Source organism: Agrococcus pavilionensis RW1, assembly GCF_000400485.1.
Lineage (GTDB): Bacteria > Actinomycetota > Actinomycetes > Actinomycetales > Microbacteriaceae > Agrococcus > Agrococcus pavilionensis.
On record NZ_ASHR01000026.1, the window covers coordinates 54,466 to 109,099 of the forward strand.

45 protein-coding genes, 2 tRNA genes and 1 riboswitch (1 of these 48 cut by a window edge) are annotated in these 54,634 nt (G+C 73.2%); of the genes, 22 read left to right on the forward strand and 25 right to left on the reverse strand.

Annotation, left to right across the window (positions count from 1 at the left end):
- Positions 1–750 carry the 3' portion of an NUDIX hydrolase gene (locus L332_RS23455; RefSeq protein ID WP_021010741.1) on the forward strand. It extends 186 nt beyond the left edge of the window, so only the last 750 of its 936 coding nucleotides appear in the window; the start codon falls outside the window, past its left edge; the stop codon is at positions 748–750.
- A gap of 126 nt (positions 751–876) precedes the next feature.
- The gene (locus L332_RS30100) at positions 877–1,311 is read left to right on the forward strand and encodes a GIY-YIG nuclease family protein (protein WP_021010742.1); all 435 of its coding nucleotides are present in this window, start codon (positions 877–879) and stop codon (positions 1,309–1,311) included.
- 266 nt (positions 1,312–1,577) lie between these two features.
- On the opposite strand, the gene pstB is transcribed toward L332_RS30100, so the two are convergent.
- From pstB to L332_RS23490, 7 genes are all read right to left on the reverse strand, one after another.
- Positions 1,578–2,357, reverse strand: a complete 780-nt coding sequence (gene pstB, locus L332_RS23460; RefSeq protein ID WP_021010743.1) for a phosphate ABC transporter ATP-binding protein PstB — start codon at positions 2,355–2,357, stop codon at positions 1,578–1,580.
- Between the two features lie 7 nt (positions 2,358–2,364).
- Complete coding sequence (gene pstA, locus L332_RS23465; protein WP_021010744.1) at positions 2,365–3,447, reverse strand: phosphate ABC transporter permease PstA; 1,083 nt, start codon at positions 3,445–3,447, stop codon at positions 2,365–2,367.
- A gap of 3 nt (positions 3,448–3,450) precedes the next feature.
- Entirely contained in the window at positions 3,451–4,386 is a 936-nt protein-coding gene (gene pstC / locus L332_RS23470; RefSeq protein WP_021010745.1) for a phosphate ABC transporter permease subunit PstC, read from the reverse strand.
- Between the two features lie 106 nt (positions 4,387–4,492).
- Positions 4,493–5,608 carry a phosphate ABC transporter substrate-binding protein PstS gene (pstS, locus tag L332_RS23475; protein WP_021010746.1) on the reverse strand — a complete coding sequence of 372 codons (1,116 nt, stop codon included), beginning with the start codon at positions 5,606–5,608 and terminating at the stop codon, positions 4,493–4,495.
- 309 nt (positions 5,609–5,917) lie between these two features.
- Positions 5,918–6,463 carry a hypothetical protein gene (locus L332_RS23480; RefSeq protein WP_021010747.1) on the reverse strand — a complete coding sequence of 182 codons (546 nt, stop codon included), beginning with the start codon at positions 6,461–6,463 and terminating at the stop codon, positions 5,918–5,920.
- A gap of 85 nt (positions 6,464–6,548) precedes the next feature.
- The gene (locus L332_RS23485; protein ID WP_021010748.1) at positions 6,549–7,178 is read right to left on the reverse strand and encodes a hypothetical protein; all 630 of its coding nucleotides are present in this window, start codon (positions 7,176–7,178) and stop codon (positions 6,549–6,551) included.
- 44 nt (positions 7,179–7,222) lie between these two features.
- The gene (locus L332_RS23490) at positions 7,223–9,751 is read right to left on the reverse strand and encodes an HAD-IC family P-type ATPase (protein WP_021010749.1); all 2,529 of its coding nucleotides are present in this window, start codon (positions 9,749–9,751) and stop codon (positions 7,223–7,225) included.
- 128 nt (positions 9,752–9,879) lie between these two features.
- Between L332_RS23490 and L332_RS23495 the strand changes: the two genes are divergently transcribed.
- Positions 9,880–9,952 (forward strand) — tRNA-Lys (locus tag L332_RS23495).
- Between the two features lie 21 nt (positions 9,953–9,973).
- On the forward strand, positions 9,974–10,606 hold the full coding sequence (locus L332_RS0115355) for a GyrI-like domain-containing protein (RefSeq protein ID WP_031223803.1): 633 nt from the start codon (positions 9,974–9,976) through the stop codon (positions 10,604–10,606).
- Between the two features lie 3 nt (positions 10,607–10,609).
- On the opposite strand, the gene L332_RS23500 is transcribed toward L332_RS0115355, so the two are convergent.
- The 5 genes from L332_RS23500 to L332_RS23520 form a co-directional block, all read right to left on the reverse strand.
- Positions 10,610–11,461 carry a MetQ/NlpA family ABC transporter substrate-binding protein gene (locus L332_RS23500; protein ID WP_235045083.1) on the reverse strand — a complete coding sequence of 284 codons (852 nt, stop codon included), beginning with the start codon at positions 11,459–11,461 and terminating at the stop codon, positions 10,610–10,612.
- 39 nt (positions 11,462–11,500) lie between these two features.
- The gene (locus L332_RS23505; protein ID WP_021010751.1) at positions 11,501–12,172 is read right to left on the reverse strand and encodes a methionine ABC transporter permease; all 672 of its coding nucleotides are present in this window, start codon (positions 12,170–12,172) and stop codon (positions 11,501–11,503) included.
- A complete protein-coding gene (locus L332_RS23510) occupies positions 12,173–12,943 on the reverse strand; it encodes a methionine ABC transporter ATP-binding protein (protein ID WP_021010752.1) in 771 nt (256 codons plus the stop codon).
- Between the two features lie 122 nt (positions 12,944–13,065).
- Positions 13,066–13,680 carry a PepSY domain-containing protein gene (locus L332_RS30105; protein WP_021010753.1) on the reverse strand — a complete coding sequence of 205 codons (615 nt, stop codon included), beginning with the start codon at positions 13,678–13,680 and terminating at the stop codon, positions 13,066–13,068.
- Between the two features lie 68 nt (positions 13,681–13,748).
- Positions 13,749–14,681 (reverse strand): aldose 1-epimerase family protein, encoded by a 933-nt coding sequence (locus L332_RS23520; protein ID WP_021010754.1) that lies wholly within the window; start codon positions 14,679–14,681, stop codon positions 13,749–13,751.
- A gap of 138 nt (positions 14,682–14,819) precedes the next feature.
- Here L332_RS23520 and L332_RS23525 point away from each other — a divergent pair, with 138 nt between their 5' ends.
- Entirely contained in the window at positions 14,820–16,199 is a 1,380-nt protein-coding gene (locus tag L332_RS23525) for an ABC transporter substrate-binding protein (RefSeq protein ID WP_031223807.1), read from the forward strand.
- A gap of 70 nt (positions 16,200–16,269) precedes the next feature.
- Here L332_RS23525 and L332_RS23530 read toward each other — a convergent pair whose 3' ends face one another.
- Complete coding sequence (locus tag L332_RS23530) at positions 16,270–17,772, reverse strand: APC family permease (RefSeq protein WP_021010756.1); 1,503 nt, start codon at positions 17,770–17,772, stop codon at positions 16,270–16,272.
- Between the two features lie 166 nt (positions 17,773–17,938).
- Between L332_RS23530 and L332_RS23535 the strand changes: the two genes are divergently transcribed.
- Both L332_RS23535 and L332_RS23540 read left to right on the forward strand, forming a co-directional pair.
- Positions 17,939–18,949 carry an AraC-like ligand-binding domain-containing protein gene (locus L332_RS23535; protein WP_021010757.1) on the forward strand — a complete coding sequence of 337 codons (1,011 nt, stop codon included), beginning with the start codon at positions 17,939–17,941 and terminating at the stop codon, positions 18,947–18,949.
- 61 nt (positions 18,950–19,010) lie between these two features.
- Positions 19,011–21,062, forward strand: a complete 2,052-nt coding sequence (locus L332_RS23540; protein WP_021010758.1) for a primary-amine oxidase — start codon at positions 19,011–19,013, stop codon at positions 21,060–21,062.
- Between the two features lie 56 nt (positions 21,063–21,118).
- Here L332_RS23540 and L332_RS23545 read toward each other — a convergent pair whose 3' ends face one another.
- The 3 genes from L332_RS23545 to L332_RS23555 form a co-directional block, all read right to left on the reverse strand.
- Positions 21,119–22,522, reverse strand: a complete 1,404-nt coding sequence (locus tag L332_RS23545; RefSeq protein WP_021010759.1) for an aldehyde dehydrogenase family protein — start codon at positions 22,520–22,522, stop codon at positions 21,119–21,121.
- Between the two features lie 308 nt (positions 22,523–22,830).
- Positions 22,831–23,799, reverse strand: coding sequence for a carbohydrate ABC transporter permease (locus L332_RS23550; protein ID WP_021010760.1), 969 nt, complete (start codon positions 23,797–23,799; stop codon positions 22,831–22,833).
- Position 23,800: 1 nt separating this feature from the next.
- The gene (locus L332_RS23555) at positions 23,801–24,769 is read right to left on the reverse strand and encodes a carbohydrate ABC transporter permease (protein ID WP_021010761.1); all 969 of its coding nucleotides are present in this window, start codon (positions 24,767–24,769) and stop codon (positions 23,801–23,803) included.
- A gap of 218 nt (positions 24,770–24,987) precedes the next feature.
- Between L332_RS23555 and L332_RS30110 the strand changes: the two genes are divergently transcribed.
- The 4 genes from L332_RS30110 to L332_RS23575 are packed head-to-tail and all read left to right on the forward strand — an operon-like array spanning position 24,988 to position 29,025.
- A complete protein-coding gene (locus L332_RS30110) occupies positions 24,988–26,121 on the forward strand; it encodes a glycosyltransferase family protein (protein WP_021010762.1) in 1,134 nt (377 codons plus the stop codon).
- A complete protein-coding gene (locus tag L332_RS30115; protein ID WP_021010763.1) occupies positions 26,118–27,209 on the forward strand; it encodes a glycosyltransferase family 4 protein in 1,092 nt (363 codons plus the stop codon). The genes L332_RS30110 and L332_RS30115 overlap by 4 nt, the downstream gene beginning before the upstream one ends.
- The gene (locus L332_RS23570) at positions 27,206–28,195 is read left to right on the forward strand and encodes a glycosyltransferase (RefSeq protein ID WP_021010764.1); all 990 of its coding nucleotides are present in this window, start codon (positions 27,206–27,208) and stop codon (positions 28,193–28,195) included. The genes L332_RS30115 and L332_RS23570 overlap by 4 nt, the downstream gene beginning before the upstream one ends.
- Positions 28,192–29,025, forward strand: coding sequence for a glycosyltransferase family 2 protein (locus tag L332_RS23575; protein ID WP_021010765.1), 834 nt, complete (start codon positions 28,192–28,194; stop codon positions 29,023–29,025). Before L332_RS23570 ends, L332_RS23575 begins: the two co-directional genes overlap by 4 nt.
- Positions 29,026–29,043: 18 nt before the next feature.
- Here L332_RS23575 and L332_RS23580 read toward each other — a convergent pair.
- Positions 29,044–29,117: transfer RNA gene (locus L332_RS23580), tRNA-Leu, on the reverse strand.
- 26 nt (positions 29,118–29,143) lie between these two features.
- Positions 29,144–29,527, reverse strand: coding sequence for an A1S_2505 family phage non-structural protein (locus L332_RS23585; protein WP_021010766.1), 384 nt, complete (start codon positions 29,525–29,527; stop codon positions 29,144–29,146).
- A gap of 30 nt (positions 29,528–29,557) precedes the next feature.
- Between L332_RS23585 and L332_RS23590 the strand changes: the two genes are divergently transcribed.
- Together L332_RS23590 and L332_RS23595 are read left to right on the forward strand one after the other, a co-directional pair.
- Positions 29,558–30,094, forward strand: a complete 537-nt coding sequence (locus L332_RS23590) for a gamma carbonic anhydrase family protein (RefSeq protein WP_021010767.1) — start codon at positions 29,558–29,560, stop codon at positions 30,092–30,094.
- Between the two features lie 59 nt (positions 30,095–30,153).
- Complete coding sequence (locus L332_RS23595) at positions 30,154–30,648, forward strand: SRPBCC domain-containing protein (RefSeq protein WP_021010768.1); 495 nt, start codon at positions 30,154–30,156, stop codon at positions 30,646–30,648.
- Positions 30,649–30,810: 162 nt separating this feature from the next.
- Here L332_RS23595 and L332_RS23600 read toward each other — a convergent pair whose 3' ends face one another.
- A complete protein-coding gene (locus L332_RS23600; RefSeq protein WP_021010769.1) occupies positions 30,811–31,698 on the reverse strand; it encodes a bifunctional methylenetetrahydrofolate dehydrogenase/methenyltetrahydrofolate cyclohydrolase in 888 nt (295 codons plus the stop codon).
- Positions 31,695–33,026 carry a serine hydroxymethyltransferase gene (gene glyA, locus L332_RS23605; protein ID WP_021010770.1) on the reverse strand — a complete coding sequence of 444 codons (1,332 nt, stop codon included), beginning with the start codon at positions 33,024–33,026 and terminating at the stop codon, positions 31,695–31,697. Before glyA ends, L332_RS23600 begins: the two co-directional genes overlap by 4 nt.
- 39 nt (positions 33,027–33,065) lie before the next feature.
- Positions 33,066–33,144, reverse strand: a riboswitch (ZMP/ZTP riboswitch).
- 120 nt (positions 33,145–33,264) lie between these two features.
- On the opposite strand from glyA, the gene L332_RS23610 reads away from it, so the two are divergent.
- Both L332_RS23610 and L332_RS23615 read left to right on the forward strand, forming a co-directional pair.
- Complete coding sequence (locus L332_RS23610; protein WP_021010771.1) at positions 33,265–34,035, forward strand: SDR family oxidoreductase; 771 nt, start codon at positions 33,265–33,267, stop codon at positions 34,033–34,035.
- Positions 34,036–34,216: 181 nt separating this feature from the next.
- Positions 34,217–34,732: a DinB family protein gene (locus L332_RS23615; protein WP_021010772.1), complete on the forward strand. Its 516-nt coding sequence runs from the start codon at positions 34,217–34,219 to the stop codon at positions 34,730–34,732.
- A 279-nt stretch (positions 34,733–35,011) separates the two neighbouring features.
- Here the strand turns inward: L332_RS23615 and L332_RS23620 are convergent, their stop codons facing one another.
- Positions 35,012–38,572: a bifunctional proline dehydrogenase/L-glutamate gamma-semialdehyde dehydrogenase gene (locus L332_RS23620; protein WP_021010773.1), complete on the reverse strand. Its 3,561-nt coding sequence runs from the start codon at positions 38,570–38,572 to the stop codon at positions 35,012–35,014.
- A gap of 152 nt (positions 38,573–38,724) precedes the next feature.
- Between L332_RS23620 and L332_RS23625 the strand changes: the two genes are divergently transcribed.
- On the forward strand, positions 38,725–39,615 hold the full coding sequence (locus tag L332_RS23625; RefSeq protein ID WP_021010774.1) for a LysR substrate-binding domain-containing protein: 891 nt from the start codon (positions 38,725–38,727) through the stop codon (positions 39,613–39,615).
- Positions 39,616–39,624: 9 nt separating this feature from the next.
- Here L332_RS23625 and L332_RS23630 read toward each other — a convergent pair whose 3' ends face one another.
- Positions 39,625–40,854: an MFS transporter gene (locus L332_RS23630; protein ID WP_021010775.1), complete on the reverse strand. Its 1,230-nt coding sequence runs from the start codon at positions 40,852–40,854 to the stop codon at positions 39,625–39,627.
- Between the two features lie 35 nt (positions 40,855–40,889).
- On the opposite strand from L332_RS23630, the gene L332_RS23635 reads away from it, so the two are divergent.
- The 5 genes from L332_RS23635 (at position 40,890) to L332_RS23655 (ending at position 47,027) form a co-directional block, all read left to right on the forward strand.
- Positions 40,890–41,189: a DivIVA domain-containing protein gene (locus tag L332_RS23635; RefSeq protein WP_021010776.1), complete on the forward strand. Its 300-nt coding sequence runs from the start codon at positions 40,890–40,892 to the stop codon at positions 41,187–41,189.
- A 20-nt stretch (positions 41,190–41,209) separates the two neighbouring features.
- Positions 41,210–41,509 carry a hypothetical protein gene (locus tag L332_RS23640; RefSeq protein WP_021010777.1) on the forward strand — a complete coding sequence of 100 codons (300 nt, stop codon included), beginning with the start codon at positions 41,210–41,212 and terminating at the stop codon, positions 41,507–41,509.
- 27 nt (positions 41,510–41,536) lie between these two features.
- Positions 41,537–42,388, forward strand: a complete 852-nt coding sequence (gene purU, locus L332_RS23645) for a formyltetrahydrofolate deformylase (protein WP_021010778.1) — start codon at positions 41,537–41,539, stop codon at positions 42,386–42,388.
- Between the two features lie 126 nt (positions 42,389–42,514).
- Positions 42,515–45,799: an ExeM/NucH family extracellular endonuclease gene (locus L332_RS29490; protein WP_021010779.1), complete on the forward strand. Its 3,285-nt coding sequence runs from the start codon at positions 42,515–42,517 to the stop codon at positions 45,797–45,799.
- A gap of 94 nt (positions 45,800–45,893) precedes the next feature.
- Positions 45,894–47,027, forward strand: a complete 1,134-nt coding sequence (locus L332_RS23655) for an N-acetylglucosamine-6-phosphate deacetylase (RefSeq protein ID WP_021010780.1) — start codon at positions 45,894–45,896, stop codon at positions 47,025–47,027.
- Between the two features lie 5 nt (positions 47,028–47,032).
- Here L332_RS23655 and L332_RS23660 read toward each other — a convergent pair whose 3' ends face one another.
- Positions 47,033–50,425 (reverse strand): error-prone DNA polymerase, encoded by a 3,393-nt coding sequence (locus L332_RS23660; protein ID WP_021010781.1) that lies wholly within the window; start codon positions 50,423–50,425, stop codon positions 47,033–47,035.
- Positions 50,426–50,566: 141 nt separating this feature from the next.
- Between L332_RS23660 and L332_RS23665 the strand changes: the two genes are divergently transcribed.
- Entirely contained in the window at positions 50,567–51,340 is a 774-nt protein-coding gene (locus L332_RS23665) for a TVP38/TMEM64 family protein (RefSeq protein ID WP_021010782.1), read from the forward strand.
- Between the two features lie 13 nt (positions 51,341–51,353).
- On the opposite strand, the gene L332_RS23670 is transcribed toward L332_RS23665, so the two are convergent.
- A complete protein-coding gene (locus L332_RS23670) occupies positions 51,354–52,901 on the reverse strand; it encodes a DNA polymerase Y family protein (protein WP_021010783.1) in 1,548 nt (515 codons plus the stop codon).
- Positions 52,902–53,022: 121 nt separating this feature from the next.
- The coding region (locus L332_RS30590) for a hypothetical protein (protein ID WP_052588686.1) at positions 53,023–54,634 on the reverse strand (1,612 nt) is incomplete at its 5' end.

Consider the following 54,634-nt stretch of genomic DNA (forward strand, 5'->3'; position numbering starts at 1 on the left):
TGCGCCGTGACGCTCGGGGCGCCGCTCGGCACGAGCGAGTACCGACTGCCCGACGGCCGCGACAAGGTCGTCTACTACTGGCAGGCGCCGCTCGGCGATGCGGGTCCTGGCCCGTTCGAGCCGAACGACGAGATCATGGCGCTGCACTGGCTGCCGCTCGACGAGGCGCGGCGGCGCGTGAGCTACGAGCACGACGCGGCGATCATCGCGCGCTTCGAGGAGCGCCTCGCGCGCGGCCAGGAGCGCACGTTCCCGATCGTCGCGCTGCGGCACGGGAAGGCCGCGGATCCCTACTCGTTCGACGGCGAGGATGCCGCGCGTCCGCTCACGTCGCGCGGCGAGCGCCAGTCGGCGTCGATCGCGCGCGGGATCGCCGCCTTCGGACCGGATCGCATCCTCTCGTCCGACGCGCTCCGGTGCCTGCAGACCGTCGAGCCGCTCGAGGCGCTGCTCGGGGTCGAGGCGAAGGCGCGGCACGAGCTGAGCCAGGAGTGGCCCGTCGGCCAGCGCGAGGAGATCGAGCGACGCATCGCGAAGGCGGTGCGCAAGCGCCGCGGCACCGTGCTCTGCAGCCACGCGCCGGTGATCGGCGACATCGTCTCGGCGGTCGTGCACGTGACGGATGCGGCGGAGACGGAGCGCACGCACCGCGCGTCGATGCTGCACACGGCCGAGTTCACGGTGCTGCACGTGAGCGCCGGCACCGAGCCCTCGCTCGTCGCCCTCGAGACGCACGGCCCGCCAGCGTAGCCCCGCTCGTCTAGCAGGCGCCTCCCCGCTCGTCGAGTAGGCGCCGCAGGCGCCGTATCGAGACGCCTCTCCACAGCGACGCCCGAGCAGCGACTCCAGGCCCGACACCTCGGGCACCATCCCCGCATGCCCTGGGTCTACCTCCTCCGCTGCTCCGACGGTTCTCTCTACGCAGGCAGCACGTGGGACATGGAGCGGCGCCTCGACCAGCACCAACGCGGCGAGGGCGCGCAGTACACAAAGCGGCGCCGTCCCGTCGAGCTGGCCTTCGCGCACTACGACGACTCGATCGCTGCGTGCTTCGCGCTCGAGAAGCAGATCCAGGGCTGGAGCCGGGCGAAGCGCGAGGCGCTCATCCGTGGTGACTTCGACGCGATCTCGGCCGCGGCGAAGAAGCGCGACTGGGCGGGGTACCGGAAGCGTCGAGCTGAGACGGGGAACGACCCGACGGACACGGAGGCACCACCGCTCGTCGAGCACGCGCCGCAACCATCGCTCGTCGAGCAGGCGCCGCAACCACCGGCCGTCGAGCACGCGCCGCAGCCACCGCTCGTCGAGTAGGCGCCGCAGGCGGCGTATCGAGACGCAGCAGGCCGGGTCTCGATACGTCGTCCTGCGGACGACTACTCGACCAACGTGGGGACGGACGACTACTCGACCAACGCGTGGAGCGAGTCCCGCTCGCCGGGTACGCGCCGCAGGCGCCGTGTCCAGACGCAGCAAGCCGGGTCTCGATACGTCGTCCTGCGGACGACTACTCGACCAACGGAGGAACGGACGACTACCGACCAACGGAGGGACAGACGGCGGGGCGGCGCCCGAGTCGATCAGCCGAAGCGGCCCGAGACGTAGTCCTCGGTCGACTGCACCGACGGGTTCGAGAAGATGCGGGTCGTCTCGTCGTACTCGATGAGCTTCCCCGGCTTGCCCGTGCCGGCGATGTTGAAGAACGCCGTCTTGTCGGAGACGCGGCTCGCCTGCTGCATGTTGTGGGTCACGATCACGATCGTGTACTCCTGCTTGAGCTCCTCGATGAGGTCCTCGATCGCGAGCGTCGAGATCGGGTCGAGCGCCGAGCACGGCTCGTCCATCAGCAGCACGTCGGGGCTCACTGCGATCGCGCGAGCGATGCAGAGGCGCTGCTGCTGACCGCCCGAGAGGCCCGAACCCGGGATGCCGAGGCGGTCCTTCACCTCGTTCCAGAGGTTCGCGCCGCGCAGCGAGCGCTCGACGAGGTCGTCCTGGTCGCCCTTGGACATCCGGCGGTTGTTGAGCAGCACGCCGGCGAGCACGTTCTCGCGGATCGTCATCGTCGGGAACGGGTTCGGGCGCTGGAAGACCATCCCGATCTGGCGGCGCACGTTGACCGGGTCGACGCCCGAGCCGTAGAGGTTGGCGCCGTCGAGCAGGATCTCGCCGTCGACGTAGGCGCCGGCGATCACCTCGTGCATGCGGTTGATCGTGCGCAGCACGGTCGACTTGCCGCAGCCCGAGGGGCCGATGAACGCGGTGACCGAGCGGGGCTCGATCTCGAGCGAGACGCCCTCGACGGCCTTGAAGGCGCCGTAGTAGACGTCGAGGTCGTTGATCTCGATGCGCTTGGACATGTGCGGGCTACCTTCCGGCCTTCGGGGCGAAGAAGTGGGCGATGAGTCGCGCCACGATGTTGAGGATCATCACGATGAGGATGAGGATGAGCGCCGCCGCCCACGCGCGGTCGAAGTACGCCTGCTCCTGGACACCCGGACTGACGTACTGGTTGTAGGCGAACACCGGCAGCGTCATCATGCGGCCATCGAACACGTTGTAGTTCATGTTCGTCGTGAAGCCGGCGATGATGAGCAGCGGCGCCGTCTCGCCGATGACGCGGGCGACGGCGAGCGTCACGCCCGTGACGATGCCGGCGAGGGCGGTGGGCAGCACGACCTTCGCAATCGTCAGCCACTTCGGCACGCCGAGGGCGAGGGATGCCTCCCGCAAGTCGTTCGGGACGAGCTTCAGCATCTCCTCGGTCGAGCGCACGACGGTCGGGATCATGAGCAGGCTGAGGGCGACCGCGCCGCCGATGCCCGAGCGCACGCCCTCGCCGAAGAAGAGCGCGAAGAGCGCGTAGGCGAAGAGCCCCGCGACGATCGAGGGGATGCCCGTCATGACGTCGACGAAGAACGTGATCGCCTTCGCGAGCTTGCCCTTGCCGTACTCGACGAGGTAGATCGCGGTGAAGATGCCGACCGGCACCGAGATGATCGCCGCCCACAGCGTCACGAGCAGCGTGCCGACGATCGCGTGCAGCACGCCGCCGCCCTCGCCGACGACGTTGCGCATCGAGTAGGTGAAGAACTCGAGGTCGAAGCGCGCCAGTCCGTTCGCGACGACGGTGACGACGAGTGAGACGAGCGGGATGAGCGCGAGCAGGAAGGCGCCGGTCACGAGCCCGGTGACGAAGCGGTCGGTGGCCTTGCGCCCGCCCTCGATGAGCTGGCTCACGACGGTGATGGCGACGAGGTAGAGCACGAAGCCGATCACGGCGGTCGTGACGATGCTGAACTGGGCGCCCGATGCGCCCGCGATGAGGCCCGCGACGGCGGCGCCGACGAGGAGCGCGGCGAGCAGGGTCGCCCACGGGCTCCATCGCGGCAGCTGGCCGGCGGTGAGCGGGTTCTGCGCCTGGCGCGGCGCGCTGATGGTGGTGGTCATGGTCTAGCGACCTCCGTCGACGGTCGTCTTGGCGATGATCCAGCGCGAGATCGCGTTGACCAGCAGCGTGATCGCGAAGAGCACGAGGCCCGAGCCGATGAGCATGTTGACGGTGATGCCGTGCGCCTCGGGGAAGCGCAGCGCGATGTTCGCCGCGATCGTCGAGGGGTTCTGGGAGCCGACCACGACGAAGGTCACGGCGCCCGCCGAGGCGAGCACCATCGCGACCGCCATCGTCTCGCCGAGCGCACGCCCGAGGCCGAGGATCGAGGAGGCGATGATGCCGGAGCGGCCGTGCGGCAGCACCGCCATGCGGATCATCTCCCAGCGCGTCGCGCCGAGCGCGAGCGACGCCTCCTCGTTCAGGCGCGGCGTCTGGAGGAAGATCTCGCGGCACAGCGCGGTGATGATCGGCAGCACCATGACCGCGAGCACGATCGCCGCGGTGAGGATCGTGCGACCCGTGCCGGAGGCGGGCGGCGAGAACAGCGGGATCCAGCCGAGGTTCTCGGCGAGCCACGCGTAGGCCGGCTGCATGAAGGGCGCGAGCACCGCGATGCCCCACAGCCCGTAGATGACCGAGGGGATGGCGGCGAGCAGGTCGATCGCGTAGCCGAGGATCGAGGCGAGGCGACGGGGCGCGAAGTGGGTGATGAACAGCGCGATCGCGATCGCCATGGGCACGGCCATGACCATCGCGAGGAACGCCGACCACAGGGTGCCGAACGTGAGCGGCCACACCCAGGCCCAGAAGCTGTCGTCATCCGGGAGCGGCCCGATGATCGCGGGCACGGCCTGCGCGACGAGGAAGATCGCGACGCCGGCGAGGGCGATGAGGATGAGCACGCCGGCGGTCGTCGAGACCGCCTTGAAGATGACGTCGGCCGGACGGTTCGGAGCCGAGGCTCTCGTCGTCGCGGCCGGTGCTGCGGTGGTCATGGGGCTCCAGCGAATTCGGGTGGGCCGGTCATGGCGACCGGCCGGGGCGACGAGCGCCCCAGCCGGTCGGTGCGGCGAGGTGCCGCGGGGTCTCAGACCAGTATGACTACTGGATCGAGTCGACGACCGCGAGGATCTCGTCGCGCAGCTCGTCCGAGATGGGCGCGTTGCCGGCGTTCTCCTGGCCGGCGGCCTGGCCCTCCTCCGACGCGACGTAGCTCAGGTAGGCCTTGACGAGCTCGCCCGCCTCGGCGTCCTGGTACTCGCTGCACGCGATCGCGTACGAGATGAGCACGAGCGGGTAGACGCCCGCCTCGGTCGTCGTGCGGTCGAGCTCGACGGCGATGTCGCCCTCGTGGCGGCCCTCGACGCGCGGCGACGCGTCGACCGCCGCGGCGGCGGCGTCGGCCGTGAACGGCACGTACTCCTCGCCGACCTTGAGCGCGACCGTGCCGAGGTCGCCCGCGCGCGAGGCGTCGGCGTAGCCGATCGTGCCGGTGCCGTTCGAGACGGCGTCGACGACGCCCGAGGTGCCCTGGGCGCCCTCGCTCGTGCTGTAGACCGACGACGGCCACGTCTCGAACACGCCCTCGGTCCAGTCGGCGGCTGCGGTCGCGGCGAGGTACTCGGTGAAGTTCTCGGTCGTGCCGGAGTCGTCCGAGCGGTGGACGGGCTGGATCGGGGTCGCGGGCAGCTCGACGCCCTCGTTCTGCTCGGCGATCGCCGGGTCGTCCCAGCTCGTGATCTGGCCCGAGAAGATCTTCGCGATCGTCGAGGCGTCCATGTTGAGCGAGTCGACGCCCTCGACGTTGAAGATGACGGCGATCGGCGAGATGTAGACGGGCAGGTCGACCGGGAGGGTGTCGGGCACGCACGCGCCGAACTCGCCCTCGAGCTCCTCGTCCTTCAGGTAGGCGTCGGAGCCGGCGAACGAGACGCCGCCGGCGATGAACTGCTCGCGGCCCGCGCCGGAGCCGGCCGGGTCGTAGGTGACGTTGACGTCGGGGTTCTCGGTCTGGAAGCCGGCGATCCAGGCCTCCTGGGCCGCACCCATCGACGAAGCGCCGGCGCCCGCGAGGTCGCCGGAGAGCGACGAGCCTGCGGCCTGCGAACCCTCGGGAGCGGCCTCGTCGGCTCCGGACTCGTTGGCGGCGCAGGAGCTGAGCAGGAGCGCGCCTGCTGCGGCGACGACCGCAGCGCGGCCGAGCTTCGTGAACTTCACGGTGTTCCCTTCGGAAGGTCGGTGCAGGGCTGGGGACCCTGGGTCGGCACGCATCCGCGCGCCTCGACCACGGTAGGAAGGCCGGGTGGCGCGAAGCCGCCCTCGAGGTGAACAGCCGGTGAACTCGGCCGCAGCGCGCGAAGGCGCCGGGGAACGATGGAGCCGGGCCGCGAACGCCTCTCGGCGGAAGGCCGCTCGAAGCGGCGAATATTGGAGCCCGGGGTTACGCGGCCCGGCTGTTCCAGGGTAGCGAGCGCGATGCCGACACGCCTGGGCGTGCGCTCAGCGCGAACGCGATGGGCGGATGCGTCAGCGCACGTCGACGACGACGTCGTCGACCGCGGGGTACCCGTAGGCGGAGCGGAGCACCACGAGCTCGGGGTCCACGCCCTCCGGCAGCTGGATGAGCGCCCTCGCGCCGGTGAACGCGTCGTCCATCGCGAAGAAGATGTCGTTCTCGGCGGTCGCGTGCAGCGTATCCTCCCAGGCGTACCGCTCGCCGTCGCTGCCGATCACCGACATCTCGAACAGCGACGAGAAGTCGACGCCTCCCTCGACCCGCTCGCCATCGACGAGGAACGCGATGAAGCGCGTCCCGCTCTCGGGCGAGCCCGCCTCCATGGGCGGGTTCTCCTCGATGCCGGTCACGGCGAACGACCACGTGTCGCCCGCGTTGTCGTCGACCGTCACGGTCTCGCCGAGCGCCGCGTTCGCCTCGCCGGCGGGGGCGCCGGCATCCGGGTCGGCGGGCTGCACGGGCGAGGCCGGGATCGCCGGCGGCTCGGGGATGCACCCGGTGAGCACGAGCGCGCCGGCGGCCAGGACGAGTGCGGCTGCGAGCGGACGGCGTGCCATGGCGATCTCCGATTCCGACCGCGACCCGTGCGCGGACCGCTTCAGCCTACGGCGTCGATCGGATGCGTCGGGCGAGCCGGGCGGGTCAGGCGAGCGAGTCGTCGCGCCACAGGCGCGCGCACACGCGCAGGTCATCGGCGACGTCGGTGAGCGCGGCGGCGAGCCGCGTGCGCTCGCGCGCCCGCTCCGGGTTCGTCGGCTCGTCGACGTGGGCCGACTCGACCGCTCCCGCGGCCGTCACGACCGCGAAGGCCGCCGCGCGGTCGAGGGCGAGCGCGAAGTCGCCGGTGAAGACGCCGCGGAGGATCGTCTCGGAGAGCGAGCGCAGCTCCTCGGGGCTCGCCGGGGCCGGCACGCCCGCGACGACGGGCGCGGCCGTCTGCAGCGCATCCGCCCCCTGCTGGTAGAGCACCGCCGCTTCGGCCGAGCGCTGCGTCACGAGCGCGTGCAGCAGGTTGACGCGCCAGAGCGCGCCGGGCAGCGAGTGCGGTCGCGCGTGCGACCAGAGCTCCGCGACCGTGTCGATGCCGTCCTCGCGCGCGAGCTCGAGGATGCGCTCGACCACCTCGGGGTCGGCGCCGCCGCGCACGCGCGAGAGCAGCGCCTGCGCGGTGTCGGCCGCGAGCTGCAGCCGCAGCACCGGGTCGACGTCGCCCTCGACCCGCTCGAACCAGTCGTTCGAGAAGCGGGTGGGGCGGTGGAAGTCGTCGGCCATCGCCCACCATCATCGCGGATGCCGCCTGTGCGCGGCAGGTCCGCCTAGGTCGAGCGCACGATCGCGGGCGGCAGCTTCGGGGCGAGCCGGTGCCACACCTCGATGAGCGCGCTCGCGGCGAGGCCGATCGCGATCGACCACGCGATGATGGGCGTCGGCGGCAGCTGGAACTCGAAGAAGTCGCGCACGATCGGCACCGTCACGGCCGCGACGAGGCCCGCGATCATGACCGCGACGATGAGTGCGCGCACCGCGGTGAAGGGGCGGCACGCGATGCCGAGCACCCACAGCCCGCCGACCGTGAGCGTGAAGACCGCGGCCGTCTGCACCTGCCGCTCGTCGAGCCCCGCCTCGCGACCGAGCATCGTCGCGGCGACGACCGAGAGCGCGATCGTGATGCCGGAGGGCACCGTGAACCGGAGGCTGCGGAAGAGGAAGCCCGGCACGTAGCGCGTCGCCGCGGGCATGAGGGCGAGGAAGAAGGCGGGGATGCCGATCGTGAGCCCGTCGGTCGCCGAGAGCTGCCGTGGCAGGAACGGGTACTGCATGAGCAGCGCGCCGAACACGAGCGCCATCGTGAACGCGTAGGTCGTCTTCGTGAGGAAGATGCGCGAGACGCGCTCGATGTTCGCGATCACCTGCCGGCCTTCGTCGACGACGCGCGGCAGGTGCGAGAAGCGGCCGTCGAGCAGCACGAGCCGAGCGACGGCCTTCGTCGCCGCGGCGCCCTCCCCCATCGCGATGCCGAGGTCGGCAGTCTTGAGCGCGAGCGCGTCGTTCACGCCATCGCCCGTCATCGCGACCGTGCGGCCCTGCGCCTGCAGCGCCTCGACGATGCCGCGCTTCTGCCCAGGGGTGACGCGGCCGAGCACGTGGTGCTCGGCGAGCACCGCCGCGAGCGCTTCCCCATCGCTGGGCAGCTGCCGCGCGTCGAACGCGTCGCCCTCGAGCGGCACGCCGACCTGGCGCGCGACCGCCCCGACGGTGCGCGGGTGGTCGCCCGAGAGGATGCGCACCTCGACGCCCTGCTCGCGGAAGTAGTCGAGCGTCGCGGGCGCGTCGTCGCGCACGTGCTCGCCGAACGCGAGCACAGCGACCGGCGTCAGCGGCGGCAGCTCGAGCCGCTCGGCCTCGTCGGGGTCGATGGGATGCGCCGCGCGGCCGAGCACGAGGGCGCGGCGACCGAGGGCGGCGATCTCGAGCGCCCGCCGGGCGGCCGGGCTCTCGCCGTCGTCGCCGAGCACCGACTCGGGAGCGCCGAGCACCCACGTGCCGCGCACGGCTCCGCCGTCGAACGCGACGGCGCTCATGCGGCGCGCCGAGGAGAAGCCGATCACGGCGCTCGGTCGCAGCGCCGGGTCGGGCAGCAGCGGCCGGATCGCGGCGGCGGTCGCATTGGCGTTCTCGTCGTGGCCGAACCAGGCGAGCGCGAGCGGCCACGCGCCCGAGGCGCGCTCGAGCGCGGTCGCCGGGACGGCATCCGTCACCGACCCGTCGGCGCCGATCGGCGTCGCCTCGAGCAGCTCGATGTCGCCCTCGGTGAGCGTGCCCGTCTTGTCGAGGCAGATGACGTCGACGCGCGCGAGGCCCTCGACGGCCGCGAGCTCCTGCACGAGCACCTGGCTGCGGGCGAGCTTGACGGCGGCGACGGCGAAGGCGATCGACGTCATGAGGATGAGGCCCTGCGGCACCGAGGCGGAGATCGCCGCGATCGCGAGCACGACCGCGTCCTCCCACTCGCCGCTCGCGATCGCCGCCTCCCAGCCGCCGCGCGCCTGCATCTGGCCGTTGAGCACGATCGCGATGAGCGGCACGAGCGCGATCGAGATCCACTTGACGACCCGGTTGAGGGCGCTGCGCAGCTCGGAGTGCACGAGCGAGAAGCGGCGCGCCTCGGCGGTGAGCTTCGCGGCGAAGGAGTCGCCGCCGACGCTCGTGAGCTGCACCGCGGCCGAGCCGGAGGAGACGGCCGAACCCGAGAGGACGCCGTCGCCGGCGTGCTTGAGCTGCGGCTCCGACTCGCCCGTCAGCAGCGACTCGTCGAGGTCGATGCCTTCGGTCGCGACGATGACGCCGTCGGCGGGCACCTGGTCGCCGCGGCGCAGCAGCAGGATGTCGTCCTGCACGAGCTCCTCCATCGCGACGTCGTGCTCCTCGCCGTCGCGCAGCACGGTGCTGCGGGCGACGTGGAGCAGCGCGAGGTCGTCGAGCTTGCGCTTGGCGCTGTACTCCTGCACGACGCCGATGAGCACGTTCGAGATCGCCGCGAACGAGAAGAGCGCGTCCTGCCAGCGGCCGAGCACGAGCAGCACGGCGGTGCACACCGCGATGACGAGGTTGAAGAGCGTGAAGAGGTTGGCCCGCAGGATCGAGGCGAGCGAGCGGCTCGAGGCGTTCGCGAGCCGGTTGACGCGGCCGTCGGCGACGCGCTCGGCGACATCGGCCGCGGTGAGCCCTCGCGCGGGATCGGTCGTCGAGAGCAGCCGCTGCCGGTCGGGGTCGCCGACGAGCGTGCCGGCGCCCTCGTCGGGCTCGTCGGCGATGCGGGTCGCGGTGCGCGCGGGCGTGTTCACAGGCTGCGGCTTCCATCGGTTGCGGGGACGCGACAAGCCTGACGGATGGTCGGCCCGCTCGACAGGGTGCAGGCCCGAAGATCCGCCTAGCGGTTGACCCTCCCTTCGCGCACCTATCCTGGAGCGACGGGCCTGTAGCTCAGTCGGTAGAGCATCGGACTTTTAATCCGCTGGTCGTGGGTTCGAGCCCCACCGGGCCCACTGCCGATCGCGAGGAGCGCGATGACCGCGAAGATCGACCTCAAGCGGCAGCTGGATGCCTACCGCGCGAAGCAGGGCGAGGTGCGCTTCGTCGACGTGCCGCCGCTGTCGTACCTCGCGATCGACGGGCACGGCGACCCGAACGGCCCCGCTTTCGCCGAGGCGGTCGCGGCGCTCTACCCGCTCGCGTACGCGCTGAAGATGGCGAGCAGGCGCGAGCTCGGCCGCGACTTCACCGTCATGCCGCTCGAGGGGCTCTGGTCTGCCGACGACTGGTCGTCGTTCACGGATGCGCGCGACAAGACCCGGTGGGACTGGATCCTGCTCATCCTGCAGCCCGACTGGATCGACGAGGCGATGCTCGAGGCGGCGCGCGAGCGGGTCGCCGCGAAGGGCGCGCCGGAGGGTTCCTCCGCGGCCCGGCTCGCCGACGTCCGCCTCGAGCGGCTCGAGGAGGGCCGCTGCGTGCAGACGCTCCACGTCGGAGCGTTCGACGACGAGGGTCCGGTGCTCGCACGCATCCACGACGAGATCCTGCCCGCCCACGGCCTCCGCCCCCGCGGGCGCCACCACGAGATCTACCTCAGCGACGCCCGCAGGGTCGAGCCGGCCAGGCGGCGGACCATCCTCCGCCAGCCGGTCGAACCCGCGTGAGGCCTAGAACGCGACCTCGATCGTCTCGTTCGACTCGATCACCTCGCGCACCTCGTCGCTCGTGAAGGCCTCGATGAGCGCGGCGGTCGCCTCGGAGTCGGCGTCCTCCTCGCGCACGACGACGTGCAGGGCGAAGGTGTCGTCGAGCTCGGTGATGAGGCCGTCGTCCTCCGGGTTGAGCCCGAGCGCCGAGATGTGCGAGGGCCACTGGAAGACGAGGTCGGCCTCCTCGTAGGCGGTGTTGAGCGAGCTGATCGGGATCTGCAGGAACTCGAGCTCCTTCGGGTTCGAGGCGATGTCGTCGACCGTCGCCTCGTAGGGGTCGACCGCCGGGTCGAGCTCGATGACGCCCTCGCTCGCGAGCAGCTTGAGCGCGCGGCCGGTGTTGGATGCGTCGTCGGGGATCGCGACCGTGCCGCCCGTCGGGAGGTCGGCGATGTCGTCGAGGGTCTTCGAGTAGAAGGCGATGACGAAGTTGTAGACCGGCTGCACGCCGGTGAGCGTGCCGTCGTTCGCGGCGTTGAAACCCTCCATGTAGGGCACGTGCTGCGAGAAGTTCGCGTCGATCTCGCCGTCGTTGAGCAGCGTGTTCGCGGTGACGTAGTCGGAGACCTCGACGAGCTCGATCTCGAAGCCGTCGCCGATCGCCTCCCCCGCAGCCTCGACGACGTCGGTCATGGGCGACGTGACCGCCGCGACCTGGATGGTCGTCGGCTCGGCGGCCGCGCCGTCGCTGGCGCCGGGGGCGTCCGCCTGCTGGGCGCCGCAGCCGGCGAGGAGGAGGGCGGATGCGGTCGCGGCGGCGAGGAGGGCGGCGGAGCGCTTCGTGGTGGAGGGCACGGTGTTGGAACGCACGGTGATCCTGCTTTCTTCGGTGGTTGGAGGTCGGGCGGCTCAGCGGCGGTCGAGCCGCACGGAGATGCGATGGCCGATGCCCTGCAGCGCGAGCACGCACACGACGATGACGGCGATGGTGATGTACATGAGCGCGTCGTTGTACTCCTGGTAGCCGTAGCGCATCGCGAAGTCGCCGATGCCGCCGCCGCCGACGACGCCGAGCACCGTCGAGTACGAGAGCAGGCTGATCGACGCCGACGTGAGCGCGTAGACGAGCCCGGAGCGCGCCTCGGGCAGCAGCACGCGCAGCACGGCCTGCGGCACGGTCGCGCCCATCGTGCGCGCGACGAGCGAGATGCCCGGCGGGATCTCGCGCAGGATCTGCTCGACGAGCCGCGCGTAGATCGCGACCGCGACGAAGCACAGCGGCAGGGTCGCGGCCTGCGTGCCGAAGCTCGTGCCCATCACGGCTCGCGTGAACGGGATGAGGAAGACGACGAGCAGCAGGAACGGGAAGGAGCGGACGATGTTGATGTACATGTTCGCGACCGACCACACCGGGCGGTGCTCGGCGAGGCCCCCGCGGGCAGTGAGGAAGACGGTCATGCCGAGCGGGAGCCCGACGAGCACGGCGGCGAGGAGCGAGACGACGAGCATGTAGCCGGTCTCGGCGAGCGCCTCGAGCATCGCGTCGCCGTGCTGGGCGAGCAGCTCCGTGATCCACTCCACCTACATCAGCTCCCGGCGGACCTGCTCGCGGTAGCTCGGCATCGACCGGTAGTCGCTGCGGGCCACGGTGAAGAGCTCGCGCACCGCGCCGCGCTCGAGCAGGGCCGCGCGATCGCACAGCGCCTTCACGACGTCGAGGTCGTGGGTGATGACGATGACGGTCGAGCCGAGCTCGTCGCGCGCCCTCGCGAGCACGCGCAGCACGTCGGCGGTCGTGGTGGTGTCGAGCGACGAGGTCGGCTCGTCGCACAGCAGCAGCGCCGGCCGCGCGACGAGCGCTCGCGCGAGGCCGACGCGCTGCCGCTCGCCGCCGCTCAGCTGCGCCGGATAGTGGCCGCCGCGATGGCCGAGGCCCACGAACTCGAGCATCTCGTCGACAGCCGGGGCCTGCGCCGCTCGCGAGGGCCGCTCGCTCCGAGGCGAGAGCTGGAGCGCGAGGCGGACGTTGTCGCGCACCGTGCGGCTGCTGAGCAGGTGGATGCCCTGGAAGACGACGCCGATGTCGCGCCGGAGCTCGCGGAGCCCGCGCCTGCCGAGGGCCCCGACGTCGCGGCCGGCGACGGTGACGCGGCCGGCGTCCGGCACGACGAGCCCGCTGAGCACCTGCAGCAGCGTCGACTTGCCCGCGCCGCTCTCGCCGATGACGCCGAAGATCTCGCCGCGGTGGATCGTCAGGTCGACGTCGTCGAGCGCCGGGCGGGGGTCGTCAGCGCCGCGGTAGCGCTTCGAGACGGCGGCGAGCTCGACGATCGGCGCGCCGCTCGCTTGCATGGTCCGCCTGCTCCCCGTCGCCGGCGGCGCCCGCCGATCGCTATTTCTGTACCGGGATCAACTATAGCGCCGCCGGCATGCGAAGGCCGCCCCGCGCCGTGCGGGGCGGCCTCGCGCGAGCGTCAGATGCCGTCGACGCGGAGGATCGAGCCGTCCGCGATCGAGACGAAGACCTCGCCGCCGTCCTCGAACGAGACCTGCCACGCCTGCGCGTCGCCCTCGTCCTCGAGCGAGGCGTCGTCGAAGGCGCTGCCCTCGCCGATCTCGTCGGCCGCCGCCTCGAGGGCCTCCACGAGGGTGATGCCGGCCGCGTCGAGCGCGGCGCGGTCGTCGGCGTCGACCTCCTCAGCGTCGTCGGAGGTCGAGACGATCGACGAGCCGTCGCCGCTCACGATCACCGTGATCTGGCGCGTGCCGTCAGCGATGTCGATCTCCCAAGCGCGGTCCTGGTCCTCGTTGTCGATCTCGTAGGCGACGCCGCCGGTCTCCTCCTCGGCGCGCTCGATCGCGGCGATCGCCGACTCGATGCCCTCGATCCCGCGACCGGACTCGCTCGGCTCGGCGCTCGAGCCGCTGCCGCTCTCGCTCGCGTCGGGCACGGCGCTCGTCGCGACGGGCTCGGGTGAGCGCTGCGGCTGCTGGTTGCCGGCCTCGCCGCTGCACGATGCGAGGGCGAGCGTGCCGGTCGCTGCGACGGCGATGAGCAGAGGGGCGCGGAGCTTCGTGTCGATGGCCATGCGGTCGACGCTAGCCACGGCGGGTGGGAGGCGAGTGGGAGCCGACTGGGAGCCCGGATGCCGCCGACTCAGATGCCGACCGGCGCGATCCCCCAGCGGCCGCGCCACGACTCCCCCGGCTCGAGCCACACGAGCCCGTGCCCCGAGTTGAGCGCGTTCGCGGGCGCGCTCATCGGTTCGACGGCGACCGCGTGCCGGGGGCCGTCCGGCGCGGGGAACTCGCGCGGCGTGAAGACGACCGTGTACGGGAAGGCGTCGTCCTGCCACAGCTCGACGCCGCGCCCGCGCTCGTCGAGCAGCGTCGAGGTCGCGACGCCGTCGATGAAGTCGAGCCCGCCGTAGTTGTGGTCGATGTCGAGCTCCGACAGCCGGCGGCCTGTCCGCAGGTCGGGCGCCGACGCATCCATCGCGTCGACGAGCGTCTCCTCGGTCGGGATGAGGTCGACGGCGTTGAACACCCGCTCGGCCGGCACGGTGAGGGTCAGCTCGTCGGCCGGCGTGCCGCCGACGGCGAGGAACGGATGCGCGCCGCACGCCCACGGGGCGCGCCCGGCGCCGCCGTTGATCGCCTCATGCGTGACGACGAGCCCGTCGTCGGTGAGCTCGTACGCGACGAAGGTGTCGATGAGGAACGGGAAACCGGCCTGCGGGTAGATCGTCGCCTGCAGCAGCACGCGCGACGCCGACTGCTCGAGCAGCCGGTAGGGCGCGAAGCGCAGCAGCCCGTGGCTCGCGTTGCCCTTGTCGCGCTCGGTGATCGGCAGCCGCTGCACCTCGCCGTGCAGCCGCCAGTCGCCGCCCGCGACGCGCCCGCCCCACGGGGCGAGCACGATGCCCTGCGCCTTCGCGGGCCGGGCGTCCTCCGGGAACGGCTCGACGAGGTCGAGCCCCTCGATCGTGAGCTCGCGCAGACCCGCCGCGACCTCGGTGATGGTCGCGCGCATCCGCTTGCCCTCGACGTCGTGCGCGATCGTGAACTGCTGTCCGGTGGGAGGCCGCATGCCGCGAGCATAGGAGATGCCGCGCACTTCTCGGCTGTCCCCCACTTCTCCCGGGGAGCCGGTGTATGTTCCGTCCAACGAGCGGCCCGGCAAGGGTGCCGGACCGCCCCCTTCGCGGGATCGGTCGAAAGGCATGAGATGACGAGCAGAAGGTTGGGTGCGGGCGCTGCGGCGCTCGCCGCGACACTGGCGCTGACGGCGTGCGGCGGCGGAGGCGGCGACGATGCCGCGGCCGCGGAGTTCTCGACCGAGTACTCCGGCACCGTGAGCGCGTGGGGCTTCGAGAACGCCGACGACGTCGGCCAGTCGCGGCTGGACCACGCCGAGGGGGTGCTCGGCGCCTCCGACACCACGATCGAGATCGACGCGACGGCGTTCGACGCGCAGAAGTTCACCACTCTCGCGGCCTCGGGACAGGTGCCCGACGTCGTGCAGATGGACCGCAACTTCGTCGCGACGTACGCGGCGCAAGGGCTCATCACGCCGCTCGACGCGTGCTTCGAGGTCCACGGCGTCGAGCCCGACGACCGCTGGTACGAGCAGGTCGTCGACGACGTCGAGTGGAACGACCAGGTCTGGGGCGTGCCGCAGTTCTACCAGCCGCCGGCCGTGCTGCTGAACATGCGCGTGCTGAACGACGCGGGCGTCACCGAGGAGGAGATCGACCCGTCGAACCCCGACGCGCTGCTCGCCGCGGCCGAGCGGATGACGGTGCTCGAGGGCACCAACCCCACCCGCATCGGCTTCGACCCGCAGGGCGTCTCGAAGGCCGCGCTCTGGATGATGAGCTTCGGCGGCGGCATCGTCGACGACGAGGGCCGGCCGAGCCTCGACCGCCCGGAGAACGTCGAGGCCGTCGAGTTCCTGCAGGAGCTCTACGACGCGCAGGGCGGCTACGCGAACGTCAAGAGCTTCGTCGACTCCTTCGACGTCTTCGGCGATGGCAACACGTTCGTGAACGACACGGTCGGCGCCGCGATCTGGGACCAGTGGTACCCGAACGTGCTGACCCCGTACGCGGGCGAGATCGAGATCGCCGCCGTGCCGATGATGGCGCAGGACGGCGAGCCGATCACCGCCGCCTCGGGCCAGGCGTTCGTCATCCCGGCGAACGCGCAGAACCCGTCCGCGGGGTGCGCGTGGGCGCTCGAGCTCACCTCTCCCGAAGCCTGGCAGGCGGCGGGCGAGGCGCGCGCCGAGACGACCGCGTCGAACCCGGAGCGCCAGGGCATCAACACCGGCCTGTTCACCGGATCGCCCGACGTCGACCAGGACCTGCGCGAGCAGTTCGCCGACGCGGCCGGCTTCGCCGGCTTCGACGACGTCATCTCGACCTACTACGAGGTGGCCGAGGACGGCGAGTCGTTCGGGGCATCGCCCGCCGGCCAGCAGATCCAGTCGGAGCTGCAGAACGCCGTGACGTCGGCGCTCCTCGGTGAGTCGAGCCCCGAGGAGGCGCTCGGCCAGGCGCAGGAGGCCGCGCTGCGCGCGCACGACCAGGTGGTCGGCGGCCAGTAGGCCGCCCGCACCGCGAGAGGGGCGCTCGACCTGCGGGTCGGGCGCCCCTCTCGCGTGCTGTCCGGGCTGCTCAGTCCTCGGCGCGCAGCGCGGGCATGACGCCCGTGCCGATCGACTCGAACGCGTGCGGTCGGCGGTGGCGCGCGTGGATCGCGATGGCGACGCCGACGACCGCGGCGATCACGAGCAGGCCCGGCAGGACGAACGTGAGCGGCGTCGACTCCTCCTGCCCGAGCAGCAGGTTCCAGTTCATGAGCGTGAGCACCGACACGGTCGCGAAGAACACCGCGGCGATGGCCGGGGCCACGAGCCTCGACCACGTCGTGGTGTCGCGCCGATCGCGGCGGAAGAAGCCGATCACCGCGATCGACACGACCGCCATGAGCGTGATGAGCCCGAGCGCGCCCAGGTTGGTGAGCCAGGTGAAGAGCGTGAGCACCGGGTAGAGCGGACCCAGCTCGCTCCCGGTGCCGGCGATCGCGAACCCGACGACGACGGCCGCGGCGAGCAGCGACTGCCCGATCGAGCCGAGCGCGGGCGCGCCGCGACGGTTCGCGCGACCGAGCGCCCGCGGCAGCATGTGCTCGCGACCGAGGGCGAACGCGTAGCGGGCGACCGCGTGGTGGAACGAGATGAGCGCTGCGAGCAGGCTCGAGATGAACAGCACCTGGCCGATGTCGGCGATGAGCGTCCCCGCGCGCTCGCCGAGCTCGACGAAGATGAGGTCGGGCCCGTTCGCCTGCGCGCTCGCGACGACCTCGCTCGGGCCGCTGCTCATCTGCATCGCCCACGCGCTGAACGCGTAGAAGAGGCCGATGACGATGACGGCGGTGTAGGTCGCGCGGGGCACCGTGCGCGCCGGGTCGCGCGCCTCCTCGGTGTAGATGGCACCCGACTCGAAGCCCATGAAGGCGGCGATGCCCATCACGAGCACGACGCCGATGCCGGTCGCGAAGAGGTCGCCGGGCAGGAAGCCCGCCGCCGAGATGCCCTCGGGCGCGGTGGCGAGCGCGAGCAGGTCGTACACGAGCACGACGAGGAACTCGAGCGCGACGAGCACGCCGACGACCTTCACCGAGAGGTCGACGCGGTTGACGCCGAGCACCGCGATGAGGGCGATCGTGACGAGCACGAAGATCCACCACGGGATCTCGAGGCCCGTCTTCGCGGCCACGAAGCTCGACGTGGCGAAGCCGAGCATGCCGTAGATGCCGATCTGCATCGCGTTGTACGCCACGAGCGCGACCCAGGCGCCGGCCACCCCCGCTTCCGGGCCGAGGCCTCGAGCGATGTAGGCGTAGAACGCGCCGGCGTTGCGGACGTGCCGGCTCATCGCGACGTAGCCGGCGGCGTAGACGAGCAGCCCGCACGCGAGCAGCAGCATGCCGAGCGGCACGCCGGTGATGCCGGAGACCGCGTAGTTCGTCGTCACGCCGCCTGCGACGACCGTGAGCGGCGCCGACGCGGCGATGATCATGAGGACGATCCCCGGCACGCCGAGGCGGGCGACGCCGCCGCCGAGGGCGGTGCCGGACGGCGAGCCGACGCCCGCCTGCTGAGATGCGATGGCCATGGCAGCTCCTTTGCTGTCATCGGAAGGTGGCTCGATCGTCGCTCGGTCGACGTAGTCAACGGGGGCCGCACGCTTGACGTCGCGCGCACGATCCTGCATCCCGGCTGAGCGCTATCCTCTGGGCAGCCGCGCGCTGGAGCGCGGCGCAGGAGGAGCGTTGACCGGCATGTTCGACTTCCCGCCGCTCGAAGGCGCGGCCTTCGGGATCGCGGCGTGGCGGCGCGAGGTCGCGGCGAGCTTCGTGCCGCTCGACGTGCATCCGCTCGGCGACGGCCCGTTCTGGGCCCGCAGCTCGCGCACCGACGTCGGCGAGGTGTCGGTCTTCCGCATCGAGCACAGCGCGAGCATCGTCGCGCGCACCCCGAAGCTCGTGCGGCGGAGCCCGAGCGACCTCATCAAGGTGAGCCTGCAGCTCGAGGGTGAGGAGCTGGTCGAGCAGGACGGCCGGGCCGCGCTGCTGCACCCCGGCGACCTCGCGATCTACGACACCTCGCGCCCCTACTCGCTCCGCTTCGAGGGGAGCACGAGCCTGCTGGTGTTCACCTTCCCGCGCGGCTACCTCGACATCCCGCGCGACGAGCTGGCCGCGGTGACGGCGACGGCGTTCCCACTCGAGTCGCCGCTCGGCCGCGTCGTGAACCCGTTCTTCGTCGGGCTCGCGCACAGCCTCACGGAGCTGCCGGGGGCGAACGGGCAGCGGCTCGCGCGCACGGGACTCGACCTGCTCATGACGCTCCTCTCCACGCAGCTGCAGCAGGGCGTGCCGCGCGATCCGCGCCGGCAGCTGCTGCACGAGATGCTCGACTCCATCGACGGCCGGCTCGAGGATCCGGAGCTCTCCCCCGCGACGATCGCGAGCGCCCACTTCATCTCGACGCGGCACCTGCACGCGGTCTTCGCCGAGCACGGCATCACCGTCGCCGGCTGGATCCGAGAGCGCCGCCTCGAGCACATCCGTCGGGACCTCGCCGACGCCGCGCTCGCCGACGTGCCGATCGCCCGCATCGCCGCGCGCTGGGGCCTCGTGAACCCCGCCCACTTCTCCCGGCTCTTCCGCACGACGTTCGGGCAGAGCCCGAGCGAGTACCGGTCGGCGACGGCGCTCGAGCCGGCGTCGAGCGCCCCACGCCCTCCCGTGCTGGCCGACGAGCGGCGGACGGCAAGCAGCCTGCGCTGACGGGCAAGCCGCCGCGGCCCGCCCGGCCTACCGTGGGCGTGACGCTCGACGAGGAGGTCCCATGCCCGACGCAACCCACACGCACGGCGCGCGCGATTCGCACGTGCTCGAGGCGACGCATCCGCTCGACGGCCTGACGCCATCCGAGATCGACCGCGTGCGCGCCGCGCTCGACGCGGCCGGCGAGCTCGCCCCCGACACGCGGTTCCCGCTGCAGGTGCTGCTCGAGCCGTCGAAGGCGGCGCTCGCGGCCTGGCGGCCGGGCGCGCCGCTCGGGCGGCGGGTGCTCTCGACGCTCCTCGACACCGGCTCCGGCCGGGTGCGCGAAGCGGTCGTCTCGCTCGACGACGACCGGGTCGAGTCGGTCGAGGTGCTCCCCACCGGCGAGCACCCCTACGGCCAGCCGCCCTACCTGTTCGAGGAGTACGAGCTCGTCGACGAGGTCGTGAAGGCGGATGCGGGCTGGCGGCGGGCGATGGAGGCGCGCGGCCTGACCGAGATGGATCGCGCGCTCGTCGTGCCGCTCGCGCCCGGCCAGTTCGGCGAGGTCGACGAGGTCGGCCGGCGCATGATGCGCTCGCTGACCTTCATGCCGCCGGCGGAGGGCGACAACCCCTGGTCGTTCCCCGTGGAGGGCCTCGTGCTCATGGTCGACGTGACGGCGCGGAAGGTCGTCAAGCTCGTCGACGAGCGCCAGGTGCCGCTGCCCCAGCTCGACGCGAACTACGACGACGCGGCGGTCGGCGAGCGGCGCAGCTCGCTCAAGCCGCTCGAGATCACGATGCCGGAGGGTCCGAGCTTCAGCGTCGACGGCGCCGCCGTCACCTGGGAGCAGTGGCGGTTCCGCGTCGGGTTCTCGATGCGCGAGGGCCTCGTGCTGCACGAGCTCGGCTGGCAGGACGGCGACGAGCTGCGCAGCGTGCTGCACCGGGCGAGCGTGCCCGAGATGGTCGTGCCCTACGGCGACACGACCGAGACCCGGCGCTGGATCAGCTACTTCGACGCGGGCGAGTACAACCTCGGCAAGAACGCCAACGCGCTGCAGCTCGGCTGCGACTGCCTCGGCGCCATCCACTACTTCGACGCGCACCTCGCCGCCGACACCGGGGAGTCGATCACGATCCCCCGCGCGGTCTGCATGCACGAGGAGGACTACGGCGTGCTGTGGAAGCATCGCGAGCTCGACGGCGAGACGGTGCACGGGCGCCGCTCGCGGCGGCTCGTAATCTCCTACTTCGCGACGGTCGGCAACTACGACTACGGCTTCTTCTGGTACCTCTACCTCGACGGCTCGATCCAGTTCGAGGCGAAGGCGACCGGCATCGTCTTCTGCGGCGCCGATGCGCCGGGTCTCGACCTGCCGCACGCGACCGAGATCGCGCCCGCCCTCTACGCGCCGATCCACCAGCACATCTTCTGCGCGCGGCTCGACTTCGACGTCGACGGCACCGACAACTACGTCGAGCAGGTCGACCTCGAGCGCATCCCGATGGGCGAGCGGAACCCGTGGGGCAACGCCTTCGGCTACCGCCGCGAGCGGATCGCGGAGCCCGCCGGGCTGGTCGGCGACGGAGCCCTCGGCCGCACGTGGCACATCGGCTCGTCGAGCCGCACGAACGCCGTCGGCCGCCCGACGGAGTACCAGCTCATCCCCGAGGCGCGCGCGACGCTCATGGCCGACCCGGCTTCGACGGTGTGGGGCCGGGCGACGTTCGCGACGCGGCACCTGTGGGTCACGGCGCATCGCGACGACGACCTCTTCCCCGCGGGCCGCTATCCCAACCAGCACGCGGGCGGCGCGGGGCTGCCCGAGGCGATCGAGGCCGGCGGCGCCGTCGACGGCGGCGACCTCGTCGTGTGGCACGCCTTCGGCCTCACCCACATCCCCCGGCCCGAGGACTGGCCCATCATGCCGGTCGACTACTCCGGCTTCTGGCTCAAGCCCTACGGCTTCCTCGACCGCAACCCCGCGCTCGACGTGCCCGACGCGATGCGCGGGTGCGGCTGCGGCGACGCGTGCCAGTGCGGTCATGGGCACGGCGGCGGCGACGATCGCGGCGGCCACGAGGGCCATCACGGCCATGACGGCGAGGACCGCGTCGCGATCCGCTGACCGGCCGACGACGACGGGGGCCCGAGCGCTCGCTCGGGCCCCCGTCGTCGGATCGATCAGCCGTGGATGACCTGCGGCACGCCCATCGCCTTGAGCCCCTCGACACCGAACTCGAGGCCGTAGCCCGAGCCCTTCACCCCGCCGAACGGCGCCATCGGGTGGATCGTGCCGTGCGAGTTGATCCAGACCGAGCCGGCCTGGATGCGCGCGGCCACCTCGCGGGCGCGCTCCGGGTCGGACGACCAGACGCTCGCGCCGAGCCCGGCGTCGCCGCGATTGGCCCGCTCGATCGCCTCCTCCACGTCGGAGTACTTCAGGATCGGCAGCGCCGGCCCGAACTGCTCCTCGCGCACGAGGTCGGCCTCGTCGTCGAGCCCCTCGACGAGCGTCGCGGGGTAGAACCAGCCCGGCGCCGCGCGGTCGGGCTCGCCCCCGACCACGACTCGGCCCCCGCGCGCCTTCGCGTCCTCGACGAGGCGGTCGACCACGCCGAACTGCTGCTCGGTCGTGAGCGGGCCGAGCACGTTCTGCTCGTCGGTGCCGGGGCCCATCGGCATGGCGCTCGCGATCGCCGCGAGCTCGCGGACGACGTCGTCGTGGACGTCCTCGTGCACGTAGAGCCGCTTGAGGGCGGCGCACGTCTGCCCCGTGTTGATGAACGCGCCCCAGAAGAGCCCCTCGGCGATCGCCTTCGGGTCGACGTCCGGCAGCACGATGCCCGGATCGTTGCCGCCGAGCTCGAGCGTGAGCCGGGTGAGGTTGTCGGCCGAGGCCCGCATGATCGCTTGGCCGGTGCGCGCGGAACCGGTGAAGGTGACCTTGCCGAACGCGGGGTGCTTGCCGATCGCCTCGCCGAGCTCGCGGTCGCCCGCGAGCACCGTGAAGAGTCCCTCGGGCAGGTGCCGGTTCACGAGGTGCGCCGTGGCGAGCACGCTCAGCGGCGTGTACTCGCTCGGCTTCATGACGACGGCGTTCCCCATCCGCAGCGCGGGCGCGAACTGCCACGTCGCGATCATCGCGGGCCAGTTCCACGGCCCGATCGCGCCGACGAGGCCGATCGGGCGGTAGTAGACGGTCGCCTTCGCCTGCCCGTCGTCGACGACGACCTCGGGCTCGAGCTCGGTCGCGATCGTCGCGCGCAGCCACGCGACGACGGCGCCTGCCTCGAACCGGGCTCCCGGACCGCTGAGCGGCTTGCCCTGCTCGCGCGCGATGAGCTGAGCGAGCGCCTCGGAGCTCGCCTCGATCTCGTCGGCGGCCGCGGAGAGCGCCGCGCGGCGCTCGTCGTCGCTCAGCGCCGCCCACGCGGGCTGCGCCGCGCGCGCCGCGTCGATCGCGCGGTCGAGGTCGTCGAGCGTCGCGCTCGGGGCGTAGGCGAACGCCTGCCCGGTCGCGGGGTCGATCACCGGCGTCCCGTCCTCGACGGTCACCGCCGCCAGCAGGCTCTCGTAGGTCTCCATCGTTCCTCCTCCGGGCCGCTCCACGTCGAGCGGCTGCGACCATGCTCGCCGATGCGCCTAGCCGGTGGCCGCGACGGGGTTGCCGATCCGCGCACGAGGCGCGCCTCGGCTGTGCGTCACCCCCTCTGCTCAGGCTGGGTGGTACCGATTCGTCGCCCGCGGACCGCGCGAGCGACCAAGCGGTACCACCCCGCGCGCTGGGTGGTACCGAAGTGTCGCCCGCGGACCGCGCGAGCGACCAAGCGGTACCACCCCCGGCGGGCCGCTCGGACCGGCCTCGCGGGAGCCGCGCGCCGGCCCGACTCGGCTCAGCCCTTCCGCCCGGTCGTCGCGATGCCCGTGATGAACGACCGCTGCCCGAAGGCGAAGAGGATGAGCATCGGGATGGTGACGAGCACCGCGGCCACCATCACGTACTGGTAGTCGCCCTGGCCGCCGGCGGTCGGGCTGTACTTCGTCATCGCGCTCGCGATGCCGAGCGGCACGGTGTACCCCTCCTGGGAGCCCGTGTTGAGGTAGATGAGCGCCGCCTGCAGGTTGTTCCAGCTCGCCTGGAACTCGAACAGCAGGATGATGACGAACGACGGCACCGACAGCGGCATCGCGATGCGCCAGAACTGGCCCCACGCGCTCAGGCCGTCGAGCTTCGCCGCCTCGAACAGCTCTCGCGGCAAGCCGAGGAAGAACTGCCGCTGCAGGAAGATGTAGAACGCCGAGCCGAAGAGGTTCGCGCCCCACAGCGGCACGTGCGTGCCGACGAAGCCGAGCTGGTTCCAGATGAGGTACTGCGGCACGAGCGTGACCGCGCCCGGCAGCATCATCGTCGCGAGCACGATGCCGAAGAGCACGCCGCGGCCCGGGAAGCGGTAGTAGGCGAAGCCGAAGGCGACGAGCGAGCTCGAGACGGCCACGAGCGCCGCCGCGAGCACGGCGATGAAGATGCTGTTGCCGATCCAGTTGGCGAGCGGCATCTCGTCGAAGGCGACGAGGTAGTTCTCGGGCACGAACGTGTTGGGGATGAGCCGGTTGTCGAAGACCTCGCCGCGCGGCTTGAGGCTCGCGGCGAGCAGCCACGCGAGCGGGTACATGAACAGCGCCGCGAACAGGAGCAGCAGCACCCAGCGCACGATCTGGCCGACCCAGCCCATGGGCGTGAGCGACTGGCCCCGCGCATCCCCGAACCACTTCCTGCGCCGGCGCACCTGCACGTCCTCGGGCGGCACCTCCGCGACCGCGGCGGCCGCCTGCACCGTCTTGATGGGCGTCTGCGAAGCCATCTCAGCGCTCGCTCTCGTAGTAGACGAACCGGTTGCCGACCCGCACCTGGATGAGCGAGATCGCGACGATGATGACGAAGAGCAGCCACGCCATCGCCGAGGCGAAGCCGAAGTCGAACTGCCGGAACGCCTGCTGGAACAGGTAGATCGCGTAGAAGAGCGACGCATCCGATGCCCCCTGCACCTGATCTCGGTGGAAGAGCAGGAACGCCTGGTCGAACACCTGGAACGCCGCGATCGTCAGCACGAGCACGTTGAAGAACACCGCGCCCGAGATCATCGGCAGCGTGATGTTCCAGAAGCGTCGCAAGGGCCCCGCGCCGTCGACCTCGGCGACCTCGTAGAGCTCGGTCGGCACGTTCTGCAGCGCAGCGAGGAAGATCACCATCGTGCCGGCGACGCCCCACAGCGTCATGAGCACGATCGACGGCTTCACCCAGTCCGGGTCGAGCAACCACTGCGGCCCCTGGATGCCGATGGCCGCGAGCCCGCGGTTGATCGCGCCCTGGTTGCCGTTGAGGAGCAGCAGGAACATGGATGCAGTGGCGACCGTCGGCGTCATCTTCGGCAGGTAGAAGACGGTGCGGAAGAAGCCCGCGCCCCGGCGCACGCTGTTGAGCAGCATCGCGAGGCCGAGCGCGAGCACGATCTCGAACGGCACAGCGAGCACGGCGTAGAAGAGCGTGTTGCCGAGCGAGCCCATGACCTTCGGGTCCTCGAGGAGGCGCTCGTAGTTCGCGAAGCCGGCCGGCCGCGCGGTGTTGGTCGCGAGCTGATAGTAGCTGAACGAGATGACGAGGCTGTAGACCATCGCGCCGAGCGTGAAGATGAGGAAGCCGATGATCCAGGGCGAGATGAAGAGGTAGCCGGCGACCGCCTCCTTGCGGCGGAGCGACCCCAGCTTCTGCTTCGGAGGCTTCGGCGGGCGCGCCTTGCGCTTGCCCGAGCCGGCGGCGGCGATGGTCGACATCGATCCCCTTCCTCCGGGTCGACCTCAGCACCGAGGCCGTCCCCCTGAGAAGCGGTTCTACTTCACTTCTCTGGGAGGAGCAACGTTCTGGGAGCACGGTGCGGCGAGCGACGCTCAGGTCTGTGAGCACTTCTCCAGGCATGACCGCCGAGGATGCTGACTGTGCAGGAGATCGGGATGGCCCAGGCGACGCCGGTGCGGACGCGAGGTCGAGGGCGATGACGGGCTCGACCGCGACCCGGGAGGTCGCGACCGGGATCGATGCCGATCGCCGGACGATCCGCGTCGCCTCGGTGCCCGCGTCGCACGTGTACGTGCACCACCTCGCCCCCGTGCACGACGCGGAGGACGAGCCGCGCATCGAGCGGCTCGACGATCCGGATCCCGACGACCCCGCGAGACCCGCGGGCGCCAAGTGGTGGCCGCCGACGATGCTCGAGCCCGCATGGGTGCGGGCGAACCCGGGCTTCGACCTCATGCACCTGCAGTTCGGCTTCGACGCCCGCACGCCGGCGCAGCTCGAGCAGCTCGTCGAGGCGCTGCGCGAGACCGGCCGCCCGCTCGTCTACACCGTGCACGACCTCCGCAACCCGCACCACGAGACCCGCGACGCGCACGACGCGCAGCTCGACGTGCTCATCCCCGCTGCCGACGCGCTCGTGACGCTCACGCCCGGCGCCGCTGCCGAGATCCGGCGCCGGTGGGGCGTCGAGGCGCGCGTGCTGCCGCATCCCCACGTCGTCGACCTCGAGACGATGCGCAGGGCATCCGCTCGCCCGCCGCGCGGGCCCGGCGACCCGTTCCGCATCGGCGTGCACGTCAAGAGCCTGCGCGCGAGCATGAACCCGCTGCCGGTCGTGCGCGCGCTGAGCGAGATCGTGCGCGACCTGCCCGGCGCGGTGCTGCAGGTCAACGGCCACACCGACGTGCTGCGGCCGGGCGAGCGGCACGACCGCCCGCTCGCCGAGCTGCTCGAGCGGCAGGCCGCCGCGGGGCTGCTCGAGCTGCACGTGCACGACTTCCTCGACGACGCGGCGCTGTGGGCCTACCTCTCGTCGCTCGACGTGTCGGTGCTGCCCTACCGGTTCGGCACGCACTCGGGCTGGCTCGAGGCGTGCCGCGACCTCGGCACGGCGGTCATCGCGCCCGATTGCGGCTACTACCGCGAGCAGGGACCGGTCTTCGAGTACCGCAACCGCGACGACGACTTCGACCCCGAGTCGCTCCGCTCCGCCGTGCTCGCGGCCTACGCCGCCGGTTCGCCCGCGCCGGCGAGCATCGCCGAGCGCATCGCCGAGCGCGACGCGGTCGCCCGCGCGCACGCGCAGCTCTACGGAGAGCTCGTGCGGTGAGCGGGCTGCGCATCTGCCTCATCGCCTCGAGCCGCTTCCCGGTCGCCGAGCCCTTCGTCGGCGGGCTCGAGGCGCACACGCACGCGCTCGCGCGCGCGCTCATCGAGCGCGGGCACTCGGTGACGCTCTTCGCGGGCGAGGGCTCCGACCCGGCGCTCGGCGCCCGCACGCTCGTCGCCGAGCGCTTCGAGCCCTCCCCCGGCGCGCGCCGCGACGTCGGCGCCCCACCGCTGCAGTGGATGCAGGAGCACCACGCCTACCTCGCGCTGTGCCTCGAGCTCGCGGCCACCGGCGCGGATCGCTTCGACGTCATCCACAACAACTCGCTCCACCACCTGCCGGTGGCGATGTCGAGCGCGATCGAGGTGCCGATGCTCACGACGCTCCACACGCCCCCGACGCCGTGGCTCGAGTCGGCGCTGCCCTACGCGTCCGAGCGCTCGCGCTTCGTCGCCGTGAGCGGCTTCACCGCGCGCCAGTGGCAGGACTCGGTGCGCGCCTCGGTCGTGCTCAACGGCGTCGACACCGCTCGCTGGCGACCGGGACCGGGCGGCGGACCGGCGATCTGGTTCGGCCGGCTCGTGCCCGAGAAGGCGCCGCACCTCGCGATCCGCGCGGCGCAGCTCGCGGGCATGCCGCTCGACCTCGCCGGGCCCGTGCTCGACGACGCGTACTTCGAGGCCGAGGTCGCCCCGCACCTCGGCTCGCGCGAGGGGAGCCCGCGCATCCGCTATCTCGGGCACCTCGGCTCCGTCGAGCTCGCCGAGCGGGTCGGCGAGGCCTCGGTGACGGTCGTGACCCCGTCGTGGGACGAGCCCTACGGGCTCGTCGCCGCCGAGTCGATGGCGGCGGGCACGCCGGTCGCGGCGCTCGCGCGCGGCGGCCTGACCGAGGTCATCTCGCCCGAGAGCGGCCGCTTGTGCCACTCGGAGGACTCCGCCGAGCTCGCGCGCGCGATGCGGGAGGCGAGCGCCCTGTCGCGCGCCGAGACGCGCGCGCACGCGGTTGCCCACTGCTCGATCGAGGCGATGGTCGAGGCCTACGAGCGCTGCTACGCCTCGCTCGCCGACGATCGGCGGGCGGCGTGATCGGCTACTACGTCCACCACCACGGGCGCGGGCACCGCTCGCGCGCGACGGCCATCGCGGCGGCGCTCGACCGACCCGTCACCGGGCTCTCGAGCCTGCCCGCGCCGCCCGACTGGCCCGGCGACTGGGTGCAGCTGTCTGCCGACGACGCGGGTCAGCCGCCCGTCGACGCCGACGCGCGCGGGCGGCTGCACTGGGTGCCGCTCGGCCACCCGGGCCTGCGCGCGCGCATGGCGCGCATCGCGCGGTGGATCGACGAGCACCGGCCCGCCGCGATCGTCGTCGACGTGTCGGTCGAGGTCGCGCTGCTCGCGCGCCTGCACGGCGTGCCGGTGGTGACGGTCGCGATGCCCGGGCATCGCACCGACCCGGCGCACGAGCTCGGCTTCGCGATCGCCGACGAGCTCATCGGCGCCTGGCCGCGGGAGGCCGAGCCGCTCGGCGATGCGGCGCTCAGCTCGCGCGTGCACGCGGTCGGAGCGATCTCGCGCTTCGCGCCGACCGAGACGAGCGCGGCCGCTCGCGAGCGCCGCAGCGTCGTCGTGCTCGGCGGCGCCGGCGGCGACACGTTCACGGCGGATGCGGTGGCTCGCGCCCGCGGGGAGACGCCCGACTGGGAGTGGACCCACCTCGGGGCCAACGGGTCGTGGACGGACGATCCGTGGTCGGCGCTCCTCGACGCATCCGTCGTCGTCACGCACGCGGGCGAGAGCGCGATCGCCGAGGTCGCCGCGGCGCGGCGCCCCGCGATCGTCATCCCGCAGCCGCGGCCGCACGACGAGCAGCGGTGCACGGCCGCGGTGCTCGCCGACGAGCGCTGGCCCGCGCTCGTGGAGGCCGAGTGGCCGACGACGGGGTGGCCGGCCCTGCTCGAGCGCGCGGCCTCGCTCGACGCCGGCTCGTGGCGCGCTTGGAACGACGGGCGCGGCGCCGAGCGCGCCGCCGCGGTCATCGCGACCGTGGCCGATCGGAGCGGCACCCGGTGACGCGCGTCGCCGTCATCACGATCGCCCACGGCCGGCACGAGCACTGGGCGCTGCAGGAGGCCGCGCTCGCGCGCTCCGAGCGGCGGCCCGACGAGCGCATCCTCGTCACGATGGACGACCCGGCGCTCGCGAGCGCCGCGCGCGAGCGCGGCGACGTGCGCGTCGTCGAGACCGGCGGCGACGAGCGCGGGCTGCCGCTCGCGCGGGCCCGGAACCTCGGCGCCCGGGCCGCCCTCGAGGCGGGAGCCGACGTGCTCGTGCTGCTCGACGTCGACTGCCTGCCCGCGCCCGCGCTCGTCGACGCGTACGCGCGGGCCGCGGAGGCGCCCGAGACGCGCGAGAGCCTGCTCTCCGGCCCCGTCACCTACCTCGATCCCCCGCCGCCCGAGGGCTACGACCTCGGTGCGCTCCCCTCGCTCGACCGACCGCATCCGGCCCGGCCGGCTCCCGCGCCCGGCGAGGTCGAGCTCGGCGGCTCGCACGACCTCTTCTGGTCGCTGTCGTTCGCGCTGCGCGCGGAGCTGTGGCACCGCATCGGCGGCTTCCACGAGGGCTACGTCGGCTACGGCGGGGAGGACACCGACTTCGCCTGGCGAGCGCGCGAGCTCGGCATCCCGATGGCGTGGATCGGCGGGGCGCGGGCCTTCCACCAGCACCACCCGATCGAGGATCCGCCGCGACGCCACCTCGACGCGATCCTGCGCAACGGCGCGCTCTTCCGCGACCGCTGGGGCACGTGGCCCATGCGCGGCTGGCTCGACGCGTTCGCCCAGGAGGGACTCGTCGAGCGCACCGCGAGCGGCGACTACCGGCGCCGGCAGCAGCGCTGACGCGGCCGCGGCGGCCGGTGCCCCCGCTGGGACTCGAACCCAGACTGCGCGGAGTTTAAGTCCGCTGCCTCTGCCGATTGGGCTACGGGGGCGCGGGCGTCGCGCGCCCGCTCCAACGCTAGTCGGCGCCCCGCACGAGCACGGCCGCGAAGCGCTCCGGCAGGAGCACGTTGTCGCCCGCGCCGCGGAAGAGCGGCGCGATCTCGGCCGGTGTGAAGCCCGCGATTCCGCACCCGATCTCGGTGACGAGGAACTCGAGCTCGGGATGCTCGGCCGCGAAGGCGAGGAACGCCCCGACCTCGCGCTCGATGACCCCGAGCCCGCTCATCGTGTCGATCGCGTACGACTGCCCGTGCAGGCCGTGCCCCTCGCCCCGCACCGCGCCGAAGCGCTCCATCGCCGTGCGCGCGGCACCGGCCCCGTGCATCCCCTCGGCGTTCGAGCCGAAGACGAACACCTGCTGCGGCTCGAGGGACTCGACCCTCGTCGGCGACGTGCGCATGCCCCTACCGTACGCGCGTACCCTGGCGCCATGACCGTCCACGAGCGCGCCACGATCATCCCGCTGCCCGACCGCGTGCCCCATGTGCCCAAGAGCGCGCTCGTCATGCCGGGCGCGGTCATCGCCGGCGCCGTCTCGCTCGGCGAGCGCGTGGGCATCTGGCCCGGCGCATCGCTGCGCGCCGAGGAGGAGGCCGTCGCGATCGGCGACGACTCGAACGTGCAGGACAGCTGCTCGCTGCACGTCGACAAGGGCTCGCCGCTCACGATCGGCGCGCGCGTGTCGATCGGCCACAACGCGGTCGTGCACGGCTGCACGGTCGAGGACGACGTGCTCATCGGCATGCACGCGACCGTCATGAACGGCGCGGTGATCGGCTCCGGCACGATCGTCGCCGCGGGCGCGCTCGTCACCGAGGGCACGTTCGTGCCGCCGAACTCGCTCGTCGCGGGCGTGCCGGGCAAGGTGCGCCGCGAGACGACGGAGGACGAGCGGCGCGCGATCGCGAGGAACGCCGCGACCTACTCCGAGCGCATCCGCCTCTACGTCGACGCCTTCGCGCGGTAGCCGCTCTGGCGCGCGGCGCGGGCGGATGCGTAGGCTCGGCCCAGAGCGGAGGGAGCCGCATGGCGATCGAGGCGACGGGCACCGTGATCGAGCACGGCGAGACGGCGGAGCTCGTGCTCGAGCGCCGCGTGCCGCATGACGCGATCGCCGTCTGGCCCTACTTCGCGGAATCGCGCGAGCTCGGGATGTGGTTCGGCGGCTACGCGGGCGACCCCGACTCGGGCGAGGTGGTCGTCGCGATGAGCGCCGAGGAGGGCGACGCGACGATCGCGGTCGAGATCATCGACTGCGCCGCGCCCGAGCACCTCGCGGTCGTCACGAACGACGACCACGGCTCGTGGAGCCTCGAGGTCGAGCTCATCGACGGTGGCCACGAGCAGGGCTCCGGCACGACGGTGCGCTTCACCCACCACGACGTCGCGCTCGCGGCGCTGCCCGACATCGGGCCGGGCTGGGAGTGGTACCTCGACCGGCTCGTCGCCGCGCTCGACGGGCAGCCGATGCCCGAGTGGGACGACTACTACCCCGCGCTGCGGGAGGCGTACACGCGCTGAGCGGGTCGCGCAGCCCGGCCGCTCCGCCCACGCTGGTCGAGCAGCCGGCCGCTCCTCCTCCGCTGGTCGAGTAGCCCGGCCGTAGGCCGGGCGTATCGAGACCACGTCGCACCCGTCTCGATACGTGCCTGCGGCCCTACTCGACGAGCGGAGGCGGAGGGGCTAGCGCGACCGCACCGCCTTCTCCGCCATCTGCACGACGTTGTCGAGCAGCATGACGCGCGTCATCGGGCCGACGCCGCCGGGCACGGGCGAGATCCAGCCGGCGACCTCGCGCACACCCGGGTCGACGTCGCCGAGCAGCTTGACCTTGCCGGTCTCGGCCGAGAGCCCGCGCGTGATGCCGACGTCGAGCACGGCCGCGCCGGGCTTGACCCAGTCGGCCTTGATGAGCCCCGGCACGCCGACCGCCGCGACGACGATGTCGGCCTCGCGCACCTGCGCCGCGAGATCCGGCGTGCGCGAGTGGCACAGCGTCACGGTCGCGTCGATGCCCTTGCGCGTCAGCAGCAGCCCGAGCGGCCGGCCGACCGTGAGGCCGCGGCCGACGATCGCGACCGTCGCTCCCGCGATCTCGATGTCGTGGCGCCGCAGCATCTGCACGATGCCGGCGGGCGTGCACGGCAGCGGCGAGTCGATCGGGCCGTCGACGCCGAGCACGAGCCGCCCGAGGTTCTCGGGGTGCAGGCCGTCGGCATCCTTCGCCGGGTCCATGAGCTCGAGCATCGCGTGCTCGTCGTGCCCGGCCGGGAGCGGCAGCTGGATGATGTAGCCGGTCACCTCGCGCGCGCTGTTGAGGTCGCGGATCGCGGCCTGCACGTCGGCGATCGACGCGCTCGAGGGCAGGTCGACGCGGATCGACTCGATGCCGACCTCGGCGCAGTCGCGGTGCTTGCCCTTGACGTACGACTGGCTGCCCGGGTCGTCGCCGACGAGCAGCGTGCCGAGCCCGGGCACGAGCCCCTTGCCGCGGAGGGCGTCGACGCGATCGCGCAGCTCGTCCTTGATCGCGGCGGCGGTGCGGTTGCCGTCGAGCAGCTGCGCGGTCATCGGTCGACGCTCGAGCCGAGCTCGTGCACCGCCTCCGGCTGGCCCGAGGGGCCCACGCCCGGGTAGAGCGGGAACGCGTCGGCGAGCTTCGCCACCCGCGCGCGGAGCGCATCCAGGTCTGCCCCAGGCAGCAGCGCGAGCGCGATGATGTCGGCGATCTCGGTGAACTCCTCGTCGCCGAAGCCGCGCGTCGCGAGCGCGGGCGTGCCGATGCGGAGGCCGCTCGTCACCATCGGCGGGCGCGGGTCGTTCGGCACCGCGTTGCGGTTGACGGTGATGCGGATCTCGTGCAGGAGGTCCTCGGCCTGCTTGCCGTCGATCGCCGCGTCGCGGAGGTCGACGAGCACGAGGTGCACGTCGGTGCCGTCCGAGCGCACGGTGATGCCCGCATCCCGCACGTCGTCCTGCATGAGGCGGTCGGCGAGGATGCGCGCGCCGCGCAGGGTGCGCTCCTGGCGCTCCTTGAACTCCTCCGAGCCCGCGAGCTTGAACGCGGTCGCCTTCGCGGCGATGACGTGCATGAGCGGGCCGCCCTGCTGGCCCGGGAAGACCGCGGAGTTGAGCTTCTTCGCGATGTCGGCCTCGTTCGTGACGATGAAGCCCGAGCGGGGGCCGCCGATCGTCTTGTGCACGGTCGAGGAGACGACGTGCGCGTGCGGCACGGGGTTGGGGTGGAGGCCCGCGGCGACGAGGCCAGCGAAGTGCGCCATGTCGACCCACAGGAGCGCGCCGACCTCATCGGCGATCTCGCGGAAGGCGGCGAAGTCGAGCTGGCGGGGGTAGGCCGACCAGCCGGCGATGATGACCTTGGGCTTGTGCTCCTGCGCGAGGCGGCGCACCTCGTCCATGTCGACGCGGCTCGTGGCCTCGTCGACGCCGTAGGCGACGATGTCGTAGAGGCGGCCCGAGAAGTTGATCTTCATGCCGTGCGTGAGGTGGCCGCCGTGGTCGAGCGAGAGGCCGAGGATCGTGTCGCCGGGGCGAGCGATCGCGTGCAGCACCGCGGCGTTGGCGGTCGCGCCCGAGTGCGGCTGCACGTTGGCGTACTCGGCGCCGAAGAGCGCCTTCGCGCGCTCGATCGCGAGCGACTCGGCGACGTCGACGTGCTCGCAGCCGCCGTAGTAGCGGCGGCCCGGGTAGCCCTCGGCGTACTTGTTCGTGAGCACGGATCCGGCGGCCTCGAGCACGGCGACGGGCACGAAGTTCTCGCTCGCGATCATCTCGAGGTAGTCGCGCTGGCGGTCGAGCTCGAGCTGCAGCACCGCGGCGATCTCGGGATCGACCTCCGTGAGCGGCGAGTTGAACGTGGAGGGCAGGCGGTCGGTCACGGTTGCTCCTTCGCTGGGGGCGCTGGCGCGCGTCGCTGGTTCGGATGCCCAGGCGCGCGGCGGCTGCTCGGCCGCTCCCCGGTGGTGCTCCACCATTGCGCCAGTCACGGCCGCTCCCATCGTAGCCCGCGCGAGGAGGGCGACGACGGATGCGTCGGGTCGAGCGAACCTCATTGACACGGCCGTGCGCGTGGCCGGATGCTGGCGATCGATCACTTCGACGAAGAAGGAGCACTGCATGAGCGTCATCGACCTGACCGGCAAGGTCGCGATCATCACCGGCGGCGGCAGCGGCATCGGCCGCGCGAGCGCCCAACTGTTCACCGAGCTCGGCGCGAACGTCGTCGTGAGCGACATCGCCCAGACCGCCGACGAGACCGTCGCGAGCATCGAGGCATCCGGTGGCACCGCATCCGCCATGGTGGGCGACATCGGCGACGTCGCCGTCGCCGATGCGGTCGTCGCGGCGGCGGTCGAGCGCTACGGCCGCCTCGACGTGCTCGTCAACAACGCCGGCATCATGGACCACTTCGCGGGCGCCGCGAACGTCGACGACGCGCTGTGGGAGCGCATCATGCGCGTGAACCTCGACGCGCCGTTCTACCTCACGCGCGCGGCGCTCAAGGTGATGCTGCCGCAGGGCTCGGGCTCGATCGTGAACGTCTCGAGCGCGGCGGGCATCCGCGGGGCCGCCGCGGGAGCGGCCTACACCGCCTCGAAGCACGGGCTCGTCGGCCTCACCCGCAACACCGCCTACATGTACGGCAAGCAGGGCATCCGCGCGAACGCGATCTGCCCCGGCGGCGTCGCGACGAACGTCATGACCGAAGACGTGCAGCGCGGCATCGACCACGAGGGGCTCGCGGCGCTCGGCCCCGTGCACCAGGGCGCGCTGCGGAACGCCGAGCCGATCGAGCAGGCGAACCTCGCGGCGTTCCTGGCCTCGGATGCGGCGGTCAACGTCAACGGCGCGATCATCCCGAACGACGGCGGCTGGGCCGCGGGCTGAGCCCGGCCTGGCCGGCCGCGGCGCCCCGCGGCCGGCGGCGCTCCGCGGATCCCGTCCCGGCGGCGGGACCCGAGATCTCGGGTCCCGCCGCCGAGATGGGGTCCGTGCCTGCTCGCGACGACCGCGCCAGTCGGCGCGGGCGGCTGCGCGGGCGGATGCGCTGGCGTGCTTGGATCGGCGCATGGACGACGGCGCCCGCTCCCGCTCGCTGTTGCTCGGCGCGCTCGATGCGCAGCGGCAGCACGTGCTCGCCGCGGTCGACGGCCTGAGGGACGCGCAGCTGCGGGCGGCCGTGCTGCCGTCGGGCTGGTCGCCGATCGGGCTCGTGCGCCACCTGACGCTCGGCGGCGAGCGCTATTGGTTCCACACCGTGATGGCGGGCGAGCCGCTCGACTACTGGCCCGCCGATCGGCCGGAGCTCGACAAGGGCCGCCCTGCCGATTGGCGCGTCGAGCCGCTCGAGGGGACGGATGCCGTGCTCGCCGAGTACCGCGACGCGATCGCGCGCTCCGACGAGATCCTCGCGGCGCTGCCGCTCGACGCCGCGCCCCGGCACCGCGAGCCCGACTGGCCGGCGGAGCGGTTCGCCGACCTCGAGGCGGTGCTGCTCCACGTCATCCTCGACGCCGCGACGCACGCGGGCCACCTCGACGCGGCCCGCGAGCTCATCGACGGCCGTCGGCACCTCGTGCTCTGACGGGGCTGCTCGCCACAGCCGCGAAGCCCTCGCGCGACTCGACCGCTTCTCGTCGACCGGACCTGCTGCGACGGGTCGAGTCGGCGAGAACCGGTCGAGTCGCCGCGGGAACCGGTCGAGTCGCCGAGACCGGGTCGAGTCGCCGGAAGCGGGTCGAGTCGAGTCGCTGCGGACCCGAGATCGGCAGCGGGACCCGAGTTCTCGGGTCCCGCTGCCGATGTGGGGTCCGGGTTGGCCGTCAGCAGTGCGCGAGCCCGCGCACGCCGCTGACCCGGGCGCCTAGATCAGGTGGTCGGTCAGGTGGTTGGGCGTGCCGAAGCGGTGCGCCGTGATCGCGATCGCCTGCTCGCGCAGGAACGGCAGCAGCTCGACGCGGCCCGCCTCGGTCACGGGGTGCGACACGATCGCGAGGTCGGGGCGGCCCTCGACCGCCTCGGCGAGCGCCCGCGCGCCGGCCGCGACCGCGTCGTCGGCCGCGAGGTAGCGGATGCGGCCCTGCTCGAGCCGCTGCGCCGAGCGGCGGAAGGCCGCGTCGTCCTCGACCGTCACGGGCACGCCCGCCGCCGCGAGCGCCGCCCGCACCGCGGGCGCCGACTCGATCGCGGTCGAGACCCGCACCTCGGCACCCGCGCGGAGCGCGGCGACGACCGAGCGCGCGAGCTGCGCGACGCGGCCGCCCTCCGCGAGCCGGATCGTCACGCCCGGCATCGGCAGGTGGCGCAGGATGTCGCGCTCGGCCGAGAGCCCCTGCACGTCCTTCGCGACGCCGAGCTCGGTGGCCCACACGTGCTGGTCGGAGCCGGCCGCGCGCGCGAGCGCCGCCGCCTCGGCCGCCGTGACCGACGCATCCGTCGCCTTGACGAGCGACTCGACCGCGTCGACGATCGCCTGCACCGCGGGCAGCTCGATCGGGGCGGTCGCGCGCGCCTCGGCCGAGCGCCAGTCGACGAGCGGGAAGAGGTAGCTCGGGCCGCCCGCCTTCGTCGTCGGGCCGACGACCGAGCGCTTCCAGCCGCCGAAGGGCTGGCGCTCGACGATCGCGCCCGTGATGCCACGGTTGACGTAGAGGTTGCCCGCCTGCACGGTCTCGAGCCACAGCCCGATCTCGTCGGGGTCGAGCGAGTGGATGCCGGAGGTGAGTCCGTAGTCGACGTCGTTGACGAGCTCGATCGCCTCCTCGAGCGTCTCGACGCGCATGATGCCGAGGATCGGGCCGAAGTACTCGGTGCGGTGGTACTCGCTCCCCCGCTGCACGCCGGCGCGCAGGCCCGGGCTCCACAGCTTGCCGCTGTCGTCGAGCTGCTTCGGCTCGACGATCCACGACTCGCCGGGCCCGAGCGTCGTCAGCCCCTCGAGCAGCTTGCCCTCCGCGGGCGCGATGATCGGCCCCATCTGGCTGTCGGCGTCCCACGGGTAGCCGACGTCGAGCGAGCGCACGCCGTCGACGATCTGGCTGTGCAGGCGCTTCGAGCGCCCCGCCTGGCCGACGAGGATCGCGAGCGACGCCGCCGAGCACTTCTGCCCCGCGTGGCCGAACGCGCTCGCGACGATGTCCTTCGCCGCGAGGTCGAAGTCGGCCGAGGGCGTGACGATGATCGCGTTCTTGCCGCTCGTCTCGGCGAGCAGGTCGAGGTCGGGACGGATGCGTCGGAAGGCCTGGGCGGTCTCGAAGCCGCCCGTGAGGATCACGCGGTCGACGCGCGCGTCGCCGATGAGCCGGTCGCCGAGGCCGCGGTCGGCGAACTGCACGAAGTGCAGCACCTCGCGCGGCACTCCCGCCGCCCACAGCGCGTCGAGCATCACGGCGCCGGTGCGGGCGGTCGCGCGCGCGGGCTTGACGATGACGGATGCGCCCGAGGCGAGCGCCGCGAGCGTCGAGCCCGCGGGGATCGCGATCGGGAAGTTCCACGGCGGGGTGACGGCGATGAGCCGCGAGGGCACCGCGACGGCCCCGTCGACGCGGTCGAGGTCGCGCGCCCGCTCGGCGTAGTAGTGGGCGAAGTCGATCGCCTCGGAGACCTCGGGGTCGGACTGGTCGAGCGTCTTGCCCGCCTCGGCGGCGGCGACCTCCATGAGCTCGGCGCGGCGCGCCTCGAGCTCGCGGCCCGCGCGGTGCAGGATCGCGGCGCGCTCGTCGCCGGACAGCGCGCGCCACGCGGCGTTCGCCTCGATCGCGGCCTCGATCGTGGCGTCGAGCTCCGCCGCCTCGCGCAGCGTCGCCACCTCGACGAGGTCGACGCCGAGCCGCGACGACCGCGCGCGCTCGCGGATGCCCGCGGCCCACGCCTGGTTGGCCGGCAGCGACGGGTCGGAGTCGGGGGCGCTGCGGAAGCCGTCCTCGGGGGCGTCGACCGCATCCGCCGTCGTCACCGCCCGGCGGTCCTGCGTGCGGTGCGACGCGGGCGCGGGTGCCGCGAGCGCGTCGAGCGAGGCGAGGAAGCGGTCGCGCTCGCGCTCGAAGAGCGTCTCGTCGCGCGCGAGCTCGAACACGGCCGACATGAAGTTCTCGCGGCTCGCGCCCTCCTCGAGGCGGCGGATGAGGTACGCGATCGCGACGTCGAACTCGCTCGGGTGCACGACGGGCGTGTAGAGCAGCAGCCCGCCGACGTCGCGGCGCACGACCTCTGCCTGGCCCTGCGCCATGCCGAGCAGCATCTCGAAGTCGAGCCCGCGCTCGATGCCGCGCTCCTTCGAGAGCAGCCACGCGAAGGCGACGTCGAAGAGGTTGTGGCCCGCGACGCCGAGCTCGACGTTCGCGATGCGCTCGGGCGTGAGCGACCACGCGAGCACGCGCTTGTAGTGCGTGTCGCTGTCCTGCTTCGTGTGCCAGGTCGCGAGCGGCCAGCCGTGCAGCGACGCCTCGACCCGCTCCATCGGCAGGTTGGCGCCCTTGACGAGCCGCACCTTGACAGGGGCGCCGCCCGCGGCGACGCGCTCGCCGGCCCACGCCTGCAGGCGCTGCATCGCGGGCAGCGCGTCGGGGAGGTAGGCCTGCAGGACGATGCCGCCGCGGTACTGCTCGAGGCCCGGCGTCTCGAGGATCCGCGTGAAGACCGCCATGGTCATCTCGAGGTCCTTGTACTCCTCCATGTCGAGGTTGATGAAGGTGCCGGTCGCGGCCGCGCGGCGGTAGAGCGGCAGCAGCCGCTCGATGACGTGGTCGACTGCCTCCTGGAACGCCCACGGCTGGTGCGGCGCGGTCGTCGCCGAGACCTTGATCGAGACGTAGTCGACGTCGGGGCGCTCGATGAGCGCGAGGGTGCCGTCGAGGCGGCGCTTCGCCTCGCGGTCGCCGAGCACGGCCTCGCCGAGGAGGTTGACGTTCAGTCGGGCGCCCGTGGCGCGGATGCGCTCGATCGCCTTGCCGAGGCGGGCGTCGGTCGCGTCGATGATGAGGTGACCGACCATCTCGCGCAGCACGCGCCGCGCGATCGGCACGACGACGTGCGGGGCGAGCGGGGCGACGCCGCCGCCGAGCCTGAGCGCCTGCCGCATGGGCCAGGGCAGGAAGCCGGGCGCCATGCCGCCGATCTCGCGCAGCGTCTGCGCGGCGACGTGCACGTCCTCGGGCCGTACGACGCCGTCGACGAAGCGCACGGCGAAGTCGAGGCCCTTGGGGTCGCGCAGCACGCCCGCGAGCTGCTCGGCGCTCGCGTCGGCGGGGATGCGCTCGGCCTCCTCGAGCCACGAGCGCACCTGCGCGACGATCGCCGGCGCGAGCGCGCGCAGGCGCTCGAGCTCCGCCGCGTCGAGGCCGGTGCTCCGCTCGACCGCGTCGTGCCGCTCGGCGGTCGTCTCGGCGGTCGTGGTCGCTGTCGTCCCGGTGGCTGCTGCGCCCATGCGGCTGCCCTCCTCCTGCCGTCGTGCGGCTCGCGTCGTCGTCTGCGTGCGATGGCACGCCGGGGCCAGTATGCGCTCGCGCAACCGTCGCGTACAGTGACGGTTCGCGATGGATATTCGTCGTGATTCGCGATGCTTCTCGGGAGGGCCGAATGCTCGACGTCCGACGTTTGCGGCTGCTGCGGGAGCTGCGCCTGCGCGGCACGATCGCCGCGGTCGCGACCGCGCTCGCCTACGCGCCGAGCGCCGTCTCGCAGCAGCTCTCCGCGCTCGAGCGCGAGGTCGGCGTGCCGCTCACGCGCAAGCAGGGCAGGCGCCTCGCGCTCACCGCGCAGGGCGAGCTCCTCGCCGAGCACGCCGAGGGCATCCTCACCGGTCTCGAGGCGGCCGAGCGCGCCGTCGCCGCGTCGCTCGGGCGGCCGGTCGGCACCGTGCGCATCGCCGTGTTCCAGTCGGCAGCGCTCGGGCTCGTGCCCCACATGCTGCGGATCCTCGCCGACGAGGCGCCCGAGGTGCGGGTCGAGATGGTGCAGCGCGAGCCCGAGACGGCGCTCTACGACACCTTCGTCGGCGACTTCGACCTCGTGGTCGCCGAGCAGTACCCGGGGCACGCCGCGCCGCAGCACGCGGGCCTCGACCGGCAGCTGCTCACGACCGACGCGCTGCGGCTCGCGGTGCCGCCCGACTCGCGCATCGAGCGGCTCGCCGACGCCGCCGCGCACGCGTGGGTCATGGAGCCCGTCGGCGCCGCGTCGCGGCACTTCGGCGAGCAGCAGTGCCGGGTCGCGGGCTTCGAGCCCGACGTGCGCTTCGCGACCGCCGACCTGCAGGCGCAGATGCGGCTCATCGAGACGGGCCACGCGGTCGGCATCGTGAACGACCTCACGTGGGTCGGCACGGAGGTCGGCTTCCGCATCGTCGAGCTGCCGGGCGCACCCCGGCGCGAGGTCTTCACCGCCGCGCGCGCCGCCTCGGAGGACGACCCGGCGATCGCGGCCGTGCGCGCCGCGCTCGCGGCCGCGGTGCCCGCCGACCTGCGCTGACGCGCCCCGTCAGCGCAGCCGCGCGAGGTCGCGCCGGTGCAGCGCGACGTCGCTCGAGACGAGCACGAGCGCGATCCCGAGCCCGACGAGCAGCGCCCAGGGCAGCGCGCCGACGCCGAGCGACTCGAGCACGAACGCGCCGAGCAGCGCGCCCGCGCCGATGCCGACGTTGAAGCCCGTCGTGTACCACGCGGTCGCCTGCTGCAGCATCCGCTCGGGCGTCGCCTGCAGCTGCCGCGTCTGCAGCAGCGCCGGCAGCGCGCCGAGCGAGAACGCCCACAGCATCACCGCCGCGACCGTCAGCACGACGTGCTGCGAGAGCCCGAGCGCGAGCATCGCCGCGATGCCGGCGACGAGCATCGCGAGCGTCGCCGCGGTCGGCCGCTTGCCGAGCCACAGCGCGATCGCGAGCACCGCCGCGATGCCGACGACGCCGTAGCCGAACAGCGCGCCCGAGAGCCACGACTCCGGCACGCCCGCGTGATCGACGAGGAACGGCGAGACGTACGTGTAGAGCGCGTAGTGGCCGAGCATGACGACGGTCGTCGAGAGGATCGCGAGCGCGACGCCGCGCACGCTCTTGCCCGGCTCGGGATCGGGCAGCGCGATCGAGCCCGTCGAGGTCGTGGCGCGGTCGCGCAAGTGGTCGACGGGCGGCAGCAGCCGCCACACGGCCACCGCGACCGCGAGGCACACGGCGCCGAAGAGCGCGAACGACCAGCGCCAGCCGATGAGCTGGCCGAGCAGCGTCGCGAGCGGCAGCCCGAGCACGTAGGCGAACGAGCCTCCCGCCGAGGTGATCGCGACGGCGCGCGCGAGCTGGTGGGGCTTGACGAGGTAGGCGGCATAGGCGCCCACGACCGTCCAGAAGACGCCGTGCACGATGCCGCCCACGACGCGGAAGGCGACCGACCACGCGTAGTCGGGCGCGAGCGCGGAGCCGAAGCAGCTGAGCCCGAACACCACGAGCACCGTGATGACGAGCAGGTGACGGGGGATGCGTCGGGTCAGGCGGACGAGCGTCGTGGACGACGCGACGACGGTGAAGGCGAAGATCGTCACGAGCAGGCCGATCGCGCCCTCGCCCACGCCGAGCTCGCGGCTCATGGGCAGCAGCAGGCCCATCGGGAGCATCTCGACCGAGATGTTCGTGAAGACGGCGAGCGCGAGCACCGCGAGCGCGGCGGTCGGGAAGCGGTCTGCGGCCTCTCCTGCCCGGGTCGTCGACTGCTCGCTCACGACCGGCAAGCCTATGCCGCCGATAGCATCGGGCCGTGCTCACCGCCGACGACGTCATCTCCGCGCGCTTCGCGACGACCCGCTTCGGCCCCGGCTACGACATGGACGCGGTCGACGACTTCCTCGACCGCGTCGCGCGCACGCTGCGCGCCTACGCCGAGCACGACGGCGACGGCATCGAGCTGCTCGCCGCGGACATACCGGCGCAGCGATTCTCGGTCACGACGTTCCGCGAGGGCTACGCGCAGCTCGAGGTCGACGACTTCCTCGACCGCGCCGAGACGGCGCTCCGCGCGCTCGAGGCCGCGGCGCTCCGCGGGCCGGCGGGCGCGTAGCGCGCCCCTACGCTTGCCGTGTGCTGACCACCGAGGCGATCACCGCCCTGCCCCTGCACTCCGCGAGCGCGTGGCAGCCGGGCTACCCCGCGCCCGCCGTCGACGCGTGGCGAGCGCGCGTGCTCGCCTTCGCCGCGGCGCCCGAGTCCGCCGACGGGGAGGCCGCGCTCGCGGACGTGATCGCCGGCGCCGTGTCGCTGCCCTCCACGATCGCGCTGAGCGGCGCGCGCTACCGCACCGCCGACGTCGACGCGCTGCTCGACCTCGTGGCCGGGGCGCTGCCCGAGCCCGAGTGGCCGGAGGGCTCGCGGCCGGAGTGAGGCGTGATCGCTCGTAGGATCGAGCGGATGAGCGCCAACCACTGGATCCTGTCGATCGTCTGCGACGACCGCCCCGGCATCGTCCATGCCATCACGGGCGCGATCGTGGCGTGCGGCGGCAACATCACCGAGTCGCAGCAGTTCTCCTCCGCCGACACCGACCGCTTCTTCATGCGCCTGCAGGTCGAGGCTGAGGCCGAGCGCGGCGACTTCGAGGAGCGGCTCGCGCCGGTCGTCGAGCGCTACGGCATGCAGTGGCAGCTCGACGACGTCGCGCGGCCGCTCAAGACGCTCGTGCTCGTCTCGAAGGCCGCGCACTGCCTCAACGACATGCTCTTCCGCCAGCGGGCCGGGCAGCTCTCGGTCGACATCCCGCTCGTGATGTCGAACCACCCCGACCTCGCGGGACTCGCGGCGTTCTACGGCGTGCCCTTCGAGCACGCGCCGGTCGTCGACGCCGACTCGAAGGCGGCGTTCGAGCGACGGATGCTCGAGGTCGTCGAGCGCGAGGGCGTCGAGCTCGTCGTGCTCGCCCGCTACATGCAGATCCTCTCCCCCGAGCTGTGCGCGGCGCTCGAGGGCCGGCTCATCAACATCCACCACTCCTTCCTGCCAGGCTTCAAGGGCGCGAACCCCTACCGGCAGGCGCACGCGCGGGGCGTGAAGCTCATCGGCGCGACCGCCCACTTCGTCACGAGCGACCTCGACGAGGGCCCGATCATCGAGCAGAACGTCGAGCGCGTCGACCACACGCAGAGCCCGGCGCAGCTCGTCGCGATCGGCCAGGACGTCGAGTCGCGCACCCTCTCGCGCGCCGTGCAGTGGTTCGCCGAGGACCGCGTGCTGCTCGACGGGCAGCGCACCATCATCTTCCGCTGACGCGTCCGGCACCGCCCGCGGACGCGCCCCGAGCGGCGTGTCACCGGCTGTTCACCGGAAAGCGGTGCGCTTGTCGTCGGCTGCGGCTAGGTTCAGGAGCACCCTGCACCTCAACGGAGTGGATCTATGCGCGCACGCACGATGCTCGGCACTGGAACAGTCGCCGCGCTGGCCCTCACGGGCCTGGTCGCCTCCCCGGCAGTCGCCGCGGAGCACCCAGTCATCAACGAGTTCTCGGCCGACGTCAACGGGACCGACACGAACGCCGAGTTCGTCGAGGTCCACGCGGCACCCGGCTCCGACCTGAGCGATCACATGATCGTGATCGTCGAGGGCGACTCGAACAGCAACCAGGGCAAGGTCATCCGGGCCGACGCTGCGCCCGCGGTCGACGCGAGCGGCTTCGGCGTGCTGCGCTACGCGACCAACGGCATCCAGAACGGCTCTGCCTCGATCCTGCTCGTGCAGGGCACCGCGACCGGCGGCCAGGTCGTCGACGCCGACAAGGACGGCGCGATCGACGAGGGCGTCGGCTTCACCGTCGTCGACGCGGTCGGCGTCCGCGACGCCGACGCGGGCGACCTCGCGTGGGGCACGATCCTCGACCAGGGCTTCGACGGCCGCTCGGCCACCGTCGGCGGCGCGAGCCGCGTGCCCGACGGCACCGACACCGGCAGCGCGAGCGACTGGGTGCGCAACGCCTTCAACGGCGCCGGGATCGCGGGCTTCGAGGGCGCGACCCCCGAGCCCGGCCAGGCGTGGAACAGCCCGGGCGTCGCGAACCGCGTCGTCGAGGTGCAGGAGCCGCCCGCCGACATCACGTGCGAGTCGGATGCGGTGACGATCGGCTCCGTGCAGGGCTCGGGCGACACGACGCCCGTCGCCGGCCAGGTGGTGACCGTGCGCGGCACGGTCGTCGGCGACTGGCAGGAGGGCGGCTTCAACGGCTTCCACCTGCAGGACGCCGGTGACGGCGACGCCGCCACGAGCGACGCCGTCTTCGTCTACGCGCCCGGCGCCGACGCCGTCGCGGAGGGCGACCTCCTGACCGTCACCGGCACCGCCGGCGAGTTCCAGGGCCAGACGCAGCTGACGAACCCGTCGATCCTCGACTGCGGCGCCGGCACGGTGCCGGCGGCCGTCGAGCTCGAGCTGCCGATCGCCGACGAGGAGCGCTTCGAGGGCATGCTCGTCACGCTCCCGCAGGAGCTCTCGATCCTCGAGTACTTCAACTTCGGCCGCTACGGCGAGGTCGTGCTCGGCACCGACCGCCAGATGCAGCCGGCCGCGGTCGCGGCGCCCGGCTCCGCCGAGGCCGCCGCCGTGCGCACCGCGAACGCCGAGCAGCGCATCACGGTCGACGACGGCCGCTCGGTGCAGAACGCCGACCCGGCGATCCACCCCGGCAACCTCGCGGAGTTCACGCTCGAGAACGACTTCCGCGGCGGCGACACGATCGAGGGCCTCACGGGCGTGCTGGAGTTCCGCAACTCCACGTGGAAGCTGCAGCCCACCGAGCCCGGCACCTACACCGCGGTGAACGAGCGCCCTGCGGCGCCCGAGATCGAGGGCGCCTCGCTCGAGGTCGCCTCGTTCAACGTGCTGAACTACTTCACGACGCTCAACGACCGCGGTGCCGTCACGGCCGAGGAGTTCGAGCGCCAGGAGGCGAAGATCGTCGCCGCGATCGACGAGCTCGACTCCGCGATCGTCGGCCTGCTCGAGATCGAGAACAACGACGGGGTCGCGCTCGAGACGCTCGTCGCGGCGCTCAACGAGATCGCGGGCCCGAACGAGGACGGCACCGAGCGCTGGGCCGGCATCGACACCGGCACGCTCGGCACCGACGCCATCACGACGGCGCTCATCTACCAGCCCGCGCTCGTCGCACCGGCGGGCGCCTTCGCGGCGCTCGACGAGTCGATCGACCCGCGCTTCGACACCGCCTACAACCGGCCCGCGCTCGCGCAGTCGTTCCGCGACCTCGAGACCGACCGCATCCTCACCGTCGCGGTCAACCACCTCAAGTCGAAGGGCTCGGCCTGCCCGGGCGATGAGGGCACGCCCGAGCAGGGCAACTGCAACGACGTGCGCACCGCGGCCGCCGCGGCGCTCGCCGACTGGCTCGAGGGCGACCCGACCGGGCAGGGCGCCGAGGGCTCCCTCATCATCGGCGACCTGAACGCCTACGACCACGAGGACCCGATCACGACGCTCGAGGCGGCCGGCTACACCGACCTGCTCGAGGAGTTCCAGGGCGAGGAGGCGTACACGTACGTCTTCGACGGCCAGCTCGGCTACCTCGACTACGGCCTCGCCGACGCCGGGCTCATGCCCTTCGTCGCCGGTGCCGCCGCGTGGCACGCCAACGCCGACGAGGTGAGCCTCATCGACTACTCGATGGCGTTCAAGCAGCCGGCGCAGGACGCGCTCTTCGCGCCCGACCCCTACCGCGCGAGCGACCACGACGCCGTCGTGATCGGCCTCGCGTGGGAGGCGCTGCCGCCCGTCGAGGCGACCGTCGTCGACTACGCGGGCGACGACCGCTACGAGACGAACGCGCTCGTGTCGGCAGACACGTTCGAGCCGGGCACGGATGTCGTGCTCGCCTCGGGCCAGATCTTCGCCGACGCGCTCGCGGCGGGCCCGGCAGCCGCGCGAGCGGGCGAGAGCCTGCTGCTCACGCCCGGCGGCCGGCTGCTCGACGTGACCGCCGAAGAGCTCGAGCGCCTGCAGCCCGAGCGCGTCACGGTGCTCGGCGGCCCCTCGTCGGTGTCGTCGGGCGTCGTGCGGAGCGTGCTCGACATCGTGCCCGGCGCGACCGTCGAGCGCATCGCCGGCGCCGACCGCTACGAGACGGCGGCGCTCGTCGCCGAGCGGTACTTCGGCACCGCCGAGCACGCGTTCATCGCGAGCGGCCAGCTCTTCGCCGACGCCGTCTCGGCGAGCGGCACGGCCTCGGCGATCGGCGACGTGCCGGTGCTGCTGACGCCGCAGGCGTCGGCGAGCCCGTACACGACCGCCGCGCTCGAGTCGCTCGAGGTCGATTCGGCGACCGTGCTCGGCGCGCGTGCCTCGGTGAGCGACGCCGCGGTCGTCGCCTACCGCGCGGTCACGGCGGTCGAGCGCTTCGCGGGCTCCGACCGCTACGCCACGAACGCCATGCTCGTCGAGCGCTTCATCGCGGGCGGTGACGACCAGGCGATCGCGATGGCGACCGGGTTCAACTTCCCCGACGCCCTCTCCGCCTCGATGGTCGCGGGCGCGCACGACGCCCCGGTGCTGCTCGCCGCTCGCTCGTGCGTGACGCTCGACGTCGCGGAGCGCATCGGCGAGCTCGATCCGACGACGGTCTACAACGTGGGCGGCCTGCCCTCGCTGTCGCCGGAGGCGTGGCGCACCGACTGCTGAGCCGCCGCACCCCAGCGGCTGACGACGGGGCCCGCGCTGAGCCGACCGGCTCGGCGCGGGCCCTCGGCGTTCCCGCGCCCCCTACGCTGGCGGAGTGAGCGAGTCGAAGGTGCTGATGCGGGCCGGTCGGGCCCTGCTCGAGGGCGTGCTGGTGCCGGATGCGTGGCTCGAGTTCGAGGGCGGCGTCATCACCGCCGTGGGGCAGGGAGCGCCGCCGCGCGCGGCCGACATCGACCTGCCGCGCGCGACGCTCGCGCCCGGCTTCGTCGACCTCCACTGCCACGGCGCGGTCGGCTCGGCCTTCGACGACGACGCGCCCGACTGGGATGCCGTGCTCGGCTTCCACGCCGCGCACGGCACGACGCGGCAGGCCGTCTCACTCGTCACCGCGCCGCTCGACGCGCTCGTCCCGCGCGTCCGTGCCGCAGCGGCGCGCGCGGCCGCCGATCCGGCGGTGCTCGGCGTGCACCTCGAGGGGCCGTTCCTCGCCGACAGCCACCGCGGCGCCCACGACCCCGCGGCGCTCGCGGCGCCGACCGCCGACGCGGTCGACCGGCTGCTCGAGGCGGGCGACGGGCACGTGCTGCAGGTGACGATCGCGCCGGAGCTCCCGGGCGCGCTCGAGGCGATCGCGCGCTTCTCGGCCGCGGGCGTGCGCGTCGCCGTCGGCCACACGGGCGCCGACGCCGCGACCGCGCGCGCGGCGTTCCACGCGGGCGCCACGCTCCTCACCCACGCGTGCAACGGCATGCCGCCCATGCACCACCGCTCCCCCGGTCCGCTCGCCGCCGCGCTGCTCGACGAGCGCGTGACGCTCGAGGCGATCGCCGACGGCGAGCACGTCGCGGCCGAGATGCTCGGCCTGCTCGCGCGCTCGGCGCCCGGCCGGCTCGCGCTCATCACCGATGCGATGGCCGCCGCGGGCATGCCCGACGGCGCCTACCGGATCGGCAGCCTCGACGTGCGTGTCGAGGACGGCCTCCCGCGGCTCGCCGAGGGCGGCTCGATCGCGGGCTCGACGCTCACGCTCGACCGCGCCGTGCGCGTGCTCGTCGAGGCGGGCGCGCCGCTCGAGGCGGCGCTCGACGCGGCGTCGAGGGCTCCGGCGGACGCGATCGGCCGGGCCGACCTCGGCCGCATCGAGGTCGGCGCGACGGCCGACCTCGTCGCGCTCGACGAGCGGCTCGAGGTCGCCGGCACCTGGCGCGCGGGCGAGCCCGTCGCCTGACGGCGTCAGGAGAAGTCGCGCGAACCGGGGCTCGGCACCTCGAAGCGGTCGAGCCGGTCGGCGAGCACCGCGATGACGCCCTCGGGCGTGCGCTGCAGCATGCCGCGCACGATGAGCGCGGGCGAGTGCCGCGCGACCTGCCGCGAGTGCGCCCACAGCCCCTTCGAGATGATGACGTTGAGCATCCCCGTCTCGTCCTCGAGGTTCATGAAGGTCACGCCCTGCGCCGTGCTCGGCCGCTGCCGGTGCGTGACGATGCCCGCCGTCTGCACGCGCCGGCCGGGCTCGGCGTCGGCGAGCCGCGCGATCGGGAGCACGCCGCGCGCGTCGAGCATCGCCCGCGCGTGCCGCACGGGGTGGTCGTCGGTCGCGACGCCCGTCGACCAGATGTCGAGCGCCACCTGCTCGGAGGCCGAGAGCATCGGCAGCAGCGGCGGCTGGATGACGAGCTGCGAGCCCTCGAGCTGATCCTCCCGCTCGGTCGAGGCGGGGCCCGCGAGCCACAGCCCCTCGCGGCGGCTGACGCCGAGCGCGTCGAGCGCGCCGGCGGTCGCGAGCGCCTCGAGCTCGCCGCGGTCGAGGTCGGCGCGGCGCGCGAGGTCGTGGATGTCGCGCAGCGGCGCGGCCTCGCGCGCCGCGACGATGCGCTCGGCCGCCGCCTCGCCGACGCCCGCGACGCTCGCGAGCCCCATCCGCACCGCGAAGCCCGCGTCGCGGCGATGCCGGTCGCGCATCGCGAGCGACTCCGAGGCCACCGGCGGCACGGGCGGCTGCTCGCGCTCGAGGCACGCATCGAGGCCGGGCCGGCGCTCGCCGTGCCGCTCGAGGCCCGCGACGGCGCCCGAGCGCACCACGCACGGGCGCAGCGTCTCGACCCCGTGCCGCAGCGCATCCTTCACGAGCGTCTGCGGCGACCAGAACCCCATCGGCTGGCTGCGCAGCAGGCCTGCGAGGAACGCCGCCGGGTAGTGCAGCTTGAGCCACGACGAGGCGTAGACGAGCTTGCCGAACGCGAGCGAGTGCGACTCGGCGAAGCCGAAGCCCGCGAACGCCTCGATCTTGCGGTAGATCGACTCGGCCGTCGCGTCGTCGACGCCGTTGGCGGCCATGCCGGCGAAGAGCTTCGCCTTGAGCGCCTCGATGCGCTCGCGCGAGCGCTTCGAGCCGATCGCGCGCCGCAGCTGGTCGGCCTCGGCGGCGTCGAAGCCGCCGACCGCGACCGACATCTGCATGAGCTGCTCCTGGAACAGCGGCACCCCGAGCGTGCGCTCGAGCACGGGGATGAGCAGCTCGTGCGGGTAGCTGATCGGCTCGGCGCCCGTGCGGCGGCGGATGTAGGGGTGCACCGCGCCGCCCTGGATCGGGCCGGGGCGGATGAGCGCGATCTCGATCACGAGGTCGTAGAAGCAGCGCGGCTTGAGGCGCGGGAGGGTCGCCATCTGCGCGCGCGACTCGACCTGGAACACGCCCACCGCATCCGCTTCGCACAGCATGTCGTAGACGCCCGCCTCCTCGGCGGGGATCGACGCGATCGACCACGCCTCGCCGAGGTGGTCGCGCGCGAGCTCGAGCGTGTGCGAGATGGCGCCGAGCATGCCGAGGCCCAGCAGGTCGAACTTCACGAGGCCCATCCACTCGCAGTCGTCCTTGTCCCACTGCAGCACCGTGCGGCCCGGCATGCGCGCGGGCTCGATCGGGCACACCGAGCCGACCGGCTCGTCGGTGAGCACCATGCCGCCCGAGTGGATGCCGAGGTGGCGCGGCGCGTGCAGGAACTCGGCCGCGAGCAGCGCGACGTCCTCGGGCATCCCGTCGACGTCGGGCTTGGAGTACGACTCGACCGACTTCGACCACGCGTTCTGCTGGCCGACGGCGTAGCCGAGCGCCTTCGCCGCGTCGCGCACCGCCGACTTCGGCCGGTAGGTGATGACGTTCGCGACCTGCGCGGCGTTGCGGCGGCCGTAGCGCTCGTAGACGTGCTGGATGACCTCCTCGCGCCGGCCCGCGTCGAAGTCGATGTCGATGTCGGGCTCCTCCTCGCGCATCATCGAGATGAAGCGCTCGAACGGCAGCTTGTAGCGGATCGGGTCGACAGCGGTGATGCCGAGGATGAAGCACACCGCGCTCGCGACCGCGCTGCCGCGGCCCTGGCAGAGGATGCCCTGCCGGTGCGCGAAGTCGGCGATCTCGAAGACGATGAGGAAGTAGCCGGCGAAGCCCTTGTGCTCGATGAGGCCGAGCTCGTGCTCGAGCCGCGCCGCGACCTCCGGGCTCGGGCGGCCGGCGCCGTCGACGTCGTAGACGCGCGGCAGCCGCTCGGCGACGAGCGCGCGCAGCCAGCTCATCGGCGAGTGGCCGTCGGGCACCGGCACGCGGGGCAGGCGAGGGGATGCGGCGCGCAGGTCGAAGGCGAGCTCGCGACCGAGGGCGGCGGCCGTGTCGATCGCGCCCGGGAAGCGGCGGAAGCGGCGGGCCATGACGTCGCCCGCGCGGAGCGACGGGACGCCGCCCGCGGGCAGCCACGCGTCGAGCTCGTCGATCGAGCGGCGCGCGCGCACCGCCGCGACCGCATCGCCGAGCCGCTGCTGCGCGGGGCTCGCGATGTGCGCGTTCGTCGTCGCGATCACCGGCATGCCGCGCGCCTCGCCGAGCGCGGCGAGCGCGCGGTTGCGCTCGAAGTCGCGCGGGTCGCCGATGTCGCTCAGCTCCACCACGACGCGGTCCCGGCCGAAGAGCGACGCGAGCCGGTCGAGCTCGCGGCCCGCCGCATCCGTCCCCTCCGGGTCGGCGTCGCCGAGCGCCTGCCGCACGGCGCCCTTGCGGCAGCCCGAGAGGATCATCCACTCGCCGCCCGCAGTCTCGGCGAGCCGCTCGAGCTCGAAGACGGGCCTGCCCTTCTCGCCCGGCGCGCCCTTCGCGTCGGTCGCGAGGTAGCCGTCGGTGAGCGCGGTCGCGAGCGCCGTGTAGCCGGCCGGGCCGGTCGCGAGCGCGACGAGGTGGCTGCCGCCCGGGTCGGGCACGCCGTTCTGCGGCTCGTCGAGGCCGATCGAGAACTCGGTGCCGAAGACGGTCGGCAGCTCGGCCTCGGCGGCCGCCTCGGCGAAGCGCACCGCGCCGTAGAGCCCGTCGTGGTCGACGAGCGCGAGCGCCTCGAGGCCGAGCCGGCGCGCCTCGGTGACGAGCTCGGCAGGGCTCGCGGCGCCGTCGAGGAACGAGTAGTGCGAGTGCGCGTGCAGCTCGGCGTAGGGCGTGACGGCGCCGGGCTGCGGCACGCGCACGCGGCGGCGCCGCGCCTCGTCGAGGTCGCGCGCGTGCGGCGTGCGGCCAGCGCTGACGTCGCGGTCGGAGAGGATGCCCTCGAGCTCGCGCCACGGCATCGCCGGGTTGTTCCAGCCCATCGGCTCGCCTCCTTCCCGCGTGTCGTCGAGGCGTCGACCTCGTTCGAACGTACATTCGAATGCTACCCGTCCCCGCCCACGAGCGCCACGGGCCGCTCGCGATGCGGCGGGCTCTCGGCAGCGCGACCGTAGGCTGGCTCCGTGTCAACCCCCCGTACCTCCGGTCGCGCCGGAGCCGACCGCGCCGACGACGATCGGCACGGCGCGGATGCCGCGCGCCGCGGGTCGCGCCGGGGCACCGCGCTGCGCGTCGCCGGGCTCGCCGTCGTCGTCGTCGCGCTCATCTGGGTCGCGGCGACGGTGCGCCTGCCCGAGCTCGACGACCTCCGCGAGCGCATCGAGGGCTTCGGCTGGTGGAGCTGGCTCGTCTTCGTCGCCGCCTACGCCGTCGTGGCGCTCACGCCCATCCCGGTGACGATCATGGCGCTGCTGGGCGGGCTGCTGTTCGGCGTCGTCGCGGGCAGCCTGCTCTCGGTCGTCGGCGCCGTCATCGGCAGCGTGGGCGCCTACTGGATCGCCCGCGCGATCGGGCGCACGACCGTCATGCGCCTGCTCGGCCGGCACGCGCGGAAGCTCGAGGATCGGCTCGACGAGAGCAGCGGCTTCGCGGCCGTCTTCACCCTGCGAGTCATGCCGGGCATGCCCTACTGGCCCGTCAACTACGGCGCCGGCGCGCTCGGGGTGCCGAGCCGCGTGTTCTCGATCGCCTCGCTCGTCGCATCCGTGCCCGGGCAGGTCTCGCTCGTCTCGATCGGCGCCTTCATCGCCGCGCCGTCGTTCTGGTCGGGCGCGGTCGTCGTCATCGCGTGGGGCGTGGTGCTCGGCTTCACGATCTGGGCGTGGCGCTCGTGGCGCGGCAAGGCCGAGCACTCGCTGCCGGGCGAGCCGGATCCCTCCGACACCTCCGCTGGGTGAGCCGCGCGCGCCGTCAGGCGTAGCGCCCCTCCGCGAGCCACGACCCGTCGGCATGCAGCAGCACCCACGCTTCCCCCTCGCCGTCGAGGATCTGCACGCGGTGCACGACGTCGCCGAGCTCGCGGCGGCGGATGGGCCACGGCCCCGCCCACGCGACTACGCGACGGCGGGCGGATGCGGGAGGCGAGAAGGCGGCGGGGCTCCCCTGCCGCTCGTCGAGGGCGGTGGCATCGACCGATTCGCCCGCCGCGTCGAGCAGCCGCACGGGCAGCGGCGGCCGGAAGACGACCGCGGGCCGCGGCGGCGGCAGGGCGCCCGGCCACGGACCCGCGGCCTGCGGCGCGGGCGCGTCGCCCCATGGCGTGAGCACGCCGCGCTCGGCGAGCAGCCGCCCGCCGCCGGGCCGCGCGGTGAGCACCGCCTCGCGGCCGAGCATGCCCTGCAGCCGCTCGAGCGCATGCTTCGTGCGGTCGTCGATGTCGCCGCCGCCCCACAGCCCCGGCATGTGCTCGACGTCGGCGTCGAGCCGCTCGGGCAGCGCCTGCACCTCGACGAGCGCCGAACCGAGATCGCTCTCGCCCAGCTGCCACCGCATCCGGTCGACGATGTCGCCCGCGCGCAGGAAGCCCGGCTGCCGCCAGAGCCGCTCGCTCACGCGGCCCTCCTCGCCGCGCATGACGATGCGGATCTCGCTGCACACGAGCCGCTGCTCGGCGAGCTGCCGCACGAAGCGCTCGACCGGCTCGCGCACCGCGAGCGCGAGCTCGTGCACGCCCTCGATGCCCGGCTCGAACGCGAGCCGCAGCACGCGCTCCTCGCCGAGCCCGCTGTCGTCGACGCGCCGGTCGTCGAGGCCGCGCGCCCTCGCGAGCGCCACGAGCCCGGCCTCGCCGAAGCGGTCGCGCACGCTCGCGTCGGGCAGCTGCGAGAAGCCGCCGAGGGTGTGCACGCCGAGCCGGTGCAGCATGCTCGGCAGCTCGTCGTCGCCGAGCACCCCGACGGGCAGGCTGCTGAGGAACTCGCGACTGCGGCCCGGCGGCACGATCGTCTCGCCGCCGGTGCCCGCGGCGAGCTCCGCCGAGAAGCGGTCGTCGGCGACCCCGAAGGCGGCCGTCAGCCCGAGCGGGGCGAGCGCACCGCGCACGGCCTCGATCGCGCGCGACTCGGAGCCGTAGAACCGGCTCGCCCCGCGCATCCGGAACGCGAGCGCCCCGTCGCCGATCGGCTGCGCCGTCGGCACGACCGCGAGCACCGCGCGCACGACGCGCTCGAAGGCGAGCGCCTCCCCCACCGGGTCGGCGGGCGCGAGCGCGAGCATGGGCGACGCGCCCTGGGCGTCGCGCACCCGCATCCCCACTCGCACGCCGTCGGCGCGGGCCTCGGCGTCGCACGCGACGACGCGCAGCGCGTGCACGATCGCGCCGGGCGATCCCTGCTCGCCGCCCGCGGGCAACGCGCCCGTCTGGCGCGCGACGACGACCGACCAGTCGGGCACCTTGAGCACGCCGATGCGGCCGCCGCGCACTCGCGCCCCGGCCTGGCTCATCGTCTCGATCGTCACACCTCATGATCGAACACACGTTCGATCACCGTCAAGCGGATGCGGTGTGTCGCGAGCGCCGACGGGTGCGGGCATGCAGGGGCGCGGGACGCGACTCGCGCGCCCCGCACCCCTGCTCCATTCAGCCCACCGTGCTCGAGCGGCGGCGCAGCAGCAGGAGCGCACCGGCCGCCAGCAGCGCGAGCGCCGGGAGCAGCAGCTCGCCAGCGCCGCCGCCCGTGCGAGGCAGCATCGCGGTCGAGGCGGCCGCGGTCGCATCCGTCACCACCGGCAGGGCACGATCCGTCTTGGCGTCGTCCGCCGGCTCATCGCCCGGGACCTCGCCCTTGTCGATCGGAGCGGGCTCGCCGGGCTGACCGGGCTCGCCGGGCTGACCGGGCTGACCGGGCTCGCCGGGCTGACCGGGCTCGCCGGGCTGACCGGGCTGGCCAGGCTCACCGGGCTGGCCGGGCTGACCAGGCTCGCCGGGCTGCCCGGGCTCGCCAGGCTGACCGGGCTCGCCGGGCTCACCGGGCTCACCGGGCTGCGCCGGGGTCGCCTCGGTGCAGCCGGGCGACACCACCCCGAGCAGCGAGAGGGCGACGCACACGTCGGCATCGATGAGCGGCGGGTTCGACGTGCCGTCGGAGTCCGAGCCGCCCGTCGCGCAGCCGGCAGGGACGGTGCCGAGCAGACCGAGGCCGAGGCACACGTCCGCGTCGATGAGCGACGGCTGCTCCGGGCGATCCGAGCCCTCACCGGCACCCGGCGTCGCCGCCGGAGCGCAGGAACCCGAGGCCGAGCCCAGCACGCCGAGGTCCAGGCAGACGTCCGCGTCGATCAGCGACGGCTGCTCCGGGCGATCCGAGCCCTCGCCGGCACCCGGCGTCGCCGCCGGCGCGCACGAACCCGTCGTCGAGCCCAGCACGCCCAGGTCGAGGCACACATCCGCGTCGATGAGCGACGGCGATCCCGCCTGCTCGCCCTCGCCCTCGCCAGCGCCCGGCGTCACCGCCGGAGCGCACGAGCCCGAGCTCGAGCCGAGCAGCGCCACGTCGGCGCAGACATCCGCGTCGATGAGCGACGGCGAGGTCGGCTGCTCCGACTCCTCGCCCGCACCCGGCGCCGGCGCCGGCGCGCACGCGCCCGAACCGGCGCCGAGCACCGCGACATCGGCGCAGAGATCGGCGTCGATGAGCGTCGGCTCCGTCGGCTGCGCGACACCGGGACCGGCACCGGGCGCGGGGGCCAGGCCGCACGAGGCCGGCTTCGCGCCCAGCACCGCCACGTCGACGCACGCATCCGCGTCGATCAGCGTCGGCTGGTGCGGCCGATCGGCCTCCTCGCCGACGCTCGGCGCCGGCGAGGGAGCCGGCGCGTCGCACGTCGGCGACGTCCCGTCGCGCGAGACGACGACGCACGCATCCGCATCGACGCCGACGAGCTCACCGACGTCCGCGACGACATCCGCGTCGACGACGACATCGGCGCCCTCGGGCACCGCATCGCCGAGCACGTCGCCGACGATGCCGCCGAGGTCGACGACCGCGTCCACATCCGCATCCGCCACTGCCGCGGCGCCGCCCTGCGTGCCATCGCCGAGGTCGACGATCGCGTCTGCATCCGCCACCACCTCGGGAGCGGTGTCGCCGAGGTCGACGACCGCGTCCGCGTCGACGACCGCCTCGGCACCGCCCAGCAGTCCGTCAGCCAGTCCTGCCGTCACGCCGCCGACATCGACGACCGCGTCGGCG

What these genes read in the sequence shown, in the direction of transcription:
- pstA (WP_021010744.1), bottom strand. Translation starts at nt 3,447, where the DNA reads ATGACCACCACCATCAGCGCGCCGCGCCAGGCGCAGAACCCGCTCACC.
- L332_RS23520 (WP_021010754.1), bottom strand. Translation starts at nt 14,681, where the DNA reads ATGCGGCCTCCCACCGGACAGCAGTTCACGATCGCGCACGACGTCGAG.
- pstC (WP_021010745.1), bottom strand. Translation starts at nt 4,386, where the DNA reads ATGACCACCGCAGCACCGGCCGCGACGACGAGAGCCTCGGCTCCGAAC.
- L332_RS23595 (WP_021010768.1), top strand. Translation starts at nt 30,154, where the DNA reads ATGGCGATCGAGGCGACGGGCACCGTGATCGAGCACGGCGAGACGGCG.
- L332_RS23590 (WP_021010767.1), top strand. Translation starts at nt 29,558, where the DNA reads ATGACCGTCCACGAGCGCGCCACGATCATCCCGCTGCCCGACCGCGTG.
- L332_RS23555 (WP_021010761.1), bottom strand. Translation starts at nt 24,769, where the DNA reads ATGTCGACCATCGCCGCCGCCGGCTCGGGCAAGCGCAAGGCGCGCCCG.
- L332_RS30110 (WP_021010762.1), top strand. Translation starts at nt 24,988, where the DNA reads ATGACGGGCTCGACCGCGACCCGGGAGGTCGCGACCGGGATCGATGCC.
- L332_RS23610 (WP_021010771.1), top strand. Translation starts at nt 33,265, where the DNA reads ATGAGCGTCATCGACCTGACCGGCAAGGTCGCGATCATCACCGGCGGC.
- L332_RS23660 (WP_021010781.1), bottom strand. Translation starts at nt 50,425, where the DNA reads ATGGGCTGGAACAACCCGGCGATGCCGTGGCGCGAGCTCGAGGGCATC.
- L332_RS23625 (WP_021010774.1), top strand. Translation starts at nt 38,725, where the DNA reads ATGCTCGACGTCCGACGTTTGCGGCTGCTGCGGGAGCTGCGCCTGCGC.
- L332_RS30100 (WP_021010742.1), top strand. Translation starts at nt 877, where the DNA reads ATGCCCTGGGTCTACCTCCTCCGCTGCTCCGACGGTTCTCTCTACGCA.
- L332_RS23550 (WP_021010760.1), bottom strand. Translation starts at nt 23,799, where the DNA reads ATGGCTTCGCAGACGCCCATCAAGACGGTGCAGGCGGCCGCCGCGGTC.
- L332_RS23510 (WP_021010752.1), bottom strand. Translation starts at nt 12,943, where the DNA reads ATGCAAGCGAGCGGCGCGCCGATCGTCGAGCTCGCCGCCGTCTCGAAG.
- L332_RS23540 (WP_021010758.1), top strand. Translation starts at nt 19,011, where the DNA reads ATGCCCGACGCAACCCACACGCACGGCGCGCGCGATTCGCACGTGCTC.
- L332_RS29490 (WP_021010779.1), top strand. Translation starts at nt 42,515, where the DNA reads ATGCGCGCACGCACGATGCTCGGCACTGGAACAGTCGCCGCGCTGGCC.
- purU (WP_021010778.1), top strand. Translation starts at nt 41,537, where the DNA reads ATGAGCGCCAACCACTGGATCCTGTCGATCGTCTGCGACGACCGCCCC.
- L332_RS23545 (WP_021010759.1), bottom strand. Translation starts at nt 22,522, where the DNA reads ATGGAGACCTACGAGAGCCTGCTGGCGGCGGTGACCGTCGAGGACGGG.
- L332_RS0115355 (WP_031223803.1), top strand. Translation starts at nt 9,974, where the DNA reads ATGACCGCGAAGATCGACCTCAAGCGGCAGCTGGATGCCTACCGCGCG.
- L332_RS23525 (WP_031223807.1), top strand. Translation starts at nt 14,820, where the DNA reads ATGACGAGCAGAAGGTTGGGTGCGGGCGCTGCGGCGCTCGCCGCGACA.
- L332_RS23615 (WP_021010772.1), top strand. Translation starts at nt 34,217, where the DNA reads ATGGACGACGGCGCCCGCTCCCGCTCGCTGTTGCTCGGCGCGCTCGAT.
- L332_RS23600 (WP_021010769.1), bottom strand. Translation starts at nt 31,698, where the DNA reads ATGACCGCGCAGCTGCTCGACGGCAACCGCACCGCCGCCGCGATCAAG.
- L332_RS23530 (WP_021010756.1), bottom strand. Translation starts at nt 17,772, where the DNA reads ATGGCCATCGCATCTCAGCAGGCGGGCGTCGGCTCGCCGTCCGGCACC.
- L332_RS23585 (WP_021010766.1), bottom strand. Translation starts at nt 29,527, where the DNA reads ATGCGCACGTCGCCGACGAGGGTCGAGTCCCTCGAGCCGCAGCAGGTG.
- L332_RS23480 (WP_021010747.1), bottom strand. Translation starts at nt 6,463, where the DNA reads ATGGCACGCCGTCCGCTCGCAGCCGCACTCGTCCTGGCCGCCGGCGCG.
- L332_RS23485 (WP_021010748.1), bottom strand. Translation starts at nt 7,178, where the DNA reads ATGGCCGACGACTTCCACCGCCCCACCCGCTTCTCGAACGACTGGTTC.
- L332_RS23620 (WP_021010773.1), bottom strand. Translation starts at nt 38,572, where the DNA reads ATGGGCGCAGCAGCCACCGGGACGACAGCGACCACGACCGCCGAGACG.
- pstB (WP_021010743.1), bottom strand. Translation starts at nt 2,357, where the DNA reads ATGTCCAAGCGCATCGAGATCAACGACCTCGACGTCTACTACGGCGCC.
- L332_RS23535 (WP_021010757.1), top strand. Translation starts at nt 17,939, where the DNA reads ATGTTCGACTTCCCGCCGCTCGAAGGCGCGGCCTTCGGGATCGCGGCG.
- L332_RS30105 (WP_021010753.1), bottom strand. Translation starts at nt 13,680, where the DNA reads ATGGCCATCGACACGAAGCTCCGCGCCCCTCTGCTCATCGCCGTCGCA.